Annotated in this window: 45 protein-coding genes and 3 pseudogenes (1 of these 48 running past the window's edge); 22 read left to right on the top strand and 26 right to left on the bottom strand. The window is 57.7% G+C overall.

The window, feature by feature from the left end:
- Positions 1 to 510: 510 nt before the first annotated feature.
- The 4 genes from ACQKP4_RS01595 to ACQKP4_RS01580 all read left to right on the top strand — a co-directional run bounded on the left by ACQKP4_RS01595 (position 511) and on the right by ACQKP4_RS01580 (position 3,286).
- On the top strand, positions 511 to 660 hold the full coding sequence (locus ACQKP4_RS01595; RefSeq protein WP_427629762.1) for a hypothetical protein: 150 nt from the start codon (positions 511 to 513) through the stop codon (positions 658 to 660).
- Between the two features lie 66 nt (positions 661 to 726).
- A complete protein-coding gene (locus ACQKP4_RS01590; protein WP_427629760.1) occupies positions 727 to 1,377 on the top strand; it encodes a response regulator transcription factor in 651 nt (216 codons plus the stop codon).
- A 101-nt stretch (positions 1,378 to 1,478) separates the two neighbouring features.
- Positions 1,479 to 1,853 (top strand): response regulator transcription factor, encoded by a 375-nt coding sequence (locus ACQKP4_RS01585; RefSeq protein WP_427629758.1) that lies wholly within the window; start codon positions 1,479 to 1,481, stop codon positions 1,851 to 1,853.
- A 230-nt stretch (positions 1,854 to 2,083) separates the two neighbouring features.
- Positions 2,084 to 3,286, top strand: coding sequence for an NAD(P)/FAD-dependent oxidoreductase (locus tag ACQKP4_RS01580; RefSeq protein ID WP_427629756.1), 1,203 nt, complete (start codon positions 2,084 to 2,086; stop codon positions 3,284 to 3,286).
- 126 nt (positions 3,287 to 3,412) lie between these two features.
- Here ACQKP4_RS01580 and ACQKP4_RS01575 read toward each other — a convergent pair whose 3' ends face one another.
- Together ACQKP4_RS01575 and ACQKP4_RS01570 are read right to left on the bottom strand one after the other, a co-directional pair.
- Entirely contained in the window at positions 3,413 to 4,867 is a 1,455-nt protein-coding gene (locus ACQKP4_RS01575) for an ATP-binding protein (RefSeq protein ID WP_427629754.1), read from the bottom strand.
- Between the two features lie 162 nt (positions 4,868 to 5,029).
- The gene (locus ACQKP4_RS01570; protein ID WP_427629752.1) at positions 5,030 to 6,424 is read right to left on the bottom strand and encodes an MFS transporter; all 1,395 of its coding nucleotides are present in this window, start codon (positions 6,422 to 6,424) and stop codon (positions 5,030 to 5,032) included.
- Positions 6,425 to 6,554: 130 nt separating this feature from the next.
- Between ACQKP4_RS01570 and ACQKP4_RS01565 the strand changes: the two genes are divergently transcribed.
- Both ACQKP4_RS01565 and ilvD read left to right on the top strand, forming a co-directional pair.
- The gene (locus ACQKP4_RS01565) at positions 6,555 to 7,451 is read left to right on the top strand and encodes a LysR family transcriptional regulator (RefSeq protein ID WP_427629750.1); all 897 of its coding nucleotides are present in this window, start codon (positions 6,555 to 6,557) and stop codon (positions 7,449 to 7,451) included.
- Between the two features lie 66 nt (positions 7,452 to 7,517).
- On the top strand, positions 7,518 to 9,200 hold the full coding sequence (ilvD, locus tag ACQKP4_RS01560; RefSeq protein WP_427629748.1) for a dihydroxy-acid dehydratase: 1,683 nt from the start codon (positions 7,518 to 7,520) through the stop codon (positions 9,198 to 9,200).
- Positions 9,201 to 9,292: 92 nt separating this feature from the next.
- Here the strand turns inward: ilvD and ACQKP4_RS01555 are convergent, their stop codons facing one another.
- The 3 genes and pseudogenes from ACQKP4_RS01555 to ACQKP4_RS01545 all read right to left on the bottom strand — a co-directional run bounded on the left by ACQKP4_RS01555 (position 9,293) and on the right by ACQKP4_RS01545 (position 11,323).
- The gene (locus ACQKP4_RS01555) at positions 9,293 to 10,018 is read right to left on the bottom strand and encodes a methyl-accepting chemotaxis protein (RefSeq protein WP_427629772.1); all 726 of its coding nucleotides are present in this window, start codon (positions 10,016 to 10,018) and stop codon (positions 9,293 to 9,295) included.
- 132 nt (positions 10,019 to 10,150) lie between these two features.
- A pseudogene (locus ACQKP4_RS01550) lies at positions 10,151 to 10,906 on the bottom strand (MCP four helix bundle domain-containing protein); the annotation flags it as partial.
- Between the two features lie 168 nt (positions 10,907 to 11,074).
- On the bottom strand, positions 11,075 to 11,323 hold the full coding sequence (locus ACQKP4_RS01545) for a hypothetical protein (RefSeq protein ID WP_427629747.1): 249 nt from the start codon (positions 11,321 to 11,323) through the stop codon (positions 11,075 to 11,077).
- A gap of 220 nt (positions 11,324 to 11,543) precedes the next feature.
- On the opposite strand from ACQKP4_RS01545, the gene ACQKP4_RS01540 reads away from it, so the two are divergent.
- Both ACQKP4_RS01540 and ACQKP4_RS01535 read left to right on the top strand, forming a co-directional pair.
- Entirely contained in the window at positions 11,544 to 11,999 is a 456-nt protein-coding gene (locus ACQKP4_RS01540; protein ID WP_427629745.1) for a glycine zipper 2TM domain-containing protein, read from the top strand.
- A gap of 328 nt (positions 12,000 to 12,327) precedes the next feature.
- Positions 12,328 to 13,173, top strand: a complete 846-nt coding sequence (locus ACQKP4_RS01535) for a hypothetical protein (protein WP_427629743.1) — start codon at positions 12,328 to 12,330, stop codon at positions 13,171 to 13,173.
- A gap of 111 nt (positions 13,174 to 13,284) precedes the next feature.
- Here ACQKP4_RS01535 and ACQKP4_RS01530 read toward each other — a convergent pair whose 3' ends face one another.
- Complete coding sequence (locus ACQKP4_RS01530) at positions 13,285 to 13,506, bottom strand: hypothetical protein (RefSeq protein ID WP_427629741.1); 222 nt, start codon at positions 13,504 to 13,506, stop codon at positions 13,285 to 13,287.
- A gap of 167 nt (positions 13,507 to 13,673) precedes the next feature.
- Between ACQKP4_RS01530 and ACQKP4_RS01525 the strand changes: the two genes are divergently transcribed.
- Together ACQKP4_RS01525 and katG are read left to right on the top strand one after the other, a co-directional pair.
- Entirely contained in the window at positions 13,674 to 14,063 is a 390-nt protein-coding gene (locus tag ACQKP4_RS01525) for a low affinity iron permease family protein (protein ID WP_427629739.1), read from the top strand.
- A gap of 327 nt (positions 14,064 to 14,390) precedes the next feature.
- Positions 14,391 to 16,646, top strand: a complete 2,256-nt coding sequence (gene katG, locus ACQKP4_RS01520; protein WP_427629737.1) for a catalase/peroxidase HPI — start codon at positions 14,391 to 14,393, stop codon at positions 16,644 to 16,646.
- Between the two features lie 134 nt (positions 16,647 to 16,780).
- On the opposite strand, the gene ACQKP4_RS01515 is transcribed toward katG, so the two are convergent.
- Positions 16,781 to 17,062 (bottom strand): hypothetical protein, encoded by a 282-nt coding sequence (locus ACQKP4_RS01515; RefSeq protein WP_427629735.1) that lies wholly within the window; start codon positions 17,060 to 17,062, stop codon positions 16,781 to 16,783.
- Positions 17,063 to 17,166: 104 nt separating this feature from the next.
- Positions 17,167 to 18,165 (bottom strand): bile acid:sodium symporter family protein, encoded by a 999-nt coding sequence (locus ACQKP4_RS01510; RefSeq protein ID WP_427629733.1) that lies wholly within the window; start codon positions 18,163 to 18,165, stop codon positions 17,167 to 17,169.
- Positions 18,166 to 18,513: 348 nt separating this feature from the next.
- Here ACQKP4_RS01510 and ACQKP4_RS01505 point away from each other — a divergent pair, with 348 nt between their 5' ends.
- Both ACQKP4_RS01505 and ACQKP4_RS01500 read left to right on the top strand, forming a co-directional pair.
- On the top strand, positions 18,514 to 19,725 hold the full coding sequence (locus tag ACQKP4_RS01505; protein ID WP_427629730.1) for an alpha/beta hydrolase: 1,212 nt from the start codon (positions 18,514 to 18,516) through the stop codon (positions 19,723 to 19,725).
- Between the two features lie 29 nt (positions 19,726 to 19,754).
- Positions 19,755 to 20,153, top strand: coding sequence for a hypothetical protein (locus ACQKP4_RS01500; RefSeq protein ID WP_427629728.1), 399 nt, complete (start codon positions 19,755 to 19,757; stop codon positions 20,151 to 20,153).
- Between the two features lie 58 nt (positions 20,154 to 20,211).
- On the opposite strand, the gene ACQKP4_RS01495 is transcribed toward ACQKP4_RS01500, so the two are convergent.
- From ACQKP4_RS01495 to ACQKP4_RS01485, 3 genes are all read right to left on the bottom strand, one after another.
- Entirely contained in the window at positions 20,212 to 21,078 is an 867-nt protein-coding gene (locus ACQKP4_RS01495) for a MurR/RpiR family transcriptional regulator (RefSeq protein ID WP_427629726.1), read from the bottom strand.
- Positions 21,079 to 21,185: 107 nt separating this feature from the next.
- A complete protein-coding gene (locus ACQKP4_RS01490) occupies positions 21,186 to 21,578 on the bottom strand; it encodes a GFA family protein (RefSeq protein WP_427629724.1) in 393 nt (130 codons plus the stop codon).
- 94 nt (positions 21,579 to 21,672) lie between these two features.
- The gene (locus ACQKP4_RS01485) at positions 21,673 to 22,599 is read right to left on the bottom strand and encodes a Gfo/Idh/MocA family protein (RefSeq protein WP_427629722.1); all 927 of its coding nucleotides are present in this window, start codon (positions 22,597 to 22,599) and stop codon (positions 21,673 to 21,675) included.
- A gap of 255 nt (positions 22,600 to 22,854) precedes the next feature.
- Here ACQKP4_RS01485 and ACQKP4_RS01480 point away from each other — a divergent pair, with 255 nt between their 5' ends.
- A complete protein-coding gene (locus ACQKP4_RS01480) occupies positions 22,855 to 23,889 on the top strand; it encodes a sensor domain-containing diguanylate cyclase (RefSeq protein ID WP_427629720.1) in 1,035 nt (344 codons plus the stop codon).
- Between the two features lie 132 nt (positions 23,890 to 24,021).
- On the opposite strand, the gene ACQKP4_RS01475 is transcribed toward ACQKP4_RS01480, so the two are convergent.
- From ACQKP4_RS01475 to ACQKP4_RS01465, 3 genes are all read right to left on the bottom strand, one after another.
- Complete coding sequence (locus ACQKP4_RS01475; protein ID WP_427629718.1) at positions 24,022 to 24,918, bottom strand: NmrA family NAD(P)-binding protein; 897 nt, start codon at positions 24,916 to 24,918, stop codon at positions 24,022 to 24,024.
- A 45-nt stretch (positions 24,919 to 24,963) separates the two neighbouring features.
- Positions 24,964 to 25,581: an NAD(P)H-dependent oxidoreductase gene (locus ACQKP4_RS01470; protein ID WP_427629716.1), complete on the bottom strand. Its 618-nt coding sequence runs from the start codon at positions 25,579 to 25,581 to the stop codon at positions 24,964 to 24,966.
- Between the two features lie 126 nt (positions 25,582 to 25,707).
- A complete protein-coding gene (locus ACQKP4_RS01465) occupies positions 25,708 to 25,980 on the bottom strand; it encodes a hypothetical protein (RefSeq protein ID WP_427629714.1) in 273 nt (90 codons plus the stop codon).
- A gap of 145 nt (positions 25,981 to 26,125) precedes the next feature.
- Between ACQKP4_RS01465 and ACQKP4_RS01460 the strand changes: the two genes are divergently transcribed.
- Positions 26,126 to 27,043 (top strand): LysR family transcriptional regulator, encoded by a 918-nt coding sequence (locus ACQKP4_RS01460; protein ID WP_427629712.1) that lies wholly within the window; start codon positions 26,126 to 26,128, stop codon positions 27,041 to 27,043.
- A gap of 81 nt (positions 27,044 to 27,124) precedes the next feature.
- Here the strand turns inward: ACQKP4_RS01460 and ACQKP4_RS01455 are convergent, their stop codons facing one another.
- From ACQKP4_RS01455 to ACQKP4_RS01435, 5 genes and pseudogenes are all read right to left on the bottom strand, one after another.
- Positions 27,125 to 27,640, bottom strand: a complete 516-nt coding sequence (locus tag ACQKP4_RS01455; RefSeq protein ID WP_427629710.1) for a VOC family protein — start codon at positions 27,638 to 27,640, stop codon at positions 27,125 to 27,127.
- A gap of 118 nt (positions 27,641 to 27,758) precedes the next feature.
- Complete coding sequence (locus ACQKP4_RS01450) at positions 27,759 to 28,340, bottom strand: tautomerase family protein (RefSeq protein ID WP_427629708.1); 582 nt, start codon at positions 28,338 to 28,340, stop codon at positions 27,759 to 27,761.
- A gap of 25 nt (positions 28,341 to 28,365) precedes the next feature.
- On the bottom strand, positions 28,366 to 29,115 hold the full coding sequence (locus tag ACQKP4_RS01445; RefSeq protein WP_427629706.1) for a pirin family protein: 750 nt from the start codon (positions 29,113 to 29,115) through the stop codon (positions 28,366 to 28,368).
- 54 nt (positions 29,116 to 29,169) lie between these two features.
- A pseudogene (locus ACQKP4_RS01440) lies at positions 29,170 to 29,343 on the bottom strand (rubredoxin); the annotation flags it as partial.
- A 335-nt stretch (positions 29,344 to 29,678) separates the two neighbouring features.
- Positions 29,679 to 29,786 (bottom strand): annotated as a pseudogene (locus tag ACQKP4_RS01435) (DUF3455 domain-containing protein); the annotation flags it as partial.
- 216 nt (positions 29,787 to 30,002) lie between these two features.
- Here ACQKP4_RS01435 and ACQKP4_RS01430 point away from each other — a divergent pair.
- The 6 genes from ACQKP4_RS01430 to ACQKP4_RS01405 all read left to right on the top strand — a co-directional run bounded on the left by ACQKP4_RS01430 (position 30,003) and on the right by ACQKP4_RS01405 (position 36,619).
- Positions 30,003 to 30,872 (top strand): S1 family peptidase, encoded by an 870-nt coding sequence (locus ACQKP4_RS01430; protein WP_427629704.1) that lies wholly within the window; start codon positions 30,003 to 30,005, stop codon positions 30,870 to 30,872.
- A gap of 172 nt (positions 30,873 to 31,044) precedes the next feature.
- On the top strand, positions 31,045 to 32,727 hold the full coding sequence (gene drt4 / locus ACQKP4_RS01425; RefSeq protein ID WP_427629702.1) for an antiviral reverse transcriptase Drt4: 1,683 nt from the start codon (positions 31,045 to 31,047) through the stop codon (positions 32,725 to 32,727).
- A 322-nt stretch (positions 32,728 to 33,049) separates the two neighbouring features.
- A complete protein-coding gene (locus ACQKP4_RS01420) occupies positions 33,050 to 34,138 on the top strand; it encodes a hypothetical protein (protein ID WP_427629700.1) in 1,089 nt (362 codons plus the stop codon).
- Between the two features lie 443 nt (positions 34,139 to 34,581).
- The gene (locus tag ACQKP4_RS01415) at positions 34,582 to 34,899 is read left to right on the top strand and encodes a hypothetical protein (RefSeq protein WP_427629699.1); all 318 of its coding nucleotides are present in this window, start codon (positions 34,582 to 34,584) and stop codon (positions 34,897 to 34,899) included.
- Positions 34,892 to 35,368 (top strand): hypothetical protein, encoded by a 477-nt coding sequence (locus tag ACQKP4_RS01410; RefSeq protein WP_204125665.1) that lies wholly within the window; start codon positions 34,892 to 34,894, stop codon positions 35,366 to 35,368. Before ACQKP4_RS01415 ends, ACQKP4_RS01410 begins: the two co-directional genes overlap by 8 nt.
- Before the next feature lie 210 nt (positions 35,369 to 35,578).
- On the top strand, positions 35,579 to 36,619 hold the full coding sequence (locus tag ACQKP4_RS01405) for a DUF1214 domain-containing protein (protein WP_427629697.1): 1,041 nt from the start codon (positions 35,579 to 35,581) through the stop codon (positions 36,617 to 36,619).
- A 192-nt stretch (positions 36,620 to 36,811) separates the two neighbouring features.
- Here the strand turns inward: ACQKP4_RS01405 and ACQKP4_RS01400 are convergent, their stop codons facing one another.
- The 5 genes from ACQKP4_RS01400 to ACQKP4_RS01380 are packed head-to-tail and all read right to left on the bottom strand — an operon-like array spanning position 36,812 to position 41,029.
- Entirely contained in the window at positions 36,812 to 37,738 is a 927-nt protein-coding gene (locus ACQKP4_RS01400) for an amino acid ABC transporter permease (protein ID WP_427629695.1), read from the bottom strand.
- Positions 37,735 to 38,367: an amino acid ABC transporter permease gene (locus tag ACQKP4_RS01395; RefSeq protein ID WP_427629693.1), complete on the bottom strand. Its 633-nt coding sequence runs from the start codon at positions 38,365 to 38,367 to the stop codon at positions 37,735 to 37,737. Before ACQKP4_RS01395 ends, ACQKP4_RS01400 begins: the two co-directional genes overlap by 4 nt.
- A 21-nt stretch (positions 38,368 to 38,388) precedes the next feature.
- Positions 38,389 to 39,231 carry a glutamate ABC transporter substrate-binding protein gene (locus tag ACQKP4_RS01390; protein ID WP_427629691.1) on the bottom strand — a complete coding sequence of 281 codons (843 nt, stop codon included), beginning with the start codon at positions 39,229 to 39,231 and terminating at the stop codon, positions 38,389 to 38,391.
- Between the two features lie 38 nt (positions 39,232 to 39,269).
- Entirely contained in the window at positions 39,270 to 40,034 is a 765-nt protein-coding gene (locus tag ACQKP4_RS01385; protein ID WP_427629689.1) for an amino acid ABC transporter ATP-binding protein, read from the bottom strand.
- A gap of 50 nt (positions 40,035 to 40,084) precedes the next feature.
- Positions 40,085 to 41,029, bottom strand: coding sequence for an asparaginase (locus tag ACQKP4_RS01380; RefSeq protein ID WP_427629687.1), 945 nt, complete (start codon positions 41,027 to 41,029; stop codon positions 40,085 to 40,087).
- A gap of 24 nt (positions 41,030 to 41,053) precedes the next feature.
- Between ACQKP4_RS01380 and ACQKP4_RS01375 the strand changes: the two genes are divergently transcribed.
- Positions 41,054 to 42,262: a LysR family transcriptional regulator gene (locus ACQKP4_RS01375; RefSeq protein WP_427629685.1), complete on the top strand. Its 1,209-nt coding sequence runs from the start codon at positions 41,054 to 41,056 to the stop codon at positions 42,260 to 42,262.
- Between the two features lie 33 nt (positions 42,263 to 42,295).
- On the opposite strand, the gene ACQKP4_RS01370 is transcribed toward ACQKP4_RS01375, so the two are convergent.
- The gene (locus tag ACQKP4_RS01370) at positions 42,296 to 44,155 is read right to left on the bottom strand and encodes an ABC transporter ATP-binding protein (protein WP_427629770.1); all 1,860 of its coding nucleotides are present in this window, start codon (positions 44,153 to 44,155) and stop codon (positions 42,296 to 42,298) included.
- A gap of 175 nt (positions 44,156 to 44,330) precedes the next feature.
- A complete protein-coding gene (locus ACQKP4_RS01365; protein ID WP_427629683.1) occupies positions 44,331 to 44,939 on the bottom strand; it encodes a TetR/AcrR family transcriptional regulator C-terminal domain-containing protein in 609 nt (202 codons plus the stop codon).
- A 73-nt stretch (positions 44,940 to 45,012) separates the two neighbouring features.
- On the opposite strand from ACQKP4_RS01365, the gene ACQKP4_RS01360 reads away from it, so the two are divergent.
- On the top strand, positions 45,013 to 45,963 hold the 5' portion of the coding sequence (locus tag ACQKP4_RS01360; protein ID WP_427629681.1) for a TCR/Tet family MFS transporter. 282 nt of this gene lie beyond the right edge of the window; only the first 951 of its 1,233 coding nucleotides appear in the window; it begins with the start codon at positions 45,013 to 45,015; the stop codon falls past the right edge of the window.

Raw genomic sequence — 45,963 nt, 5'->3', positions numbered from 1 at the left:
GTTGCCCACTGCGCAGAACCTCCACTCGGCCTCCCGAGGGGGCGCCCAGATCAAAAGCTGAAGGCGAGCTAACGCTCGGCCTGATGAGTGGTGAAAAGCCAAGGCATACGCCGATCCATCCGAGAGCTGCCTACCAGCGAAGGCGTCCTCACAGTCACCCAATCTCTCGCAAACACCCACCCTCCCCCTGTGGGAGCGGGCTTGCTCGCGAAGCCGTTGATCTGGCTCTGGCTTTTGAACTTGATCTTGATCTTGATCTGCTGCCCCTTCCCCAAAGGCCGAACGCAGGTATTGCGCAGGGGGCACCGCGGCAAGGATGCCGCGGTAGCCGCCCCCGGCCATGGATGGCCGATGGCGGCGGGCCCCCGGAGCAATGCCGGAGTGAGGGCATGCCGAGCCTAGGCGAGGCACCGAATGGAGGGGCAAAAGCGCTTTGGTTACTTTCGCGCTTTTCGAAAGTGACTCGCTGTAAGAGCGAAACCGCCAGCAGCCACTACCGCAGAAACGGATATGCCCACTCTTAAAAAAGCCAGCCGCCACTACCGCAAAAACGGATATGCCCACCCTTCTAAAAAGCCAGCCACCACTACCGAAGAAACGGATATCCCCACCAACCTAAAAATCCCAATGGCCGAATTTCAGGGCTTTATGTCCTATTGAACCGCCCCAATTGCTTCTACGCTATCCGACGGTCAACGCAGGACTGCCGCCCCCTCTGGAAGCCCCATGAACAACCATCACCCCATGAACAAAGTCATCAATCACGAGCCACTGGTGTTCATCGTCGATGATGACGAACCGCTGCGCGAAGCACTTGGAAGCCTGTTGCGCTCCATCGGTCTGCAAGTCGCGCTGTTCAGCTCAGCAGCGGAATTCATGAAGTACGACCGCCCCGACACCCCAAGCTGCCTGGTCCTCGACGTGCGCCTGCAAGGCACCAGCGGGCTGGATTTCCAGAACGAGCTGCTGGCCGCCCACATCAACCTGCCCATTGTGTTCATGACCGGCCACGGCGACATCGCCATGACAGTGCGGGCAATGAAAGCCGGAGCGGTGGATTTCCTGGCCAAACCGTTTCGCGAACAGGATCTGATCGATGCCGTGTCCGCCGCCCACGCGCGCGACAAGGTGCGGCGCGAATCCGAGCGTGGCAACGATGAGTTGCGCAGCCGCTACGCGACGCTGACCCCAAGGGAGCAGACCGTCATGGCGCTGGCGGTGTCGGGCCTGATGAATAAACAGATCGCCGGGGAAATCGGCTTGAGCGAAATCACGGTCAAGATCCATCGCGGCCAGGCCATGCGCAAGATGTTCGCCCGCTCCTTCGCCGATCTGGTGCGTATGGCGCAAGCGCTCGGAGTGACCCCGGCGCAGTAACGTTCCTATACGCACGTATAGTATTTTGCGCGACTGGACGGCGTATCTTGCGGTGATGGCGAGTGCTCTTTATGAGTAGCCGATAGCCCTCAGGACCTTACATGTCTCGCACTTCTATCATTTCCGTGGTCGACGATGACGAGTCCGTGCGCATGGCACTGGACAGTTTGTTGCGTTCCAACGGCTATACCGTCCGGGTGTACGCCAACGCTGAAGCTTTCCTCTCATCCACCGGCCCGCACGACACTGCGTGCCTGATCTGCGACATACAAATGCCCGGCATGTCCGGCATTCAAATGTATGACGAGCTGTTCGCGAGCGGCATTCACATCCCGGTCATCTTCATCACTGGCTATCCGGGTGCGCCGCCCCAGGTCAGCGTGAACGCCCCGGTGCCGGTGGCGTACTTTCCGAAACCGTTCCCCTGCAACGAACTGCTTGCCTGCATCGAAGGCGTGCTTGAGCGCCAGGCCTGACCCTCTTTATTCCCGCCCGTTAATACCTTGGTATACCCCCGTCACACCTAGGCGTGGTTGAACTGACCCTAGGTAGAAGTGTTGCGCACCGCCCTCGCCGATAGCATCTCCTACAGCGAACCGAACCGGAGCAAGTCCTGCGGTCATGCATTGAAGGCACGCACTTCAATCCATCCGCAACACGGTCACGCGCAAACAACGCTCGATACTTTGTCTTCAGGAGTTCCCTCATGAAACAGCACATTCTGGTTATTGGCGCAGGGTTCGGTGGTGTATGGAGCGCCTTGAGCGCCGCCCGTCTGCTGGACAAGCATGACCGTAACGACGTGCAGATCACCGTCCTCGCTCCGCAAGCGGAACTGCGGATTCGCCCGCGTTTCTACGAGGCCGATGTCCACACCATGATGGCGCCGCTCGGCGACTTGTTCGACGCGGTCGGCGTGACATTCGTCAAAGGCACCGCCGACAACATCGACGTCGACAGCAAGCAGGTGACCTACAGCGACGTGTCTGGCACCACGGGCTCGCTCAGCTATGACCGCCTGGTCCTCGCCGCCGGCAGCCGGGTGATTCGCCCGGACCTTGAAGGCATCATCGAACACGCTTTTGATGTCGATCAGATCGAACAAGCCACGCGCCTCGAAGCCCACATCAAGGCACTGAAAGAGCAACCTGCCAGCGCGGCACGCAACACGGTGGTGGTCGCCGGCGGCGGCTTTACCGGGATCGAAACGGCTACCGAATTGCCGGCCCGCCTGCGTGCCGCGCTGGGCGATGACGCCCAGATCAGGGTGATCGTCGTGGATCGCGGGCCGCAAATTGCCGCGTCGATGGGCGACGGCATCCGTCCGTCCATCATTGAAGCGTCCGCACACCTGGGCATCGAATGGGTGCTGAACGCCTCGGTCGCTTCGGTCGATGCCGGCGGCGTGACCCTGGCCGACGGTCGGCGCATCGAGTCGAACACGGTGATCTGGACCGTTGGTTTTCGTGCCAGCCCGCTGACCGAGCAAGTGGTCGGCACCCGCGACCCGCAAGGCCGCTTGCACGTCGATGGCCACTTGAAAGTGCGCGGGCATGCCGATGTGTTCGCCGCCGGCGATGTGGCCTACGCCGCCACTGACGATCTCGGCAATTTCTCGGGCATGTCCTGCCAGCACGCCATTGCGTTGGGACGCTACGCCGGCAACAACGTCGCGGCGGATTTGCTCGGCGTGGAACCGATGATCTACAGCCAGCCAAAGTACGTGACGTGCCTGGACCTTGGCGCCTGGGGCGCGGTGTTCACCGAAGGTTGGGACCGTCAACTGAAGTTGGTCAAACACGAAGCCAAAGAGCTGAAAACCCAGATCAATACCGTATGGATCTACCCACCGGCGGCCGACCGGGCGACCGCTCTGGCCGCTGCCGATCCGTTGATTCCGGTGGCGTAACCCCCGCAGCGTTGACCGGGCCGCACCTCGGCAACCGCTGCGCTCATTCATTCCCTTCCAAGGCCCGCCACTGGATTTCTGGCGGGCTTTTTTTTGCCGCGAATTCGGCGACGCTTGAAAACGCTTTCAAGCCGCGACCTCTTCATTTTTCAACGCGGGCAGCGCGATGCAAAACACCGCGCCGGTGCCTTGATTGGCGGTGGCCCAAATCCGCCCGTCATGAAACTCGATGATCGAACGGCAGATCGACAGGCCCATGCCCAGCCCGTCCGCCTTGGTGGTGAAGAACGGCGTGAACAGCGAAGGCAACGCTTCGGCGCAGATACCGCCGCCGCAATCCCGGACCTCCAGCATCGCTTCGTCGTGATGCACCCACGTACGGACGTGCAACAGCCGCGTGCGCGGATCGACTTCGGTCATTGCCTGACACGCGTTGATGATCAGGTTGAGGATGACTTGCTGCAGCTGCACGCGGTCGGCACTGACGTGCACCGGCACGACCGCCAGTTCGACGCGCAATTTCACATGACTGCGGCTCAACTCGTACTGCACCAGCCCGAGCGTGTCGCTGACGATGTCGTTGAACGATTCGCGCTGACGCTCGGGATCACCGTTGCGCGACAGCTTGCGAATACGCCGGATCACTTCGCTGGCGCGCGCCGAACTGCTGATCATGCGGTCCAGGGCGGTGCGCACCTCGCCGAGGTTCGGCTCGCTGCGATCAAGCCAGCGATGACAGGCTTCGCCGCTGGTCCTGATCGCCGCGAGGGGCTGGTTGACCTCGTGCGCAATCGACGCCGCCAACTCACCCAGCGACGTCACCCGCGTGACGTGCGCCAGTTGCGACTGCGAGCGAAACAGCGCGTCCTTGGACTCGCGGGCGGCGGTCAGGTCCATCACGGCGCCCACGTATTCAAAGCCGTCGTGTGGTGCCGGCAAGGGATTGGCGATCATGTGGATGTGCTTGATACGGCCGTCCGGCATCAGCAAGCGATGTTCGACTTCCAGGCGCGGTTCGTGGCGCGAGGCCTGCTCGAACACCGCCTCCGCGATGTGCCGGTCATCGGGGTGAGTGCGGGCCAGAATCTTGAGCATGCTCGGCGCTTCCTTCGGCGAGTATTCGAAAATCCTCGCCGTTTCCGCCGACCAGAAAACCTGCGAGCGATCCACGCGAAACCCGACGCTGCCCACTTGACTGAGCCGCTGGGCACCGACCAGATAGGTTTCGTTGCGGCGCAATGTGTCCGACAGACGCTTGCTGCGCAACGCCAAAAAGGTAATCGCCGACAGCGACACAATGCAGCGCACATAGGCCCCGATTGCTTCGGTGTTCTGGTAATCACGGTCGACCACAAAGATCACGGTCAACACGCTCAGGCACGCCAGGGCAACGGTGATCGCCAGCCGCACCGAAAAGACATTGGCCGACATCAGCACCAGCGTCACGTAGAGCACCGTCGTCGCAACGCTCAGATTGGTAAAGAACTTGAACACCACCACGAAGGCGGCGACGAGTAATGCAATCAGGAACGCCATGGCGTCCGTCTGCAAATAGCCTTTTCTCAGGGTCAGGGGCGTCATGATTTATCCGCGGTTTACAGCTCGGGGGATAACCCGCCGCGGACCGTCAGCCCCGCACCGAGCCACTGGAAGAAAGATGTCTGGAACGAGGCCCGAATATAGTGAACCCGGGCCGTTGACGACATGACAAATAACCCTGAATTCGCGCCGCCGTGCCCGGTATCAGGCGCTCGCCAGGCGTCTTCGTTGCTGGCTGGCCAGGCCGATGGCAAGCGCCAGCAGCAACAACCCCGCCGCCACCAAAAACGTCAGGGCCGCGCCATTGCCGACCGCTTGCGGCGCAGCCGTGGTGCCACGCGTTGCCGCCGAGCCCAGCGCGAACACTGCGCCCATGACCGAGGCGCCGGTGATCAGCCCCAGGTTGCGCGCCAGGCTCAACAGGCCGGCCACCACGCCACGTTGATCGGCGCTGACGTCCGTCATGATCAAGGTGTTGTTGGCGGCCTGAAACAGTGCATAGCTCGCGGTGATGACCGCGATGGGCGCGACGTAGCCGATGATGCCGAACGCCGCTGGCATCATCGACAGCACCCCGGCCCCGAGCGCCATAAAGGCGAGCCCGATCAGCGTCATGCGTGGCGCGCCGAAGCGGTCCACCAGACGGCCGGCCGGAACCCCGCCCAGCGCGGCCACCAACGGGCCGACGGACAAGGCCAGCCCGACCAGCGCGGTGTCCAGCCCCAGCGCGCCCGAAAGGTAAAACGGCCCGACCACCAGGGTCGACATCATCACCGTCGAGACCAGCGTACTCATCGCCAGGCTCGCGCTGAGCCGGCGATCACGCAACAGCGTCAGTTTGATCAACGGCGACGGCGTCTTCGCCTCAACCCGCAAGAACAGCCCCGCACCCATGACGGCGACCAGCAGCAGCGCGAGGTTGCGCGAACTCCACTGGTCCAGCGTCATCGCCAAGGCGTAGCTGCCAAGTGTCAGCGCCAACAGCACGGTTCCGGTTCCATCGAAGCCGATTCGCCGAGGCACTGGCCGATCCGCCGGCAAACAGCGCAAGGCCAGCACAAAACCCAGGACGCCCAGCGGTACATTCACCAGAAAAATCGACGGCCAGCCAAACCCGTGCATCAGCAGACCGCCGAGCGACGGGCCCAGCGTGGTGCCCACTGCCGACATCGTGCCGAGCAGGCCCATGGCGCTGCCGGTCTGCGCTTTCGGCACTGTGTCGCCGACAAATGCCACGCTCAGCGCCAACATGATTGCCGCGCCGAAACCTTGCACGGCGCGGGCGGCGATCAGCCAGGGCAACGCCAGTGCCGAGCCGCAAGCGAGCGATGCCACGGTAAAAACCGCGATGCCGATCAGCAACAAGCGGCGACGGCCGACAAGGTCACCGAGGCGTCCGACGCTGACGATCACGGTGGTGACTGCCAGCAAGTACGCCAGGACGATCCACTGCACGGCTTGAAACGTCGCGTCGAAGGCGTGGGCCAATGTCGGCAAGGCGGCGTTGGCGATGCTGGTGTCGAGGGACGGCATGAGCATCGACAGTGACAGGCTGGCAAGTGCCCAGCGAACCGGGGTGGACGGTGGCGTGAGGGTCATGGTCGGGGCCGTTCTGAAAGGTGTGAGCGTCCAGCGTATGCGCGGCGATGACCAGGCGGAAGACGCATGAGTTGCAGGTAATAGCTGCATGCAACGCCATGTCAGCGCAGAGTCGTGCTAACGTTCGGCCATGACCACGCCCGATTTGAACCTGCTGCTGACCCTTGACGCCTTGCTCGCCGAAGGCAGCGTGGCGCGCGCCGCCCAACGTCTGCGCCTGAGCCCATCGGCGATGAGCCGCGCGCTGGCACGCTTGCGCGAAACCACCGGCGATCCGCTGCTGGTGCGCGCCGGCCGCGGCCTGGTGCCGACGCCGCGTGCGCTTGAACTGCGCGAACAGGTCAGCCAATTGGTGCAGCAGGCCGAAGCAGTGCTGCGCCCTGCCGAGCAACTCGACCTCAAGCGCCTGGTTCGCACCTTCACCTTACGCACCAGCGACGGCTTCGTCGAAAACTTCGGCCCGGCGCTCATTGCCCGTCTCGGCGAAGAAGCGCCCGGCGTGCGCCTGCATTTTGTGCAGAAGCTGAGCAAGGACAGCGCGCTGCTTCGCGATGGCTCGGTAGATCTGGAGACCGGCGTTGTCGGCGATATCACCAGCGCGGAAGTGCGCACCCGCGCCTTGTTCGAAGACCGTTTTATCGGTGTGGTGCGCGCCGGGCATCGGTTGAGTGAGGGCAAGGTCACACCTGCCCGCTATGCGGCGGGCCGACACATTCTGGTCTCGCGGCGCGGGCGCGACAGCGGGCCGATGGATGAAGCGTTGAAAACCCTGGGGCTTGAACGTGAGATCGTCACCCTCGTGAGCGGTTTTGGCGCGGCTCTGGCGCTGGCTCGCGCTTCGGACCTGATCGCCACCGTTCCCGAGCGGCACACGCACAACCTGCGCGCCGGCCTGCACAGTTTCGCCCTGCCCCTCACCACGCCAGCGATCACTATTTCCATGCTCTGGCACCCGCGAATGGACGCCGATGCCGCGCATCGCTGGCTGCGTGAGTGCATTCGGCAGGTGTGCGCGGCGGTGAACTGATTTTTGCGGCGCCCGGGTCTAGACTTCAATCCTTGCCGAGACGGTCTGCCGATGTGAGCCAATGCCATGAGCGACAACGACGATCTGCGTAAATACTCCTCTCAAGTCATCGACGGCGTCGAAGCCGCCCCCGCCCGCGCCATGCTGCGGGCCGTGGGTTTCACCGATGAAGATTTCAAAAAGCCGCAGATCGGCATCGCCTCCACCTGGGCGATGGTCACGCCGTGCAACATGCACATCGACAAGCTCGCCCTTGAGGCGGAAAAAGGCGCGAACGCGGCGGGCGCCAAAGGCGTGATCTTCAACACCATCACCATTTCCGACGGCATCGCCAACGGCACCGAAGGCATGAAATATTCGCTGGTGTCGCGGGAAGTGATCGCCGACTCGATTGAGGTGGTGGTCGGTTGCGAAGGCTTCGATGGCCTGGTGACCGTGGGCGGCTGTGACAAGAACATGCCGGGCTGCCTGATCGGCATGGCGCGGCTGAATCGACCATCGATCTTCGTCTATGGCGGCACCATCCGGCCCGGCGCGGGCCACACCGACATCATTTCCGTGTTCGAGGCCGTGGGCCAGCACGCCCGCGGCGACATCAGCGAGATTCAGGTCAAGCAGATCGAGGAAGTGGCGATCCCCGGCCCCGGTTCCTGCGGCGGCATGTACACCGCCAACACCATGGCCTCGGCCATCGAGGCGCTGGGCATGAGCCTGCCCGGTTCGAGTTCTCAGGAGGCGGTCGGCAGCGACAAGGTTTCGGACAGTTACCGCGCCGGCCAGCAGGTGATGGAGTTGCTGAAACTGGACCTGAAACCGCGCGACATCATGACCCGCCAGGCGTTTGAAAATGCGATTCGTGTGGTCATCGCCCTCGCCGGCTCGACCAACGCCGTGCTGCACCTGCTGGCCATGGCGCATGCGGTGGACGTCGAGCTGACGCTGGATGATTTTGTCGAGCTGGGCAAGGTATCGCCGGTGGTGGCCGACCTGCGCCCCAGCGGCAAATACATGATGAGCGAACTGGTGGCCATCGGCGGCATCCAGCCACTGATGAAACGCATGCTCGCGGCCGGCATGCTGCACGGCGAGGTGCTGACGGTCACCGGCAAGACCCTCGCGCAGAACCTGGCCAGCGTGCCCGACTACCCCGAGGGTCAGGACGTGATCCTGCCGTTCGACCGGCCGATCAAAAAGGACTCACACCTGGTGGTGCTGCGCGGCAACCTCTCGCCCACGGGCGCGGTGGCGAAAATCACCGGCAAGGAAGGTCTGCGTTTTGAGGGGCCGGCGCGGGTTTACCACGGCGAGGAAGGTGCGCTGGCGGGCATTCTCAATGGCGAAGTCCGACCCGGCGAAGTGATCGTGATTCGTTATGAAGGCCCCAAAGGCGGGCCGGGCATGCGCGAAATGCTCTCGCCGACGTCGGCGGTCATGGGCAAAGGCCTGGGCAAAGACGTGGCGCTGATCACCGACGGCCGCTTCTCCGGGGGCTCGCATGGGTTTGTGGTCGGGCATATCACCCCGGAAGCGTTCGAGGGTGGGCCGATTGCGCTGATCGAGGACGGCGACACCATCACCATCGACGCCGAAACCCGGCAAATCACCGTGGACGTCTCCGACACGGTGCTGGCCGAACGTAAAACCCGCTGGGTGCGCCCTGAGCCCCTCTACAAACGCGGGGTGCTAGCGAAATACGCGAAAACCGTGTCCAGCGCGTCGGAAGGCGCGGTGACGGATAAGTACCTGTAGGCGCGCCCGGGCGGCGCGCCGTTTGCCCGCCAGGCGCAAGATCGCCCGTGAGGCTCGCTCTCACACAGAGTTTGTTTCACCCGGGCCTGCACTCAAAGGCGAAACCGGTCGACCGACTGCGACAGCTTGCCCGCCAGGCTCGACAGTTCGTCGGTGGTCGAAGCGGTCTGGCCGATGACTTTGCTGTTGCCTTCGGACATGCCGGCAATCATGTCCACCTGATGGGCGATTTCGTTGCTGGCCAGGCTTTGCTCGCCAATGGTGCGGGTGATGTCGTTGACCAGTTCGGTGGTGCTGAGCGTGGCCTGGAGGATTTCGCGGATGGCGCGTTCGACGTCGGCGGTCACGGCCATGCCTTTGTCGACCTGGGCCACGCCCGCTTCCATGCTGGTGACGGCTTCGCGGGTGCTTTGCTGGATGCGCGCGACCATGGTGGCGATTTCCTGGGTCGAGGCGCTGGTGCGTCCGGCCAGGCTGCGAACCTCGTCGGCGACCACCGCAAAACCGCGCCCCTGCTCACCGGCACGGGCGGCTTCGATGGCGGCGTTCAGCGCCAGCAGGTTGGTTTGGTCGGCAATGCCCTTGATCACTTGAATGATGCTGAAAATCCCCTCGGATTCTTTGTCCAGCGTGCGAATCACCTGAGCCGATTGCTGCGCCGAACGGGCAATGCCGTCCATGTCTTCAACCACCTGATGAATCACCCGGCCGCCATCCTTGGCCAGTGTCTCGGCCTGGTTGGCCATGCTCAGCGCGCGCTCGGCGTGGCGAGTGATTTCCTCGATGCTCGCGGTCATTTCACTGGCGGCCGCCGCCATGGTGCTGGCGGCGACGCTTTGTTGCTGGCTGCTGTCCGCGACCTGGTGGCAACCGCTGCTCAATTGAACGCTCATGCCGCTGACACCATGGGCATTGCTGCGCACCACTTCGATCATGCCGCGCAGATCGCGCTGCATGGTCGCCAGGCTGCGAATCAAGGCGCTGGCTTCGTCGTTTTGCGTGGGCTCGACAATCGGTTCGCTAAGGTTGCCGTGGGCGATGCTTTGGGCAATGCGGCTGGCCGTTTGCAGCGGCCCCATGATGCCCGAAATCACCCAGCGACCCTGGATGAGCAGCAGCAACAAACTGGCAATCAGCACCACGCCGAGGGCGAAATTCGCCGTGCTGATGGCCTGTTCGGTGCCCCGGCTGGCCTGTTGCGTGTTGGTTTCGATGAGTTCGCTGAGCGACGCCATTTGCTCTTCGAGCTGGCTGAACGCGCTGTTGAAGGTGCCAAGCTCCTTTTGCGCAGCATCGGGATTGTCCAGTGCCAGCCCGACAATGCGTTCGGCGGCACTGATGTAAGTATCGAGGCTCGGTTTGACCTTGTTCAACGCAGCCTTGAGCGTGTCGTTGACCGGCAGCTTGAGGTTTTCATCCAACACCTCGCGAAAATGCTTCGCATGCTCCTCGATCGAACTGTGCACCTCAGCCTTGCTGCTGGTGCTTTTGCCCAGCCCGACCAGCATGGCCGACAGCACATCGGCGCGCAGGGCGTCGTGCATCATGTCGGCTTCGAGGTGATTGCGCAGCGCCGACATACTGACCTGGCTGTCACTCACCGCCCCAGCCATTCGAGTATTGCCCACATAGCTGACCAGGCTCACGATCAACGCAGTCAGCAGGCTCGTACCGATCAGTAGCAATAAGCGTAGTTTTATCGACACGGTGTAGCCCTCTGGCGGCAAGTCGCTGTTATGGAGAGGTTATCGACTGCGCCCGGCACTTTTTTAAGACTGGTAGCCTAGTTTCGGGGCTTTTGCGACATGCGGTAGATCGACCGCCCGGTGATGGACACGCTGGCGTGCCTGCCGTCGCGCCACTCCCACATGACCTCAGCGATAATCCTCCCCCGCAACCGCTCGCAGATAAGCCTGGTCGGCTTCAATCCGAAGATCGCGCCATTCTTGCCAACTCACCATTCCCAGACGATCCAACTCGTCTGACAGGCGAATCAACTGCTCGTGGTAGGCATCGGGACACTCCCTGCGCAGTGCCTGGTTTTCGAGCGCGACATGCCACGCGTCGAGCGCTCGCAGTTTGTGCGCTTGAGCCGGTGTCAGCTGGTTGGCGAATGAGTGCATGGCGATGGCTCCGGACGCTGTTTCTGAATGGATCAAGCCACGCCGAATCCGGTTCAGCTGCACCGACCGATGGTTTTCCCCCTCCGCTGACCCGCCCTGCGCCTGGCCGTTGAAAAAGCTGCCGACCGGCACATGGCGTAGCGTGTGCTAGGCTTTTTTTGCTCTACGTCAGCTGACGCGTTCGAATGCAACATTCCCCCCGAGTTGAAGGAGTTCAACGATGAGTACCATTGCTTCCCGGCTAATAGTGACCTTTTTAAGTGTGCTGCTCAGTGCCTGCGCCGCCGTTGACGCCGGGAGCGGTGGCGCCGGCGAGATGGAGATTCGCTCGGGTACGATTGAACAGCTTACGCTGACGCAGATGCAGACCAACCACGACAGCGGTGTCGGCGCCATCCTGGGCGGGATCGGCGGCTTGGCCGTCGGGAGTTTGATCGGGCGTGGCACCGGCCGGGATGTGGCCATGGTGGCGGGCGCCCTGGCAGGTGGCGTCGGCGGCAACTACATGGAAAAGAAAAAATATGACCAGCCGCAAGAAGCCCAGCAAATCATCGTGCGCACCCGAAGTGGCGTGTTGGTATCGGTGACTCAGCCAATCAACCCAGCGCTGACCAAAGGCATGAATGTTTATATTGAAGGTGCCGGCAACGGAGCGCGGGTCGTGCCGCAAGGTTAGAAGTCCCTTCTTGAAAAAAACGGGGACGAATCTGTTTTTCAAAAAACGGACTGACCAACGGGGGCACTCATCCCGGCCCCCCGTTTTCACCCGCATTCGCCGGGCCCCGAGGACGCTGCTCCCGCTGATTCCACCCTCCCCGATCTGAAAAAACCCGTGAATGCAGGTCAGGCAAATTTGCCGATCTATACTCTTTGAGTGAATTTTTCCGTGTCCTGCCAAACATCGACACCGACGCGCCTCCCCGGTGCGCCGTGCCATTTGCCAACGTAGTTGATCCCGAGCCATTGCTCGATTGTTTCGTGGCCAACGGGTGGTGGAGAAGATTATGAAATTCAAGCTGTTTTCAGGCGTTGTTTTTGCGTTAGCGGCGACGGTAGCCATACCCGGCGCCTGGGCTGCCGAGGCGCGAGCATTGGCTTCTGACGGTGCTGACCACGTGGGGGCCGGTTCGGTGGCTTCCGATGGTGCGGATCATGTCGGCGCCGGATCGGTCGCTTCCGATGGCTCGGATCATGTCGGCGCCGGTTCGGTGGCTTCCGATGGTTCGGATCATGTCGGCGCCGGTTCGGTGGCTTCCGATGGTTCGGATCATGTCGGCGCCGGTTCGGTCGCTTCCGATGGCTCGGATCATGTCGGCGCCGGTTCGGTCGCTTCCGATGGTTCGGATCATGTCGGTGCCGGTGCGGTCGCTTCCGATGGCTCGGATCATGTGGGCGCCGGTTCGGTCGCTTCCGATGGTTCGGATCATGTCGGCGCTGGTTCGGTGGCTTCCGATGGTTCGGATCACGTTGGTGCTGGTTCGGTCGCTTCCGATGGTTCGGATCATGTTGGTGCTGGTTCGGTGGCTTCCGATGGTTCGGATCACGTTGGCGCCGGTTCAGTCGCTTCCGATGGCTCGGATCATGTCGGCGCCGGGTCGGTGGCTTCCGATGGCTCGGACCATGTGGGCGCCGGTGCGGTCGCTTCCGATGGTTCGGATCACGTCGGCGCCGGTGCGGTCGCTTCCGATGGTGCGGATCATGTGGGCGCCGGTGCGGTCGCTTCCGATGGCTCGGATCATGTCGGCGCCGGTCAACTCGCGTTCAGTGCTCGTCCCGGCGTGGGCTCGGATCGTGTCGCCGAGACTTACATGTCCAGCAATTACTCCGACCAGTTCAATACGCCGCGCTAACCGGCGTTTTCTTCAAGCGCCAAGGGGCTCTCCGGCAAGCGTAAAAAGCCCGCGGAACTTTACTCGTTCAGCGGGCTTTTCTATTGCCGCAGGCTCAATCAGCCGATAGCGCTAAGTGCCTCGTCCCACGCCTTCAATGGCCTCCGAAAACGCCACCCCCGCCTTACGCACCAGATTGCGCCACTCATCACTGCCAATGAGACCTTTGCGCTCCATCTCATCCGCCGCCTTCAGTAACTCGTCGTACTGATCCTGCGCATCCATACGAATCTCGGGTTCGGAGAGCAGCTTGTACCAGGCGGCCAGTGCCTCAGACTTCAATTCATGTGTCATAGACCCACTCCCAGGCTTCGATCTGGTTTGGAATCCCGGTCAACAGAACGCGTTCCACTGCGCCGACATACGGCCATTGCGCGCAATAGCCAGCGGGAAAATGTAAAAAAGAATTTCAGAGCTTGTCGGTTGTCCATGGTTAACGTTCATCCAGGATTAGCCCCATCATGAAATTCTCCAAGATCAGCCAGGCACTCTCCCACCGGGCCGGCAACTCCTCAACGTTTCTGATCGCCGTTGCGCTGATCGTCGTCTGGGCCTGTACCGGTCCGTTCTTCCATTACAACGACACTTGGCAACTGATCATCAACACCTCGACCACGATCATCACGTTTCTCATGGTGTTCCTGATTCAAAACACACAAAACCGCGATAACGACATTCTGCACTTGAAAATCGATGAGCTATTGCGTGCGACCAAAGACGCGCAAAACGCCGCGCTGTGCCTGGATACACTCGGAACGCGAGAGCTCAGGACGCTGCGCAAGCAGTACAGCAGCATCGGCGCAAGCCAGGAGATACAGATTCCGACCGAGCCCCCTGCCAACGCCGATTGAAAGAAAACGCCTATGAGCTCCGAATACTCCGGCTATTAGCTGACTTCCCAAGTGGGGTCTAACCTCTATCCAGCGTCGGCGGAACAAGCTGGCCGGTTTAGTGCTGATAAGGAGAGAGGAATGAGTCCGAAGCTTGACTAGGCCACCCGTGGGCCACCGCGCAGGCAACTCGATTGCCGCTGTTCAGCATTCCCGTGTGCTCGACATGATCGGTCGATCCGATCCAACTGCTGGCCCTGTAGCCCGAGTCAATGGTTTCGCTCGTTGCTATCCAAGGCTCATCCCGGGCCGGATAGCCGGATGAACACGACCAAAGGTAGCTCACACATGGCAAACGAATCGAAATGCCCCTTCAACCACGCCGCCGGCGGTGGCACGACGAACCGCGATTGGTGGCCGAACCAACTGAATCTGAAAATCCTGCACCAGCATTCCTCCCTCTCCGATCCCATGGATGAGGGCTTCGACTATGCGCAAGCGTTCAAGACGCTCGACTTCGAGGCCGTCAAACGCGACCTGACGGCGCTGATGACCGACTCCCAGGATTGGTGGCCAGCGGATTTCGGTCACTACGGCCCGCTGTTTATCCGCATGGCCTGGCACGCCGCCGGCACGTACCGCACCGGCGATGGCCGTGGTGGCGCCGGTTCCGGCCAGCAACGTTTTGCACCGCTCAATAGCTGGCCGGACAACGTCAGTCTCGATAAGGCGCGGCGCTTGCTGTGGCCGATCAAACAGAAATACGGTCGTAACATTTCCTGGGCGGACCTGATCGTCCTCACCGGCAACGTCGCGCTGGAGTCCATGGGCTTCAAGACCTTTGGCTATTCCGGCGGTCGCGCGGACGTCTGGGAACCGGATGAGGATGTTTACTGGGGCTCGGAGAACAAATGGCTGGGCGGCGACACCCGCTACGGCAAGGACAATGAACCCGTGGAGGAGCCAGGCGACGGTCCGCTCGTGGCCGAGCCGGGCAAAAACGAGGAGAGCCGCACCGAGGGCGGCCGCCACCTCGAAAATCCGCTGGCCGCCGTGCAGATGGGCCTGATTTACGTCAACCCGGAAGGCCCGGAAGGCGAACCCGATCCCGTCAAATCAGCCCTGGATATTCGCGAAACCTTCGGCCGCATGGCCATGAACGACGAAGAAACCGTGGCACTGATCGCCGGCGGTCACGCCTTTGGCAAAACCCACGGCGCCGGTCCGGCCGACAATGTGGGCGCCGAGCCCGAAGCGGCCGGCCTGGAACAACAAGGCTTTGGCTGGAAAAACAGCTTCGGCACCGGCAAAGGTCCGGACACCATTACCAGCGGCCTCGAAGTGACGTGGACCACCACGCCCACCCGGTGGAGCAATAACTACCTGGAAAACCTGTTCGGCTTCGAGTGGGAACTGAGCAAAAGCCCGGCCGGGGCGAACCAGTGGGTCGCCAAAAACGGCGCGGGTGCGGGCACCATTCCGGATGCTCATGATCCGTCCAAACGGCGCAACCCGACGATGTTGACCTCCGACCTGGCGCTGCGTTTCGATCCGATCTACGAGCCCATCTCACGCCGCTTCTTGCAGAACCCCGATCAACTGGCCGACGCCTTTGCCCGTGCCTGGTTCAAGCTGATTCACCGCGACATGGGGCCCCTCTCGCGCTACCTCGGCCCGGAACTGCCGAGCGAAGAATTGCTGTGGCAGGACCCGATACCGGACGTCGACCATGCCTTGGTCAACGACACCGACGTTGCCGACCTCAAGGGTAAAATCCTCGCCTCGGGCCTGACGGTCTCACAACTGGTCTCGACTGCGTGGGCGGCGGCGTCGACCTTCCGTGGCTCCGATAAACGCGGCGGCGCCAATGGCGGTCGTCTGCGGCTGGCCCCGCAGAAATCCTGGCCCGCCAACCAGCCTGAGCAACTGGCCACCGTGCTGGCAACGCTCGAAAGCATCCAGCGCGACTTCAGCACCAGCGGCAAGAAAGTCTCCCTGGCCGACTTGATCGTGCTGGCCGGTAACGCTGGCGTCGAACAGGCGGCGAAAAACGCCGGTCACACGGTGACAGTGCCATTCACACCGGGCCGGATGGACGCCTCGCAAGAGCAAACCGATGTCGAATCCTTCGGCTTCCTCGAACCCATCGCCGATGGCTTTCGCAACTACCTGAAAACCCGCTACACCGTTCCCGCCGAGCACCTGCTGATCGACAAGGCACAACAACTGACGCTCACCGCGCCAGAGCTGACCGCGCTCGTCGGCGGTCTGCGGGTGTTGAACACCAACGTCGGACACACCCGGCATGGCGTGTTCACCCAACAGCCGGAGGCCTTGACCAACGACTTCTTCAAGAACTTGCTGGACATGGGCGTCGAATGGAAACCCGTCTCCGGGGAGAACCAGGAGTTCGAGGGTCGCGATCGCAAAACCGGCGAACTGAAATGGACCGGGACGCGTGTCGACCTGGTCTTTGGCTCGCATGCCCAGTTGAGGGCGTTGGCGGAGGTCTATGCCACCAACGACGCCCAGGACAAGTTCGTCAAAGACTTCGTAGCGGCGTGGAGCAAAGTGATGAACCTGGACCGCTTCGATGTGAAGTGAAGTTGAATCTGTAAGGCCTTGAATGGGCCACCGCGACCCGGTCATACGGGTCGCGGTGGCCTGCAACGGCGCATTACTCCTGAAAAACCTCAGCCTGCCGGGCGGCAACGGCCTGCCGGCCTGCGTTCACCCGGTTACTGCTGGTGCTCATTCGCGGTGTCGGCCGCCAGCCGCAGTTCTTCATTGGCCTCGCTGAGCAGTTCCTTGGCGCGTCCGGCATGGCCGCCCAACCGGTAATTGTTATCTTGCTGGGCCTCGTCCACCAAACGCCAGGCCTGCACGATGTGCTCTTGGGCCCCGCGCAAATTACCGTGACGATCACCGATGTTCACCGAAGGCTGATCAGCCTGGCTCACACAACCGAAGATCAACGCTGAAGCCACGACGCCGCAAACCACTACCCATTTCGTGTTCATTACCCAGCCCCTTTGTCGAGGTCACAAGACGGAAATTCAACGAGTAAAAGGTTAGCGTAAAAAAAACCTTTGGCCATGGCTCGCCACGGCTGGGGGATGGGCCATCAAGGATCGACTTGGCCCATCAGTTCGGCCACCGTTTCCTGGCGTTTGGCATACCGCTGGGCCAACACCGCACAGACCATCAACTGGATTTGATGAAACAGCATCAGCGGCAGGATCAACATGCCAATGGTGCTGCCGCCGAACAGCACTTGGGCCATCGGCACACCGGTCGCCAGGCTTTTCTTCGAACCGCAGAACAGGATGGTGATCCGGTCTTCCAGACTGAAACCAAAGGCTTTGCCCAGCACCGTGGCGGCCACCAGTACCAGCCCCAGCAACACGCAGCACGCCACCACCAACCCGGCCAGTTCCCAGAGCGGAATCTGCTGCCAGATGCCTTCGTTCACCGCTTCGCTGAACGCGCCGTAGACCACCAACAGAATCGACCCCTGATCGACGAACCGCAGCCAACTCTTGTTACGCCCGACCCACGCCCCGATCCAGCGCCGCGTAATCTGCCCGGCGATGAATGGCAACAGCAATTGAACGCTGATCTTCATGATCGCATCGAGGGTCGAGCCGCCATCGCCGTGCACATTCAACAGCAGCGTCACCAGCAATGGTGTGAGGAAAATTCCGAAAAGGCTGGAGGCCGCCGCGCTGCAAATCGCCGCTGGAATGTTGCCGCGTGCCAGGGAAGTGAAGGCAATCGCTGACTGCACCGTTGCGGGCAGCGCGCAGAGGTAGAGCATGCCCATGTACAGATCGTCGCCGATCATGGGCGATAACACCGGCTTGAGCGCCAGCCCGAGCAGCGGGAACAGCACAAAGGTCAGGCTGAACACCAGCAAATGCAGACGCCAGTGGCCGGCGCCGGCAATGATCGACTCGCGTGACAGTTTGGCGCCGTGCAGGAAAAACAGCAGGCCAATGGCGATATTGGTCAGCCAGCCGAAGCCCACCGCGACCTGACCGCTGGCGGGCAACAGGCTGGCGAAAAGCACGACGCCAATCAGGGTCAGGGTGAAGTTATCGGGCAAGAAACGGGGGCGGGTCATGAGGTTCGTCCGGGTTGGCCAGGAAACATGCCCACGACTCTAACGTGTCTGAGTGTTACCGGCTAACGCTAACAACCCAGTAGATGTCGCCTAACGGACATCATTTTTTTTAACAGACACTGCCGGATACGACGTGACAACAGCCGTTACCTCACGGGTCAACGCGCCGGGTTCACGCAGGATCGGTTCATCCAATAGCCGCCGCGTGTTGGAGAAATACGGTTAGCGCGAGCCTATACTTACGCCGGCCAACTCTGCGTCGGGCAAGTGGTGAAAACCTCGAGGCCGCGCCGTTCGCACGAGCGTTCCACCGATCAGGTATTCGAATCGCAACCAACGGATGACACCATGAGCCGCACCTCTCCCGTACCGGAAACACCGGACAATCCCACACGCAGACTCGGCATGACCTACCGCTTCAACGACGAACACATGGATTTGTTCTTTATGGCCGCGTTGGGCTGGGGTCCTGCCGGTGGACTGGATATCGGCCAGGCGTATTACGTCGCCGGGCAAGTGATCGATGGCGATCCGGACAGCTGGGTACAGGCTTTTTCCGATTACGGCGATGACCTCGACCGACAGGCTGATGCCTGGCTGGCGAAGGGCTGGCAACGCTCCGCCGGCGAGATGCGCCTGAAGGCATTCGCCTGCTACCGCTCGGCGTGGCAGTTTGCCGGCCCCGGCAAGCGCTTCATCGAACTGTACGCCCAGCATCAAAGGGCCTTCGCACAGGCCATCAATGAATTGCGCCTGCCGGGCAGCCGCTTCGAAACACCGTGGAAGCACACGCATCTGCCCGGCCATTATTTCGCTAACGCCGATGCGGATGCCCCGGTGGTGCTGGTGATCGGTGGCGCGGATACCTGCCACGAAGACCTGTTCCTCTCGGTCGGACGCAATTTGCTGGAGCGCGGCTACTCCGTGGCCCTGGTCGATCTGCCGGGCCAAGGGGATTTACAGGCGCAAGATCTGTATTGGGAAGCCGAGGCAGAGAAACCCGTCGCCTGTGTGATCGACCAGCTAATGTCGCAATTCGGTGTCCGTCCTGGGCGCATCGCGCTGCTGGGGCTCAGCCTGGGCGGCTACTTTGCCTGCCGGGTCGCCGGTTACGAAACCCGATTGGCCACGGTGATGGCGAGCACGCCGTTGCGGGATGCCGGCGAACTGTTTGCCCGTTCGGTACAGGCGGCGACTGCTCAGCACACCGCCGCGACTATCTCCGCCGCCGCGATGCGCAATCACGAGACGACCTTCTGGAAGGCCGGCGCGCGCACGCCGCAAGAACTGATGGAACGAACGTCAACCATGCAGGCCGACCCGAGCCGGGTCACTGTGCCCTTCCTGTCATTGCTCGGTGGCGCTGAGTCGGACCTGTTCGCCGACCAGGCACGCGCCTGGCACGCGGGCCTTTCGTCGCCACGTAAATCCCTGGTCGAACTACCCGCAGACACCGGTGCCGACGGGCATTGTCAGGTCAACAATCGACTGCGCCTGGCCCAGGAATGCTGTGGCTGGCTGGACGACCTGTTCGCGCGCACGCCAGTTGCGGCAAAATGACCGCCGATCAGCCCATTGGAGTGACAGAAATGAAACGTGACGGAGTGACCTATTGCGTGCATCACATCGGCATTCCCACCGACGAGGTCCGTGAAGGGGAACGTTACGCACCGAGCGTTGGCATGTGGACCAGCGACGATCTGACCGGACCGTTGCCTGTGCAGTGGCACCGGTTTACCGACGATTCACCGCTGCATTCGTTACTGCGGACATTGCCGCATGTCGCTTTTCGAGTCAGCGATCTGGAGTTGGCGGTCGAGGGCCACACCGTCATTCTCGGGCCTTATGAACCCATCAATGACTACAAGGTGGCGGTCATCGACAACGGCGGCATGCCCATCGAACTCATCGAAACCACCCTGACCGACGCCGAAATCTGGGGCCGAGCGCAGAGCGGTACGCAGTCTTTGCTGTATGCCAAAAAATAAGCGTCGGGCAGCCGTAAGCCCAACGCAAAGCACCTCCGAGGGAGGTGCTTTGCCAGGTTCATTCGACGTAAACGCTGAAACGCTTGAGTTGCGCTTCGCTGTTGGCGATTTTCTGCAGGCTGTCTTCACTGCCGTTGGCCACCAGCAACGCGGCCAGCGTCTGTGACACGGCCAGTGCTGGCACCACCGACGGGAACAGCGACGGCGTAGCATTGCGCACCACGATCAACACATCTGAAGGCGCCGCGACCGGCGACACCGGGCTGTCGGTGATCGCCACCACCTTGGCCCCGCACTCGCGGGAAAACTGCACCGCACGTAACGCGTCCTGCGCATAAGGGTGGTAGCTGAATACCACCAATGCATCTTCGGGACCAATCCGCCGCAACTCATCCGCAAACGCCCCGCCAACGCCGCTGAGCAACGTGGTGTTGTTCAAAAACATGCCGCAGACGTAGCTGAAATAGTAAGCCGCCGGAAAAAGGCTGCGCAGGCCGACCACGTAAATCTGGCGGGCGCCGGTCAACAGCGCATGCGCGGCAAGGATCTGGTCGTAACGTTCAGGGCTGAAGGTGTCTTCGAGGTTGGCCTGCTCCGCGCCCAGCATCTCGCTGATCAGCCCGGTGTTCTGATCACCGTTCGAACGCTTGCGCAGGGCGTCGGCGCGTTGGGTGAACATCGAGTCGCGCTCGGTCAGCCAGTGACGAAAGCAGTCGCGCATTTCTTCGTAGCCACCAAAACCCAATTGCCGGGCCAGACGCAACATCGACGCCGGCTGCAACTTCGCCATGCCCGCCACGGTGCGCATGGACTGCAAGGCAATGTCGTTGGGATGGTCGAGAATGAAGCGGGCGGCGCGCTGAAGTGTAGGCGTAAGCGAATGAAAAGTTTCTTCAATGAGCTTGTCGAGCTGGTGCTTGTCCATAGATTCCTTCACCCCAAAGTCGCGGGAATTCTAGCATGCAGCACAAAACCGGCAGCACTTAAAACCCGCAGATAACGTCAACTCCCCCGCCGACTCCACCGGCTGACCTAGTCCTCAAAACGCCCGCCACCCTTACGATCGCCCTCATAGCGTCTGGCCAGCGGGAACGCCGGCAGCCACGCCTCGCGACGCACCGTCCAGCTTTCGTAGGTGGGTTGCAGTTGATCCGGGGCATCCAGGGAACCCAGGTTTATTTCGATTTCATCACCGGTGCGCGCAAACACCGACGAACCACAGCGCGGACAGAAAAACCGCCCGGCGTAGTCGCGGGTTTCACCGGCGACCGTCACCGCCTCCTCGGGGAAAATCGCTGACGCATGAAACAGCGCGCCATGGTGTTTGCGACAGTCCAGGCAGTGACAAAGGCCGACCCGGTAAGGGCGGCCCAACGCTTCAAACCGGACGTCGCCGCACAGGCAACCACCCGTGAATCGGTCCATGGTGTATCTCCTCCAGGTCCGCTGCGGCCGCGCTCGGATGGCGGTCAACAATGAGTTGCAAAGAGGTATCAGATCACCGCTCGAGCCTCAGCCGCTAATCATAAAACGGCTCGACCAGCGTCCGGCTGCCGACAAAAAAGCTGTCGGCCACCAGTCGCAGCGGCTGAAGGTCCAGGTCACTGGCCTTGTCGCCAATCAGCTGTTGAAAGTGTCGATACACCGCCGCGTATTCGCCCTCCTGCGAGACACCCTGGCGCACGCCGTCAATGCTTAATAATGCGCCACCGTTATCCAGTCGCAGGGTGCCTTCGGCGCAACGAATCTCGATGCTCCAGAGTTCGTCGTGACCGTGGTCGAAATCGAATTCGGCGCGGACATCGAGTTGGCGCGCGTCAGACATCTTGATCGATGCGGCAATCGGCGACTGGCAGTTGCTCGGGACTCGCAGTTCGGCAGACTCGACAAACAGCGGCAGCGCCAGCAGGTGGGTGGCAATCGACAACGCATTGATGCCCGGATCGAACACACCCAGGCCGCCCGGTTGCCAGATCCAGGCCTGGCCGGGGTGCCACTTGCGTACGTCTTCCTTCCAGTCGATCTGCACGCTTTGCAAGGTGCGGCTGGCCAGCCAGTCACGGGCGGCTTGAATGCCCGGCGCGTAGCGTGAATGCCAGGCAAACAAACCGCTAACGCCTTGCGCCTCCGCCAGACTCACCAACGCCATGGCTTCACCCAACGTGGCGCACGGCGGCTTTTCGACCAGCACGTGCTTGCCGGCGGCCAGCGCTTGTTGCACCAGCGCGAATCGTCCTTGTGGCGGCGTGCAAAACGCAATCGCATCGACCTGCGGGCCGTTTTCAAGCAGCTCGCCCAGCGACTGAAAATTCTCTACCCCGGCGCAAGGCCGCCCTTGCGTGGCGACAGACACCAGCTGGAACGCGGGATTGGCGGTGATCGCTGGAACGTGTTGATCCTGGGCAATCTTGCCGTAGCCCACCAGACCGAGACGGATCGGTTGCATCGATGACTCCTGATGTTGTTCTTATCTGAGTAAGCGAGTTGGCAAGATTACGGTTGTATCGCCGGGAAGTCATTGATGGCGTGTTGATGTTTTATCCAGGGTGAAGGCTTTGGCATGACGGACTTGCCTGGTTTTGTGCATCGTAAATGAGCGAGCGCGCCGGCAGTCCCGTTCAGTTGGGTGAAGCCCTGCACTGTTCAGTAATCCGCCGACTAGTCGATAATTGAAATACCACTTAGCTATCGGCACGCCCCAATGGATCAGATTCTTTCTTTTCTCTCCGATACCATTCCAAAAGCCCAAACCCTTGAGCAACTGACGCGTCCCTTACTGACCCTGCTCAGCCAGATAACCGGTATGGAGTCGACCTACCTGACGACCATTGATACCGACGTGGGTGTCCAGCGTGTCGAGTTCGCGCACAACGTCGGCGACATGGTGATTCCTGAAGGGCTGGTCGTGCCGTGGGCAGATACGCTGTGCAAGCGGGCGCTGGACGAGAATCGCATGTACTCGGATAACGTTGCCGAATGTTGGAGCGATTCGGAGGCCGCCGCGGCCTTGGGTATCAGGACTTACGTCAGCGCGCCGATCAGATCCCAGACTGGGCAAGTGCTGGGGACGGTATGTGCCGCCAGCTCGGATCAGGTGGCCCGCGCGCCTGAAGTGGAACCCTTGCTGATGCTGCTGTCAGGGTTGCTGGGTTATGCCCTTGAACGCGGGCTACTTGTCGAGCGACTCCAGGCTGCCAACGCCGAGTTGACCAAGCTGGCCCTGACAGACCCGCTAACCGGCCTGTCCAACCGGCGTGCCATTCTAAACGATGCCGCGCGCCTGTTCGCCCTGGCCCAGCGGGAGAACAAGTACATATTGCTGGGTGTCATCGATCTGGATGGGTTCAAGTTCATCAACGATACCCGTGGCCACTTGGCCGGAGACGAACTGCTGCGCGGTGTGGCCGCCCAACTGCAGCATGGCCTCAGAACCAGCGACGTCATCGGGCGCACGGGAGGTGATGAATTCATCGTGATCGCCTTGGGCACACCATCCGAACACTCGGACCTGGCAAAAGACATGCAACATGCCGCCGAACAGCTTCAGGATCGCCTGTCCAAAGCGACGATAGGGCGATATGAACTGGGCCACGGCCTGGGTGATATTCAATACACCGGCGCGAGTGTCGGGGTAGTGGCAGTGATACCGGGCAGCATGACGGCGGACGAGGCAACAAAGTTGGCAGACCGCGAGATGTATAAGGTGAAACAGCAGCGAAACCGTGAGCGGGGGTAGGAAAGCCGTAGGTCAGCCAGCGTCGATTCTGTGGAAAAAATCAGATTTTCAGCTGGGCTGAACTCAGGCTGGACCGCCATCGGAGAAGCTTCGTGAGAACCCGCACAACATGGAGCGCCGACGTTCACCGTATCAGACAAACAGAGCGAGATTCTGCGCCAGGTATTCCTGCAGCGTCGTCTGACTCACGCCCATAATCTTCAACTTCGCATCGCTGGCTGGTACCGACAGATAGTCACGCGACTCGTGGGTGTAGTAGGTCATCACGGCGTCAAAATGGTCCCCCATCGAGGCCCTTAACATCGAATCATCGTCGACATAAGTGATTGTCTTGCCGGTCACATCGCTGAGTAATCGCGCGACATCCTTGTAGTCGAACTGCTCCGCACCGGTCATCAGGTAATCTTGCCCAACGTGCTTCGCCGGCTTGTCTGTGAGAATCCTGGCGATAACGTCAGCGATATCCTCCTCCGATACCCAACGGCGACGAGCATCGGTCACGGCCGGCATTAGAAGCTGCTGTTTGGTCTTGACCGGTTCCGCCAGGTACCAGGACAAGTTGAACATGATCCAGCAGGCGACATTAAGGTAGGTCATTGGCAGTCCGCTGGCATCCAGGAGCGGCTTTGCAACCATATGCTGGGCTGCACCGCACCGGGTTGCCAGAACTTCCTGCGAAAGGTCGGTCGCCTTCAAACCGGGAGGCATCGCGGACAGGCGCACGATCTGTGAAACGCCGCCCGCCTCCCGAACAGCATCGATGATGTTAGGCGTCACCAGCGTTTCATCCGTCACGAAGTCTGGCGTGACGATTAACAGCCGATCCACGCCCCGCATCGCCGCTTTCAGGCTCACAGGATCATACCAATCCGCCTGCAGAACCTCTGCGGTGGGAAAACGCTCACGGAGCGACTTGACTCCGCTTTCGCGGCTGGACACGAGACGCAGAATTACGTTCTCACGAATCAGGCGATTTGCTGCAAGGGCGCCGATATTACCGGTGGCGCCCAGGATCAATACTCTTTCCACACTACCTCCTTTACGATGAGCCGCTGTCTTGCGGCGGCTTGACCGTCACTCGACAGACAGCAGCTGCTCTTTTTCCAACAGCGGGGTCGCAGCTTCCACAAATTGCTCGATCCGCTCGGCTGTAGCGTTGTCCGCGTCAAAGAAATAAGCGATCTGCGTATTCTTCAGGCCGCTATATTCGAAGATCCCTTCCACAACCTGTGTCTGAATCGCCTGCGCATAGCCATGGCGTTCATAACCACTCTCGTTGCCGGCGCCCGTTGCGACAAGCAGGACGGGAATGTCGCGCATGTTGCCAATGACTCGCCCATTCTCGTCGACGCGATAAGCCCAGCCTCCGTTAAAGACGCGTTCGAACCATCCCTTCAACATAGAGGGGACCGACCACCAATAAACCGGAAAAACGAACACGAGCATGTCAGCCCGATCCACCCGCGCCTGCTCACGCACGATTTCAGGCGCAAGTTCACTGGCGCCGCGATAAAGCATTACATCCCCCGCCGTCATTGCGGGCGAAAAGCCTTCCGCATGAAGGTCGGCGAATTCCACATTGATGCCCTGTTCCACAAGTTCTTCGCCGATACCATCGGCAATAGAATGGCTGAGGGAGTTTGGAACCGGATGAGTTACAACGATAAGCGCTTTTCGGACCTGATTGCTCATAAGTTTCCTGATAAGTTATTACATTGAATTCGATAATTAATTCACGCCAGAGGCCTCAATTAAAAATGCATCTATTTAATTGACCTGCGCCTTTCGCACTATGTTTACAGCGCCAAGCCTCAGCATTTATTGATTCTTGTCGCCATCTTCCGTTGGAGAAAGTTCATTGCGCGCCTTAGCTTCTTCCACCGCGCCTGAAGATTTACTCTGCCCCCGAGAACCATCAGCCTTATCTGTTTCAATAGCCTTTTGCTGCTTTATCCGCATTTCAGACTCATGAAACCGCTGCGTGTTACGTTCATGGTGCCGTTGCAGGGCCTCCGCACCATCAGCAGCAAAACCAGCGACAGGGGCAACGGCAAGAGACGCGATGACAAAAACTTTCAGGACACTGTTCATAAACTTTTCCAGACTGCATTGAAGATAGCGACTTGGTGTACAGGCCTGCGACATGAAGGCCGCCTGCCAAGGGTGCGCAGTTTACTTGAGCGGAAACTAAAGATAATCTAGCTAAAATCGCACATATATTACGAGAACTCGGACAATGGCGCTGGATCGACTGGAAGCAATGCGGGCGTTCTGCAGGATCGTCGAGATAGGCAGCTTCGGCGGCGCCGCGGAGTCGTTGGGGCTTGCGAAAACTACCGTTTCTGGACAAATCCAGACCTTGGAGTCGCTACTCGGTATCAAGCTGTTGCACCGAACTACCAGAAAGGTATCCCCCACGACTGAAGGGGCGGCGTACTACCTGCGTGCCAGAGCGGTTTTAGAAGATGTCGACGATCTGGAAGCTTCCGTCTCGTTGAGCCGCAGTGCTGCGCGTGGCCGGGTTCGCATTGAAATGCCTGCGGGGGTCGGCTTGCTACTAGTCGTCCCGGCACTGCGCGAATTTACCGCGCAATACCCCAATATCCATTTGGATATTGGTTGCAGCGATCGGGTAGTGGATCTCGTAGAAGAGGGAATTGATTGCTCGATCAGAGGCGGTGTCATATCGGACCCCAACCTGGTGTGCAAGATCATCGGACAAGTTCAACTGGCACTCTGTGCTTCTCCTGACTATCTCCGGGAAGCACCAGACCTTTCATCGCCTGAAGATTTATTCCAACATCGTAATTTGGGCTACAGATTTCCGGCTAATAACCGACGGCACCTGCCCACCATGTTTCGTGGCGACGAATCATTCAGCCTTGATGTGCCGGTATCGATGTACTTTAACAACGGCAGCGCCCATACCGCTGCTGCGGTTGCCGGACTAGGAATTGGGTTCGTACCGCGGGCGGAAGCACAACCGCTTATTGAGCAAGGGCTACTGACTGAAGTTCTTCCGGATTGGAGGTTAGAGGCGATTCCCCTTTCACTGGTCTATCCGTATACCAGGCACCTGTCCGCTCGTGTCAGGGCGTTCACCGACTGGGTGAGTGCTTTGATGCAAAGGAATGAATTCTGGAAGCCTGAATGAGTGCTCACTGAAAACGCAGGCCGCCCCCGTTTCATCCGTCACGAAGTCTGGCGTGACGATGAACAGCCGATCCACGCTTCATCACTTGCCTACCTCCCAACTATGATGTTCCGTCCATCGATTGAGAATGTCAGCTGCACTGTGTTCAAACTCCCTTAACATCTCAGGAGTTGCACTCTGTACGCACAACTCCAATCGATGGCCCGAGGGATCAAAAAAATAGATTGAATGAACAAAGTTCTCATGATTAACCGGCCCCAGCACGTCGATACCTTTCTCCGTCAGGTTGGCTTTTGCACGTAGCAGGCTTTCCATATCCTTGACTCGAAATGCAAAGTGCTGAACCCACACGGGTGTTTCGGGATCTCGACCAGACACCGTACCTTTTTCGTTGGTCAGTTCAAAAAAAGCGATACAACTGCCATCTTCCATCTGAAGAAAAATATGTATATGCGGACTATAAGTGTTCGTGGAGGGGACCCGGTCCGCGCCTGTGGCATGGAAGAATTTCAAACCAAGAACGGTGGTGTAGAAATCAACTGTTTCCTTGGCATCCGCACAGCGATAAGCAGCGTGATGCAGGCCTTTGCAGAGCATGACGATCCTCCAGCTACAAAAATACGCTCCCGAAGAAGCAAAATGGCTACATGGCATTCTTTATCGGCACTGAGGTCGAAGTCTCCACTCCTTCTTCCCGCAAGAAACAGGGATGCCGTTAATGATTTTTGCCGTCCAAAGTACGCACCTCATCATTCAGCAGACCACCTGTGTTCGGCGGGTACTTGGCTATTCCGAATAGACGGGCCTTCGCCGCAAAATAGTCTCGCACCCAACGGAACCGTTCACCGTCCTTCGAAAGGCCAACCGTATCGGCGATGCTTGCAAGACTGATCGTCTTGCCTTGAACACCCCAATTCCCTTCGGCAATCTCATCAATGATCACCATGACACTGGCGCCTTGATCAGGTGAATCGCTCGTTCGCGCAACTTCGACAATCGCATTATTTACAGCAACATGAACATTGGTTTTATCCACTTGACTCATGTAGCCCTCTGGGACATTTACTCGGGCGAGAAACTTGCCGGGGGGATGGACATAGGTTGAATCGGTACGACCGCCGACCCACCAATCCGAGGTGGCCACCTCGCTGAACAGCACCGTGGCAAAGGACATTCCGCCAGATGAACGCGCGCCGCCTTCCATATCCAATAAAACATCGGTGAGACGCTGTGCCAAGGCCGCTTTGCGGTCGGAATCAAGTACCCCTTCAGGGTGATAAACATGTATGACTGGCATGCTTTTTACTCCGAAATAGTTGTCCTCAAGGCGATGTTTCAACGATGAGCAAATCGGCTTCCTCCAATCCCGTTTTGAGATAAATGCAATCAGCACCCCAGATACCGGCACTGTCCCGACGACCGAGAAGCGTGTGATTGCACTCCACTTCGCCCTCCAGTGTGAATACATATACACCGTGGGCAGGTGAACTCGGCCGATACTCCACTGCTACCTCTCGGTCAGTGACCAGTCGCGAGACGGTAACATCCTGGGAAACACGCAAGGCGCCGTCTGCATTGCCGATCAATGTCACCAACGAGTTGCGGTTGGCCAGAGCATTGAAGTGTGCGCGGCTGTAGCTAGGCGGCAACAATAGTTGATCTGGCAACATCCAGATGTAAACGACATGCATATCGTCGGTCGTCAGGTTTAGTTCGCAGTGCTTACCACCTGAACCGGCAGAAAAAGCGTAGTAATCCCCCGGTGTCAGCTGGTCGATATTGCCGACGGTATTTACATGGGTCAGCTGACCTTCCAGTACGAAAGCGCAAATAATGAAGTTGTGATGTGGATGAATGTTGTACCCGCATCCGCTACCGCTGAAGGTCTCATCGCCAAAGACTCGCAACCGGCCAAAGCCCGGATGACCGCTTTGATAAGGACCAAAATTGAAACTGGAGTGACGGGTAAGCACCGCGTCCGGATGGCCGCCGATATACGAAGACGCCTCCCCCGTTGAAAGAAACTTGTTATATCCGCGCTCATGGGCACGCAAAATGAAAGAGTTATTCATGTCGATTACTCATGCTCGAGTCGAGTGCATAGTCGGCTGGCCCGCCGCATAGGGAAGCTCCACCATCTCGAAATGATGTTTTGGCGTACCGCAATCCGGGCAGCACCAGTCGTCGGGGATGTCGATCCAGCGGGTGCCGGGAGCAATGCCATGCTCAGGCAGGCCCAATGCCTCATCGTAGAGAAAGCCGCATCCCAAACAGACGAAACGCTTGAGTCGCTCGCTCATTTATTCCTCCTAAAGAATGCAGTGTCTATCACAGCTTTTATCTATGAATCGCAGCCTTTCCTTACGGTCCTAAGTACTTATTCAGTCAAAACCCTGAATCGGCCGATTTGTGCCTGTTGAGCATAGAACAGCGATGAGCCTTCTGAAAAAAAATTCGCACACGCTGTTTGCAGGAGCGTGATTTGCGCCAAACCGTCGCGACACTTGCGGAAACGGGTAGCTCAGCTGTTTGGGAATCGCCTCTTCGAATCGAGTGCAACCCTTCGCGACGGGTGGCAATCGGCCATGAGCGGACGCTCGTGCTGTGCGGATTATTACCAAATACTTATGCACTATCCGCCGCGAGTCGCTAGGCGCTGGGCATATCCCCCTCCCTGCATGGCGCCTTTGCCTTCGGCCGAGTTGGCCTTGACTAGCGGATAGGGTATAGCTCCTCTGTGCGCGATCATCCAGGCTTGTGCTTTAGCCTGACGGCGGTAATCTTTATCGGACACGGAATGACTCTGACCTCCACGGTTGCAGTCAGAAACATCTATCGGCGCCATCTATCAGTACATTAGGCGCGCAACAGTCAACCACCCCAAGCTTATAGCTTATAAATATGAGAACCCAAGGCTACAGAAAACCATTACTGTCTTAAATATTCAAGGAGCGATAATATGAAACCCTCAAAAATCAAAAAAAACGTTCTTAGCACAACCACCATAAAAATAGATGCCTCCGGATCTCGTGGAACGGGTTTTTTATTTGGCTTCATGATAGACAAAGAAAACCTAGCGCCAATCCTAGTCACTAACAAACATGTATTGGAGGGTGCTAAAACCATTAAGCTTCGCATTTCCACATCAGCTCAGGGTGACTACGAGACCAGAGGCGGTATTGCAGAATACTTAATAACATCTGGTTTGGAGCAGATGATTATCGAGCATCCAGATCCCAGAATAGACCTTGCAGCTATCTGCGTCGGCCCCGTATATAACGATTTGATGAGCAGAAAGCTTTTCGGATATGGAAATATGTTCATCGAAACCGACATAATCACACAGGCCGAGCTCAATGAGATCTCTGTTGCGGACGACATATTAATGGTCGGTTACCCCATCGGCTTGTCCGACGACAAACATAATTTGCCTATCGTTAGACGTGGAATAATTGCAAGTGACCCCAACCTTCCATTTGATGGCAAAGAACAGTTTCTCATTGATTGTGCCTGCTTCCCTGGTTCAAGCGGAAGCCCGGTTGTAACGAAAGAACATTTCTCTCTGACGGACACCACAGGACAGATCCTCGCGTCAAAGAAGCGGAGCGCGTTGATTGGCATTCTATGGGGCGGCCCAGTTCACACCTCTAAAGGTGAGATCATTGTTCAGAACGTCCCAACAGCAGCGGTCCCAATACCGCTAACTCCGCAGATGGTGAACCTTGGGTATGTTATTAATGCATCGAAAATACTGGATCTAAAAGCACTACTTATGGAAAAAACGGAAACATCAGAAATTAATTTTGAACATTCTTTTTTGCCAGCTTAACCTAATCATAACTGCCTACTTACACAATGGCGCCCACACTCAGTCTGTCTAATAAACACGTAGAAGCTTCTCAAAATAATTGTAATATAAATTGGGCTTAAGACAGAACTCCGGGCAACAAAGTATTTTTCACCCCTCGGCAAACAAGAAAAAGATTAATAAGGAGATTTAATTGAAAGAGTTCACTAGTCCCTTCACTAGCATCCCACTAGGTCTTTCTCCTGAGCGACATTTCTCAGAGGCTTTGACGAGATGGAATTACTTTCCAAATCAGAAAGACTCAGCTAGCGAGTTGCCTCCTTGCTTTACAACACGACGTTTTACTCCGGAAATCGCAGTAGAGCTTTCAAAGTTACCTATTCAAGATACTCGAAAACAGCACTGGTTCGATCTTGTTGAATACCGCGTAACTCGATACAACAACATTTCTCGCAACTTGGCTCTACTACATCCGCTCGCTTATGCAAGATTGCATGCAAAAATCATGGCCAACTACGAGGAAATAACGAAGTTGACATCCAGTAACCAGAGCGCCATCCGAGTAGAAGAACATATCGACGGGCGGATGATTATCATGAACTACGAGAGTCATGAAACCCGCACTAATACCGCCCTTGAAGATACCTTTGGGAAACGATTTCGTGCCCATACCGACATTTCTAACTGCTTTGGCTCTGTTTACTCGCATTCTCTTGAATGGGCTATCCAAGGATACGATGAAGCAAAAAAAAATCTTTATGCAAAGCCAAAACATTGGAGTAGCCTTCTAGATATCGCATTCAGAAATACGAAAAGAAACGAAACCTCTGGCCTTCCTATAGGTCCCGCAGCCTCCAACTTAGCTGTAGAGATAATTTTATGCAGAATTGATAAAGTTCTCGACGAATATGGTTTTATTTTTACAAGGTATATCGATGATTACACAGCGTATTGCGAAACACATGACGAGGCACAAAATTTTATCCGAATGTTGGGGCAAGAGCTATCAAGCTATAGACTATCCCTAAATTTAAATAAAACCTCCATCAAGGAATTGCCCGAGCCCTTGCAGGACTCATGGACATCTTCGCTAAACAACGCTCTCCCCAAACGTACGGACAATGAAGGAATACTCACACTAAGCACTAGCGAAGCTATTAATTTTCTTGATTTCGCCGTTCGTCTCAACAAAGAAACTCCAGACGGTAGCGTGCTTAGGTATGCTCTCAGTGCAATTGCCCCTCGAGCAAGTAATGAAACTGCGGTTGCCGTTTTTAACTATGCATTAAATCTCTCTTGGCATTTCCCAGCGCTGCTTCCGCTACTCGAAAAAATTGATGCTCGATCCGATGCGTATGATATAGATGCAACACACGACAAGCTAAACAAAATCATTACAATCAATGCACTGCATAGGCGATCTGATGGTATGTGCTGGGCTCTTTATTACTTAAAGCAGCTTAATCGCGAGCCAGGCGGCAATCAAATTACAGAAGTGATTAATTCTAAAGACTGTGCAGCAATCACTATGCTATGCAAGTTCAGCAGCTCCATGGCTCTGGTTAAAGAATATGCATTAAGGATTATCAACGACGCAACGCTCTATGAGCTAGACCAAAATTGGCTATTGCTTTACGAGCTTTTTCTACATGATCACATTGACGATCCCTACCCCAATGAGAGTACATTCGCCATCTTGAAGAAATACGACGTGTCCTTTTTGTATCCTGCTGAAAGATCAAGCCACGCAGAACAATTCTGCCACGTTCTTTCTAATCCATTCCAAATCCCCGGTCAAACAATGCCCTTCAATCAGTGGATGCGAAGACTTGAAGCACCACCACTTCCTCCCAAACCACCGTCTCTTTTTGCATGAGTCTGCGAAGAACGGAGCACCCTTGCCCGGATTGATTGAGTCTCTCAATTTTTTGGAAGTGAAGAACTGAACCTCAGTAACTTTCTTTACAACCTGGAAGTCCCTTTGTGGTTGAAAGCAGTCCTTCGCCAACGACTGCTTTTGGCCGAATGCTGCCTGTCACAAAGGGCCGCAGTCGGCCAACAGCGGACGTTTGTGAGGAAGCTATTTCCAGCAAGGTTTGGCTAACCTACCCTGCCATGGGGTAAGGAATGATAATGTTCTAGTCATTGTTGCTTGAGCATATGCCCGCGCATAAAATTTGTTCTCACGGACTTTAAAAATGGATACGATTTTCACCCTAAATGCAAGAGGAAATATTTTCCTCGAAGTAACTAGCGATGCTTTTGAAATTTCTCAGTCGAGAATGATGATCGAAATTCAATCTATGTTTCAAAATACCGTTCGTGATCTCAAGAAGAGCGGCGTGGACTATGCAAACTTAAAAACAGCGCTAGTTCCATCTTTAGAGCATAACGAAATTGGACTTATTTTCGATTCGACGGCAATAGAATCTAGCAGTTATGGTCGCGAGGCAATGCAGGCGATTGTACCTTTTCTGGATCCTAGAAGCACACAGAGTATTCTCGCTGGAGACCTCGTCGCGAGCAACGAAAAGCAAGAACTTGTATTCAATCTACTCTGTGAGAACTTGATCCTTACAAAATCGTTCGAATATAAACACAGCAACCTTCTTTTTTGCGTGTATTTAACGAATGTCACCGATGCGTCTTTGGAGAGAATCCATGAAGGGTTAAAATCATTTTCAGCGTATCTGGGATTCATTCCGACCACTTACGCTTCCTCAGTAAAGTCCTACCTTTCTACTATTTTAGTAAATGTATGCATAAAACGAGAGAACCTGATCATTCTCCCTCATGAGGATGATCGGTCGAACGATGAAAATATTAATATCACATTCTATCCATTTGAGGAACTTGGATTTCAAATACGGAGCATTCAATCGCACGACTTCAGCCACTTCCTTAGCTATAAAATCGAACGGCCGACTTGGCCAGGATTCGGGACAGATACGCACTTCTCACTCAATGCAATTTCGGGTGTAGTATCTCCGTTAGCAGACATGGATATTCAAATAGACGACGCGAAATATGAGTACCTAATAAAAGCAGGGAAACTGATAAAAGGTGATCTTGTTGAACTTGATAAAGTACAACTGGCGAATCTAATACGGTCGAAGATTGAAGCAAGCTATGTATATAATCTTCGCTATTTGAAAGATCATGATGTGAAAATATTCAACGTCGTAATTGAGGTTCCACGATCCGCGTCAGGCCGCATCGCCCGCATGAATGTTGCTCTAGAGTACAAGCCTGATGATCATCTTCTCAGGATGATCACACTCTACTAGTCGGTTTCTGACCCAGAATTGCCCATGGTGATGCTAGCCATACCGAAAACAGGTTGGCGCTAGCGTCTACGGGCTTCCTAGGAGCTTCTTCGCAATCTCACCAGTTTCCTCAGCCGATTTATCTTCGACTGCTCCGAACTCAGTTTCAACGCCCTTAAAAAGTGCCCGCAATATGGAAATGGACGTGACTGATTGCTTGCCAGACAGGAACCCTATTGTTCTGCCAACCGGTCACTACTGGCAGCTTTTGGCCACTCTCTGCCTGTCATCACCGGCATCAGTCGACCCAAAGCAGTCGCTTGGAAAGGTGAAGGAACGACCAAAAGCTGACGATACTGTGATGCATTGATAGTCTGTATACGCGCTCAGTCGAGTAGGCCTTTTCCTCATAAACTACTCAGGCTCCACTCGCAACACCGAACGCATGACACAAGGATATCCCTATGACACTCGCTGACTTGCAACGGCTATCCGTATCTCAAAGCGAACTGGTTCTTCCCTATCCCCTCGCGATTACAGCTTTGCAACTCCTGGAGGCAACCGGCGCTATCCCGATGGGATGGGAGGGGTGGTTACGCTACCCAGACGGCAGGTTGGGACATTCCGACATGCACCAAGGCACCACTGACACTTCAGCGCTTTCTTCATCAGAGGCGTATAGCTGGGCCAAAGTCTCCATGAGACTGTCGCAAAAGGAACACGAACTCCAGAACGAGACTACCGATATCAAGCTGCTTTTTTGCATCATTTTGAATGCTTGAAAATGCGCCGCTGAACGATTTAGCAAATCTGTTTCGTCGTCAGGTTGAATCCGGCCAGGAACGGACGATCGAGTCTGGTGAAAAGCTCAGTATTAGGAGTGAAGCAATGCAATGTAGTTGTGGCAGTCGGGGCGACCTCGTAGAGATTGGTCATCACTATGCGGAGTTTGTCGCTGGTTTACGCTGCCTTGAGATAGGCCAATGGATCAAACTATTGCAGTGCCTTGATTGTGGTCAGTTTTGGCGAACGGATGAATGGGATAAATACCAAACCCTGTATGCGTTGAAGTTGAGTTCGCCAAAGGGCTGGGAGTCGGTCGATATAAAATCCTTGATAATAGAGCGTATGGTTGAGAATCACGGCGGATTAGATGCGTCTTTTTGTCTAGCTAAGAACTGCAAGCTACACGCACTCAAAGGACGAGCATATTGCGGCCAACATTTTTACGACACTGGTGCAAGAGCTTGAGCAAGCTGATAGGGCTGACTGAAATCTGCCAATTGCTGCCTGTCGCCACCGTCCGTTTTGGGTCGACTGCTGCCTTTCACGACCGCACGTAATCGACCCAAAGCTGCCGTTGGAAATGGTGCAATCGGAGTTCCGATTGGCGCACCGGGACTATAGTGTCAAAGCCAATAAGCGTTCAAAAAACTCTCTCGGCAAATTGAAAGGATTCGTATGAAGCAGAAATCTGTTTTCAACGTCCTCGCGTGCACCACCTTCATATTCATGGCCGGCGCTTATGCCGATGAGGCTTCGACCAAGCCAGGCGCAACGCCAGTGACGGTTGATAATTTCGTGAGGGCGGAGTCAGACCTGTACATCGGTTCACTGGCGAAACAGGGTGGCCTCGGCAAGCTGCTTCATCGCCGCGAAGCGGCCGACATTGAGCACCAGACGGTCATACGGCTCAATCGAGACACGCTTTACACCTCGGGGGTTTTCGACCTCGATGCGGGCCCGGTAACCATTACACTGCCTGATCCCGGTAAACGCTTCATGGCGCTGCAAATCATCAGCGAAGACCACTACACCCCGAATGTATTCTACGGCGCCGGCACGTACACCCTTACCCGCGAAAACGTTGGCACCCGTTATGTGGTCACCGCCATTCGTACGCTGGTCGACCCCAATAACCCGGATGACGTCAAACAGGTCCACGCGTTACAGGACGCTGTCAGCGTGAGCCAAAAGAATCCCGGCACGCTGGAGCTGCCGTCGTGGGATGCCGCCAGCCAGAAGAAAGTCCGCGATGCACTGCTGGTGCTGTCTTCAACTATTCCCGACTTCAGGAAGGCGTTTGGCACTCAGGCCGACGTTGATCCCGTGCGCCACTTGTTGGGGACTGCTGCCGGCTGGGGCGGCAACCCGGACAAGGATGCGATCTACCTGAACGTGACTCCGGCCAACAACGATGGGAAAACCGTGTATCGCCTCACGGTGAAAGATGTTCCCGTCGATGGCTTCTGGTCCGTCAGCCTCTACAACGCAGAAGGATACTTCGAGAAGAACGCCGCCAATGCGTACACGCTGAACAATCTGACGTCGAAAAAATCGAATGACGGTTCGATCGCGATTCAGTTTGGTGGGTGTACCGCGCAGACTGCCAATTGCCTGCCGACCATGAAGGGCTGGAATTACACCGTGCGGTTGTATCGACCAAAATCTGAAGTTCTTAGCGGCGCGTGGAAATTCCCCGACGCCAAGCCGGTTAACTGAACCAGCCGTTCGACCGGCGCCGAGTGATCGCCAAGACTCTTAGCTGTCCTTCCCGAAGGGCAGCTGAGGGTCGTTTGCTATCCTCGGCCCGAACATCCGCCGATTTGTGTGTCGTTGGCCTCGGCGCTATCGTTTCCGGACCGCTGAGAAGTCAGCGGTCGGGCTTGGAAACTCGCGGCTTTGAAAGACCTGCTATTGATTCCGCCCCGACAGTCGATCAGGCGCAGAGCGCAATCCCGACTGCATACCTGGCGCGGTCTCAAGCACTTCGCCAAAGCTGCCCTCCGTGATAGCCGCCTTCGTTCGCTGACCGCGCGAGTCATAAGACTGCCGACGTTCAATCCAGCGACGCAGTGCCAACAGCAACGCACTGACAAACCCGTACATCACCGTGACGATAAACGCCGATTGCAGCAGCGACTGCGGCGCGAAACTCGATATCTGCTGTGAACGACGCAACAATTCTTCGTACGGAATGATGTACCCCAGCGACGTGTCCTGGACGATCGCCAGAACGGAACTGACCAACGCTGGCAACATCAGCTTTAGCGCCTGTGGCAATACCACCCATATCATCGCTTGATGATCGCGCATGCCTATGGACAGCGCGGCCTCCTTCTGCCCGCGCCCCAACGAAAGAATACCCGCACGTACCACCTCTGCCGTCATCGCGCTGTGATGCAGCACCATGCCGAAAATCAGGTAGCCCAGGGCCGACCAGTGCAACCCGAGCGAAGGCAGCAGGATGACGGTAAACAGAATCAGCAACAGCAGCGGTACCGCACGGAAGCAGCCAATGTAGCCTGCCGCCAGCGTGCGCACCCAGAACCTGTTCGACAACCGCGCCAGCGCTAGCGGTACGCCAAGGCTGAAGGCTAATACCGTGCTGATCAATGCAGCCAGCAAGGTGGCCATCAGACCGTCAAACAAGAACTTCAAGGTGCCCGGATGCAGGAAGATTTTCCAGCGTTGGGCCTCGAACTGACCACTCGCCTCCAGGCGATGGCCGACCGCAAACATCAAGCAGAACAACAGCACCACGCCCATCACCGAAATGATCCGGTTACGCCGTCTGGCAATCGGACCCGGCGGCTCGTAAAGCAGGTTATCCGCGCTCATCGCAGCACCGCCATTTTTTGCTCAAGGAAGCGGAAAAACAGACCCGAGGGAAGGGTCAACAGAAAATAGGCCGCCATTGCTCCGAGGAACGTCGGCACTGCCAGGGCGGTGTCGAAGTTGATTTTTTGCGCGGTGTAGGTGATATCCGCCACACCAATCGCGGCGCCGATGGCCGACGCCTTGATCTGAATGATGAACAGATTGCCCAGCGGGGCGATCACCGACTGCACGGCTTGCGGCAAGACCACTTCGCCCAGTATCTGGTCGAAGCGCATGCCGATACTGCGGGCCGCTTCGATCTGCCCGATGGGCACGGTGTTGATTCCCGACCGCACCACCTCGCAGATCCAGGCCGCGCTGTACAACCCCAGAACCAGGACCGTAGAGGTGAACAGCGAATACATGAAGCCCAGCTTCGGCAGGCCGAAAGTGAACAGCAGCAACAACGCCAGCAGCGGCATCATCCTCATGAGCTCTACGTAACTGCTGGCAAACCAGCGAAAGGGTGGCCAAGGGCTCACCCTCATGATTGCCAGAAGCAGTCCGAGAACGAGCGCAATGGCAAAGGACAGCAGGGTCAGTTGCACGCTGACCGCAATGCCCCCCAGGAAGCGTTCGATATAAGACATCAGGCTCACCTCTGCCGATCTTTACTGTTCGATCACTGGCACCTGTGGCGCGCCTAGTCCCTCTTGCAGATCCTTCCCGTACATTTCCTTCCACTGGCCATCTTTGATGGCGGCGCTCAACTGGCTGTTGAGCCAGTCACGCCACACCGTATCCTCCTTGATGACTGCAATGCCGTAAGGCTCTTCGGTGAACGGCGTCCCGACCACTCGCAATTTTCCGGGTTGACGCATGGACTCGCCGACCAGCGTCGCACCGTCGTCGACATAGGCGTCGAAACGCTTGTCGATCAGCCCCTCGACGCAAGCCGAGGCATCGCTGAACGTCACGATCTTGGCCGTAGGCGCCAATGGCTTGAGGTTGCGTTCTACGGTGGTGCCGCTCAGAACGCAGACCGTCTTGCCATCGAGGTCGGCAGTCTTTTTGATCGAATCGTCATCCACGCGGACCAGCGAATCCTGGCCGGCGAGATAGTACGGCCCCGCGAAGCCAATGACCTTTTTGCGTTCATCGGTCACGGTCATGGTTGCTATGACCATGTCGACGCGTTTGTTTTCGACCAGCGGAATGCGGTTTTCCGGCGTAGTGCTGACCCATTCGATGTTGTCTTCGGAGCCGGTGAGCTTCTTCGCCAGCATTCGGGCCAGGTCAGCCTCGAAACCTTCAACCTCGCCGGTCATGGGGTTGCGAGACGAAAACATCAGGGTATTGAGCGAGCTGCCAACGACCAGCTTGCCGCGCTTCTGGACCTTGGCCATGGTCGAATCGGCCGGGAACTGCTCAACGGTAGAGGCCGATGCGAACGAGGCAAAAATGCAGGTAGCCAGGAGGGAGATGCCGAGGGAAGCGATTCGATTTGAGCGCATGGTTGTTATCTCTTGTTCTTGTGATGTTTTTGAGTGAATCAGTGTGCAAGGACCTTGGACAGAAATTCGCGGGCGCGCTCCGAGCGAGGGGCGCTGAAAAATGTCTCGGGCGGCGCACTTTCGACGATCCGACCGGCATCCATGAAAATGATGCGATCGGCGGCGGAGCGTGCGAAGCCCATTTCATGGGTGACGACCACCATCGTCATCCCGGTGCGGGCCAGATCGACCATGACCTTGAGCACCTCGTTGACCATTTCCGGATCGAGCGCCGAGGTAGGTTCGTCGAACAGCATCACGCTGGGCTTCATCGCCAGTGACCGGGCCAGCGCCACACGCTGTTGCTGGCCGCCCGACAGCTCAGCGGGATAAGACGTTGCCTTGTGTGCCAGACCGACCTGGTCAAGCAGTTGCAAGGCCCATGCGTCTGCATCCACGCCGCGCATGCCGAGGACTTTTCGTGGGCCCATTGCGACGTTCTGCAACGCGGTGCGATGGGAAAACAGGTTGAAACTCTGGAAGACCATTCCGACCTTGGCGCGCATCTTTGCCAGAGCCCCGCCCTCTTCCGGCAGGCGCTCGCCGTGCAGGAAGATATCGCCATTGGTGACGGTTTCCAGGCGATTGATGCAACGGCACAGGGTCGATTTGCCAGAGCCGGACGGGCCGATGATCACCACCACCTCACCGGGCTGGACCTCCAGGTCAACATCAAACAACACTTGCTGACTGCCGAAAAACTTGTTGACGGCGCGCAGCGAAATGGCAGGCGTTTGTTGAGTGAGCGATTGAGCCGATTGCATGGTTTCTGGTCTGCCTTATAGATCTGACACGTGCCCGGCAGGCACCCCGACTAGACGAACTTCAATTGCACCGTGGCTTTCAATTGACCGGCCCGCGAACCGTTGTAACTTCTCAACACCGGATCGGCCCACGGTGCCAGCAGCGGAATGTCGCTGTCCTGTTCCAGCACACCCAGTTGCTTGAGCACCGCGATGGTCACCGCGAATACGCTGGGGAAATCGCCGTCACTGATCTTGACCGCCACGCCCAAGCCACGGCTGCGGATGCCGATAGTTTGCACGCCATCGGCACCGGTTTTCGCGACCCAGTCACCATTCGAGGACAGCGTAATGCCCAGGTCGGCGCGACCGGTCCCCGAGACCATTTCCGGATGGCTGCGCATGGCATCGAACAACCGCTGCAGTACTGGATCGAGGCTGGCGTCGCCAGCATCGGCACTGGCCAACCGCGCCCACAAAAGGGCCAGGCGCGACAACGGCATGCCAAGGTTTGGCGCATTGCAGCCGTCGATTCCGGTCCAGAGCTGATCTTCCGCAACCCCTGTCAAGGCTGCGACGACACTTTGGATATCGCGCTGCAAGGCATGTTCGGGGGACAGATAGTTTTCACTGGACAAGCCATGCAGACGGCAATAGGCGAGGAAACCGCTGTGCTTGCCGGAACAGTTGTGGTGGCGCTGATCGTATCGAAAACCCTGGGGCGGCAGATTGTCCGCGGTGTAGAAATCGGGCAGATGGCAACCACATCCCAAGTCGGTGGATGCACGCTGGATTTTCGAGAGCATGCCACTCACAGCATTCACGTGTGAGGTTTCGCCCGAGTGGCTGGCGCACATTATGGCCACTTGCTCATCGGAGAAGCCGAAGTGCTCGACACCGCCATCCCGGACGAACGGAATGGCCTGGAACGGCTTAAGCGTGGAGCGGGAAAACGTCATGCTACCGGGATCGCCGGCATAGGCCAGCAGACACCCTTCGTTATCAACGACAGCCACCGATCCCCAGTGGATGCGCTCCACATGTTCGTTTCGAGTAGCAATGGCCAATGGAACGTGTGCGGGAAAATCCATAATGATCTCGATACTCCAAAGTTCGCCACAGGGATCTGCGTCCCTATCGACGAATACGTGGTCGGTTGGATGAACGACGTGCGCACTTCGATCGAAAATGAGTCTATATTCAGCCAAATACTGATGGAATATCGCGAAACAGAATTCGGTTTTGCACACAACGCAAAGGCAACCACTTCCACCATGACGTCTGAAACGGCACGTATCGATCACCTGGGGGTCATGAGAGCACTGGTCAAAGTGGTCGAATCGGGCACCTTTTCCGCAGCGGCCCGGGAGATGCACGTCTCCCCTTCAACCTTGACCCGCATGATCACGACGCTGGAAAAATCGCTGGGCACGACCTTGCTGCATCGCACCACGCACATCGTCGCCCTGACGGAAGCGGGCCAGATCTATCACGCGCGGGCATTGTCGATGATCGCAGATCTGGACGACACCCTGCGTGTCGTCAGCGATCTCAACCTTGCACCCAGCGGCCCCTTGAAACTTGTTTCGCCGGTGGCGTTCGGCAGACGGTTCCTGGCACCGCTGATCGCGCCATTCCTGCAGATGTATCCGGGTATCCAAATGGATCTGCGGTTGACCGACAACCACAACGACATGATCGTCGGCGGATTTGACCTGGATATTCACGAGGGCGAAAACCATCTCGAAAACCTGGTCGCCTACCCGATCTGCCGCAACGATTCATTGCTGTGCGCCACCCCCGACTATCTGGCGCGCAACGGACATCCAGCCTCCCCCGCCGAACTCAGAGCACATAACTGCCTGATCTACCTGCACCCCGACAGCGATCCCCATTGGTACTTCATAAAGGATGATGTAAAGCACTCGATTTTCCCCAAGGGCAATCTGCAATCGGACAACTCGGAGCTGCTGCTTGAAGCCGTCTGTGGCGGCCTGGGCATTGCGGAATTTGAGATCTGGCTGGTGCGTGACTTGCTCTTGAGCGGTGAATTGCAAATCGTGCTGCCTGAATATTGGTTTGTTAATTCACTGACCGGAAATCAAATTTATATGGCTTACCTTCCCAATCGACGTTACTCGACGAAAGTCAGGGTGCTCCGCGATTTTCTTGAAGACCGACTCAAGGGTATAGGGGAACTGCCTCCTGAACTTTTCAAGCATCGGCCATGCGAAAAGCAGACTCGATAATTTGAGTGTCGACTGGTTTCGACTTCACCGCGCTCACGCCTGATCCATAGCCTCGACCACGCCCCTATCCTCACCCAGGAACCCGCCGCTTTGATGCTGCCACAGCCGCGCATAGACGCCGTTCTTAGCGAGCAGTTCGCTGTGGGTGCCCTGCTCAATGATGCGTCCTTCATCCATGACGATGAGCCGGTCCATGGCCGCAATCGTAGACAGCCGATGAGCAATGGCGATGACGGTCTTGCCCTGCATCATTTCATCGAGGCTTTCCTGAATGGCCACTTCGACTTCCGAGTCCAGCGCGCTGGTGGCCTCGTCAAGCAGCAGGATCGGGGCGTTCTTGAGCATCACCCGGGCAATCGCGACGCGTTGGCGCTGGCCGCCCGACAGCTTTATGCCGCGCTCCCCCACAAGGGTGTCGTAGCCGGTATGGCCTTGCCGGTCGCTCAGTTGACTGATGAATTCATCGGCCTGGGCACTGGCCGCGGCGCTGCGGATTTGCGCGTCGGTCGCGTCGGGCCGGCCGTAGGCGATGTTGTCGCGAATGGAACGGTGCAGCAGGGAAGTATCCTGGGTGACCATGCCGATGGAGCCGCGCAGGCTTTCTTGCGTCACTTGTGCGATGTTTTGGCCGTCGATGCGAATCACCCCGCTGTCGACGTCATAAAAGCGCAGCAGCAGGTTGATCAGCGTGGATTTGCCGGCGCCGGAGCGGCCAACCAGGCCGATTTTTTCGCCCGGGCGGATGCTCAGGCTCAGGCCATCGAGCACTTGGCGTTCGCCATTGTAGTTGAAGCGCACATTATCGAAAGTTACCGCGCCGCCGGACGTCACTAGCACACCCGCGCCCGGCACATCCTGCACCTTGGCGCCCTGGATAAGGGTCGCCATGCCATCCTGGACGGTGCCGATACTTTCGAACAGCGAGGTCATTTGCCACATGATCCAGTGCGACATGCCATTGATACGCAACGCCATGGCAGTGATCGCCGCCACGGCACCTGCACCCACCTCGCCCTGGTGCCATAGCCACAGGGCATAACCACCCGCGGCCATGATCAACGCCACGACCAATGCCTGGTTGACGATCTCGAACTGGCTGACCAGGCGCATCTGGCGAAAGCCGGTCTGCTTGAAATCCTCCATCGCTGCACGCGCGAAGTGCGCTTCTCGATTGGAGTGGGAAAACAGCTTCACCGTCGTGATGTTGGTGTAGGCGTCTGAGATTCGCCCGGTCATCATCGATCGCGCATTGGCCTGCTCCTGCCCGACTTTCCCCAGGCGCGGCACGAAGTACAGCATGGCCAGCCCGAACAATACGACCCAGGCCACGAACGGAAGCATCAGTTTCAGTGCGAAGCCGCCGGCCAGCGCGATGATCGCGATGAAATACACTCCGATGCCCGGTGCGATCTCGATAAGGGTGAATAACACGTCGCGCACGGCTAGCGCCGTCTGCATCACCTTGGTGGTGACGCGTCCGGAAAACTCATCGGAAAAAAACGAAAGGCTTTGTCGCAGCATCAGGCGATGGAAGTCCCAGCGCAGCCGCAACGGCAGGTTGATCGCCAATATCTGGTGCTGCACCATGGTGCGCAACGCCACTAGCCCGACGCTGGCCACCATTACGATGCCCATGCCCCACAACACGCGACTCTCCTGCTCAGCCGCATCACCGCCTGCCTGCCAGGTCGAAAGCAGGTCCACGACCTGCCCGAGAAAAGAAAACAGCCAGGCTTCGTAAATCGACACACCGGCACTGAGCAGCGCAAGTGCGAGGATGTAACCTCGGGCGCCCCGCGTGCAGGCCCACAGAAATCGAGCCAGGCCATCGGGTGGCGGCGGGATCTCGTCCGGAGGAAAGGGGTCGAGCCTTCGTTCAAATGCACGAAGCATGGGGGTCTCCAAAACGATCAAGTTGAGGGGGATTCTGCCATTGAACGTCATTCATGGCTTGTCGCAAGTATCGCGATAGCTCGGTCCAGGCCAGACCGTCGCCATCCGCCCCATTGCTGCCTGTTGGTGAGAGACAGCTAATGCAGAATAACGTCGTTGAAAACGCTGAGCCGTTTCAAGCCTGTCCAGTAGGACCCGCGCCGCGAATCAGCATGTTCAGTCCATGTTCAAACGCGGCAGTGTGGCCTTGGCGCCGATAGTGTTCCAGCGCCACCGATAGCAGCGGGTAATGGGCAGCCCCCTCGTCCAGACTCGGGTCGGGTGCACGCTCTGACTCGGCTTGCTCTTCGAGCACGCAACCTACGGTGTAGCGGCTAATCGCTACGAGCACATCAAGTGCTTGTGTCGCTGAGAAACCGGCGTCGACCAAAAACCTCAGTTGTCGCTCCGAGGGTTCCAGGTCGTCTAACGTCGCTTCGGTACCCGCATGAATTCTTGCACCGTCGCGACGACTGAGCAGAGCATCGCGAAAACTATTGGCAACCCGCCAAAGAAACGCATCCCAAGTGTCGTCCTCGCGTGGGGCGCGATTTTTGTGCGCCAGCATCAGGATGCGGTCATTCATGGCATCGAGCAGCTTGCGCCGGCTCTTGAAGTGCCAATACAACGCTGGCTGCTTAACCCCAAGGCGTTGAGCCAATGCCCGGGTAGACAGTGCGTCCAACCCTACCTCATCAAGCAAACTCAATGCTTCGTCCACGATCCGTTCGCAATCCAGGCTCATGTGCAAGTTGTCTCCATTACTTATCACTGATAAAGTTGCTTATCGCCGATAAATTAGCATGCCAGGGCTTTCCATGAAACTGACTTTGTCCGCCGTGTTCATCACCGCCATTCTGGATGCCATGGGTATCGCGTTGACACTTCCGATCATGCCATCGCTGCTGCGGGATGTTGGCATGGACGGGACTACCGGCTGGGCGCTGGGAGTATTCATTGCGGTGTATCCACTCATGCAGTTTTTGACGGCTCCGTTGATGGGGTCTCTCTCTGACCGATACGGGCGCCGTCCGATTCTCTTGATGTCGCTGGCGGCCCAGATGCTGTCCTACACCTTTCTCGTTTTTGCCCCGTCCTATGAACTACTGCTACTGGCTCGTGCTGTGGCGGGTATAGCGGGAGCGAGCACCGCGGTTGTCTCGGCGGTCATTGTGGATGTAACTCCCGATACCCAACGCGCTCGCCGTTTCGGTCAGTTAGGGGCCTGCATCGGGGTGGGTTACATCCTCGGGCCTACGATGGGCGGGATTCTGGGCGGCTATTGGGTTCGCCTTCCGTTTGTTGCCGCAGCGGGGCTCGCGCTCGCCAATTTGCTCTGGACCGCATGGGTCCTGCGAGAAACGAAGCCTGCAAGCGAAGAGAGAGAGGCGACGCCTCTGCTCAACCCACTGGCGGCCCTGCGCTGGGCAGGACAGTTTCCTTCGCTGTCACCCTTGTTGATAGTGTTTGCACTGATAACGCTTGTCGGCGAGATCGCTGGAACGATCTGGGTGGTTTACGGCGAGGATACATTTGCGTGGTCAGCCGTCACGGTCGGCATTTCGCTGACGTGCTTTGGCTTGTTTCATGCGCTGGCTCAAGCATTTCTAGCCGGGCCGCTCGTAAGCCGTTTCGGTGAAAAGCGAGTACTGATACTGGGGATATTGGCCGATAGCTGCGCTTTTTTTCTCATCGCAATGGCAACGAGTGGCTGGGTCGCCTTCGCGTTGACCCCGCTTTTTTGCATGGGAGGACTGGCTGGGCCGGCT

The sequence above is a fragment of the Pseudomonas sp. NPDC086278 genome (assembly GCF_050280905.1).
Taxonomy (GTDB): domain Bacteria; phylum Pseudomonadota; class Gammaproteobacteria; order Pseudomonadales; family Pseudomonadaceae; genus Aquipseudomonas.
The sequence above is the reverse complement of the archived record's forward strand: the minus strand, read 5'-3'. Positions and strand labels throughout refer to the sequence as shown.

What these genes read in the sequence shown, in the direction of transcription:
- ACQKP4_RS01595 (WP_427629762.1), top strand. Translation starts at nt 511, where the DNA reads ATGCCCACTCTTAAAAAAGCCAGCCGCCACTACCGCAAAAACGGATAT.
- ACQKP4_RS01590 (WP_427629760.1), top strand. Translation starts at nt 727, where the DNA reads ATGAACAACCATCACCCCATGAACAAAGTCATCAATCACGAGCCACTG.
- ACQKP4_RS01585 (WP_427629758.1), top strand. Translation starts at nt 1,479, where the DNA reads ATGTCTCGCACTTCTATCATTTCCGTGGTCGACGATGACGAGTCCGTG.
- ACQKP4_RS01580 (WP_427629756.1), top strand. Translation starts at nt 2,084, where the DNA reads ATGAAACAGCACATTCTGGTTATTGGCGCAGGGTTCGGTGGTGTATGG.
- ACQKP4_RS01575 (WP_427629754.1), bottom strand. Translation starts at nt 4,867, where the DNA reads ATGACGCCCCTGACCCTGAGAAAAGGCTATTTGCAGACGGACGCCATG.
- ACQKP4_RS01570 (WP_427629752.1), bottom strand. Translation starts at nt 6,424, where the DNA reads ATGACCCTCACGCCACCGTCCACCCCGGTTCGCTGGGCACTTGCCAGC.
- ACQKP4_RS01565 (WP_427629750.1), top strand. Translation starts at nt 6,555, where the DNA reads ATGACCACGCCCGATTTGAACCTGCTGCTGACCCTTGACGCCTTGCTC.
- ilvD (WP_427629748.1), top strand. Translation starts at nt 7,518, where the DNA reads ATGAGCGACAACGACGATCTGCGTAAATACTCCTCTCAAGTCATCGAC.
- ACQKP4_RS01555 (WP_427629772.1), bottom strand. Translation starts at nt 10,018, where the DNA reads ATGGCGGCGGCCGCCAGTGAAATGACCGCGAGCATCGAGGAAATCACT.
- ACQKP4_RS01545 (WP_427629747.1), bottom strand. Translation starts at nt 11,323, where the DNA reads ATGCACTCATTCGCCAACCAGCTGACACCGGCTCAAGCGCACAAACTG.
- ACQKP4_RS01540 (WP_427629745.1), top strand. Translation starts at nt 11,544, where the DNA reads ATGAGTACCATTGCTTCCCGGCTAATAGTGACCTTTTTAAGTGTGCTG.
- ACQKP4_RS01535 (WP_427629743.1), top strand. Translation starts at nt 12,328, where the DNA reads ATGAAATTCAAGCTGTTTTCAGGCGTTGTTTTTGCGTTAGCGGCGACG.
- ACQKP4_RS01530 (WP_427629741.1), bottom strand. Translation starts at nt 13,506, where the DNA reads ATGACACATGAATTGAAGTCTGAGGCACTGGCCGCCTGGTACAAGCTG.
- ACQKP4_RS01525 (WP_427629739.1), top strand. Translation starts at nt 13,674, where the DNA reads ATGAAATTCTCCAAGATCAGCCAGGCACTCTCCCACCGGGCCGGCAAC.
- katG (WP_427629737.1), top strand. Translation starts at nt 14,391, where the DNA reads ATGGCAAACGAATCGAAATGCCCCTTCAACCACGCCGCCGGCGGTGGC.
- ACQKP4_RS01515 (WP_427629735.1), bottom strand. Translation starts at nt 17,062, where the DNA reads ATGAACACGAAATGGGTAGTGGTTTGCGGCGTCGTGGCTTCAGCGTTG.
- ACQKP4_RS01510 (WP_427629733.1), bottom strand. Translation starts at nt 18,165, where the DNA reads ATGACCCGCCCCCGTTTCTTGCCCGATAACTTCACCCTGACCCTGATT.
- ACQKP4_RS01505 (WP_427629730.1), top strand. Translation starts at nt 18,514, where the DNA reads ATGAGCCGCACCTCTCCCGTACCGGAAACACCGGACAATCCCACACGC.
- ACQKP4_RS01500 (WP_427629728.1), top strand. Translation starts at nt 19,755, where the DNA reads ATGAAACGTGACGGAGTGACCTATTGCGTGCATCACATCGGCATTCCC.
- ACQKP4_RS01495 (WP_427629726.1), bottom strand. Translation starts at nt 21,078, where the DNA reads ATGGACAAGCACCAGCTCGACAAGCTCATTGAAGAAACTTTTCATTCG.
- ACQKP4_RS01490 (WP_427629724.1), bottom strand. Translation starts at nt 21,578, where the DNA reads ATGGACCGATTCACGGGTGGTTGCCTGTGCGGCGACGTCCGGTTTGAA.
- ACQKP4_RS01485 (WP_427629722.1), bottom strand. Translation starts at nt 22,599, where the DNA reads ATGCAACCGATCCGTCTCGGTCTGGTGGGCTACGGCAAGATTGCCCAG.
- ACQKP4_RS01480 (WP_427629720.1), top strand. Translation starts at nt 22,855, where the DNA reads ATGGATCAGATTCTTTCTTTTCTCTCCGATACCATTCCAAAAGCCCAA.
- ACQKP4_RS01470 (WP_427629716.1), bottom strand. Translation starts at nt 25,581, where the DNA reads ATGAGCAATCAGGTCCGAAAAGCGCTTATCGTTGTAACTCATCCGGTT.
- ACQKP4_RS01465 (WP_427629714.1), bottom strand. Translation starts at nt 25,980, where the DNA reads ATGAACAGTGTCCTGAAAGTTTTTGTCATCGCGTCTCTTGCCGTTGCC.
- ACQKP4_RS01460 (WP_427629712.1), top strand. Translation starts at nt 26,126, where the DNA reads ATGGCGCTGGATCGACTGGAAGCAATGCGGGCGTTCTGCAGGATCGTC.
- ACQKP4_RS01455 (WP_427629710.1), bottom strand. Translation starts at nt 27,640, where the DNA reads ATGCTCTGCAAAGGCCTGCATCACGCTGCTTATCGCTGTGCGGATGCC.
- ACQKP4_RS01450 (WP_427629708.1), bottom strand. Translation starts at nt 28,340, where the DNA reads ATGCCAGTCATACATGTTTATCACCCTGAAGGGGTACTTGATTCCGAC.
- ACQKP4_RS01445 (WP_427629706.1), bottom strand. Translation starts at nt 29,115, where the DNA reads ATGAATAACTCTTTCATTTTGCGTGCCCATGAGCGCGGATATAACAAG.
- ACQKP4_RS01430 (WP_427629704.1), top strand. Translation starts at nt 30,003, where the DNA reads ATGAAACCCTCAAAAATCAAAAAAAACGTTCTTAGCACAACCACCATA.
- ACQKP4_RS01420 (WP_427629700.1), top strand. Translation starts at nt 33,050, where the DNA reads ATGGATACGATTTTCACCCTAAATGCAAGAGGAAATATTTTCCTCGAA.
- ACQKP4_RS01415 (WP_427629699.1), top strand. Translation starts at nt 34,582, where the DNA reads ATGACACTCGCTGACTTGCAACGGCTATCCGTATCTCAAAGCGAACTG.
- ACQKP4_RS01410 (WP_204125665.1), top strand. Translation starts at nt 34,892, where the DNA reads ATGCTTGAAAATGCGCCGCTGAACGATTTAGCAAATCTGTTTCGTCGT.
- ACQKP4_RS01405 (WP_427629697.1), top strand. Translation starts at nt 35,579, where the DNA reads ATGAAGCAGAAATCTGTTTTCAACGTCCTCGCGTGCACCACCTTCATA.
- ACQKP4_RS01400 (WP_427629695.1), bottom strand. Translation starts at nt 37,738, where the DNA reads ATGAGCGCGGATAACCTGCTTTACGAGCCGCCGGGTCCGATTGCCAGA.
- ACQKP4_RS01395 (WP_427629693.1), bottom strand. Translation starts at nt 38,367, where the DNA reads ATGTCTTATATCGAACGCTTCCTGGGGGGCATTGCGGTCAGCGTGCAA.
- ACQKP4_RS01390 (WP_427629691.1), bottom strand. Translation starts at nt 39,231, where the DNA reads ATGCGCTCAAATCGAATCGCTTCCCTCGGCATCTCCCTCCTGGCTACC.
- ACQKP4_RS01385 (WP_427629689.1), bottom strand. Translation starts at nt 40,034, where the DNA reads ATGCAATCGGCTCAATCGCTCACTCAACAAACGCCTGCCATTTCGCTG.
- ACQKP4_RS01375 (WP_427629685.1), top strand. Translation starts at nt 41,054, where the DNA reads ATGTTCGTTTCGAGTAGCAATGGCCAATGGAACGTGTGCGGGAAAATC.
- ACQKP4_RS01370 (WP_427629770.1), bottom strand. Translation starts at nt 44,155, where the DNA reads ATGCTTCGTGCATTTGAACGAAGGCTCGACCCCTTTCCTCCGGACGAG.
- ACQKP4_RS01365 (WP_427629683.1), bottom strand. Translation starts at nt 44,939, where the DNA reads ATGAGCCTGGATTGCGAACGGATCGTGGACGAAGCATTGAGTTTGCTT.